General features: G+C 62.9%; 55 protein-coding genes and 1 tRNA gene (2 of these 56 cut by a window edge). 32 read left to right on the top strand and 24 right to left on the bottom strand.

The genetic code is table 11. The annotated features are described in order from the left end of the window. The 6 genes from lepB to rpoE form a co-directional block, all read right to left on the bottom strand. Window positions 1-355, bottom strand: the 5' end (the start) of a protein-coding gene (lepB, locus tag ACNFG0_RS08090; RefSeq protein WP_196144275.1) for a signal peptidase I. Its footprint begins 500 nt before the window's first position; the window shows 355 of its 855 coding nt (coding positions 1-355); its start codon is at window positions 353-355; its stop codon lies beyond the left edge, outside the window. A 5-nt stretch (window positions 356-360) separates the two neighbouring features. Then, window positions 361-2,160, bottom strand: a complete 1,800-nt coding sequence (gene lepA / locus ACNFG0_RS08095) for a translation elongation factor 4 (RefSeq protein WP_196144276.1) — start codon at window positions 2,158-2,160, stop codon at window positions 361-363. 318 nt (window positions 2,161-2,478) lie between these two features. Continuing rightward, window positions 2,479-3,879: a DegQ family serine endoprotease gene (locus ACNFG0_RS08100; RefSeq protein ID WP_416764453.1), complete on the bottom strand. Its 1,401-nt coding sequence runs from the start codon at window positions 3,877-3,879 to the stop codon at window positions 2,479-2,481. A 202-nt stretch (window positions 3,880-4,081) separates the two neighbouring features. Continuing rightward, window positions 4,082-5,047, bottom strand: a complete 966-nt coding sequence (locus ACNFG0_RS08105) for a MucB/RseB C-terminal domain-containing protein (RefSeq protein ID WP_196144278.1) — start codon at window positions 5,045-5,047, stop codon at window positions 4,082-4,084. A 12-nt stretch (window positions 5,048-5,059) separates the two neighbouring features. Then, entirely contained in the window at window positions 5,060-5,650 is a 591-nt protein-coding gene (locus tag ACNFG0_RS08110) for a sigma-E factor negative regulatory protein (protein ID WP_084855936.1), read from the bottom strand. A 31-nt stretch (window positions 5,651-5,681) separates the two neighbouring features. Further along, window positions 5,682-6,263 carry an RNA polymerase sigma factor RpoE gene (rpoE, locus tag ACNFG0_RS08115; protein WP_010220971.1) on the bottom strand — a complete coding sequence of 194 codons (582 nt, stop codon included), beginning with the start codon at window positions 6,261-6,263 and terminating at the stop codon, window positions 5,682-5,684. 435 nt (window positions 6,264-6,698) lie between these two features. Between rpoE and nadB the strand changes: the two genes are divergently transcribed. Next, window positions 6,699-8,303, top strand: coding sequence for an L-aspartate oxidase (nadB, locus tag ACNFG0_RS08120; RefSeq protein ID WP_196155498.1), 1,605 nt, complete (start codon window positions 6,699-6,701; stop codon window positions 8,301-8,303). 119 nt (window positions 8,304-8,422) lie between these two features. On the opposite strand, the gene ACNFG0_RS08125 is transcribed toward nadB, so the two are convergent. Then, window positions 8,423-8,890, bottom strand: a complete 468-nt coding sequence (locus ACNFG0_RS08125; protein ID WP_416764425.1) for a protein YgfX — start codon at window positions 8,888-8,890, stop codon at window positions 8,423-8,425. Beyond that, window positions 8,874-9,128, bottom strand: a complete 255-nt coding sequence (locus ACNFG0_RS08130; RefSeq protein WP_043206462.1) for a succinate dehydrogenase assembly factor 2 — start codon at window positions 9,126-9,128, stop codon at window positions 8,874-8,876. The genes ACNFG0_RS08125 and ACNFG0_RS08130 overlap by 17 nt, the downstream gene beginning before the upstream one ends. 133 nt (window positions 9,129-9,261) lie before the next feature. Between ACNFG0_RS08130 and ACNFG0_RS08135 the strand changes: the two genes are divergently transcribed. Further along, complete coding sequence (locus ACNFG0_RS08135; protein WP_196155500.1) at window positions 9,262-10,203, top strand: YgfZ/GcvT domain-containing protein; 942 nt, start codon at window positions 9,262-9,264, stop codon at window positions 10,201-10,203. Between the two features lie 53 nt (window positions 10,204-10,256). Then, on the top strand, window positions 10,257-11,063 hold the full coding sequence (locus ACNFG0_RS08140) for an HDOD domain-containing protein (protein ID WP_196144282.1): 807 nt from the start codon (window positions 10,257-10,259) through the stop codon (window positions 11,061-11,063). A gap of 153 nt (window positions 11,064-11,216) precedes the next feature. Here the strand turns inward: ACNFG0_RS08140 and ACNFG0_RS08145 are convergent, their stop codons facing one another. Both ACNFG0_RS08145 and ACNFG0_RS08150 read right to left on the bottom strand, forming a co-directional pair. Continuing rightward, window positions 11,217-12,596, bottom strand: coding sequence for a sensor histidine kinase (locus tag ACNFG0_RS08145; RefSeq protein ID WP_196144283.1), 1,380 nt, complete (start codon window positions 12,594-12,596; stop codon window positions 11,217-11,219). Continuing rightward, entirely contained in the window at window positions 12,589-13,260 is a 672-nt protein-coding gene (locus ACNFG0_RS08150; RefSeq protein ID WP_196144284.1) for a response regulator, read from the bottom strand. The genes ACNFG0_RS08145 and ACNFG0_RS08150 overlap by 8 nt, the downstream gene beginning before the upstream one ends. 199 nt (window positions 13,261-13,459) lie before the next feature. Between ACNFG0_RS08150 and ACNFG0_RS08155 the strand changes: the two genes are divergently transcribed. The 5 genes from ACNFG0_RS08155 to ACNFG0_RS08175 all read left to right on the top strand — a co-directional run bounded on the left by ACNFG0_RS08155 (window position 13,460) and on the right by ACNFG0_RS08175 (window position 18,940). Next, window positions 13,460-14,749: an OprD family porin gene (locus ACNFG0_RS08155; protein ID WP_196144285.1), complete on the top strand. Its 1,290-nt coding sequence runs from the start codon at window positions 13,460-13,462 to the stop codon at window positions 14,747-14,749. A 32-nt stretch (window positions 14,750-14,781) separates the two neighbouring features. Beyond that, window positions 14,782-15,762: a Bug family tripartite tricarboxylate transporter substrate binding protein gene (locus ACNFG0_RS08160; protein ID WP_196144286.1), complete on the top strand. Its 981-nt coding sequence runs from the start codon at window positions 14,782-14,784 to the stop codon at window positions 15,760-15,762. A gap of 177 nt (window positions 15,763-15,939) precedes the next feature. Next, window positions 15,940-16,398: a tripartite tricarboxylate transporter TctB family protein gene (locus ACNFG0_RS08165; RefSeq protein ID WP_196144287.1), complete on the top strand. Its 459-nt coding sequence runs from the start codon at window positions 15,940-15,942 to the stop codon at window positions 16,396-16,398. A gap of 3 nt (window positions 16,399-16,401) precedes the next feature. Continuing rightward, window positions 16,402-17,916: a tripartite tricarboxylate transporter permease gene (locus ACNFG0_RS08170; RefSeq protein ID WP_196144288.1), complete on the top strand. Its 1,515-nt coding sequence runs from the start codon at window positions 16,402-16,404 to the stop codon at window positions 17,914-17,916. Next, window positions 17,909-18,940 (top strand): AbrB family transcriptional regulator, encoded by a 1,032-nt coding sequence (locus tag ACNFG0_RS08175; RefSeq protein ID WP_196144289.1) that lies wholly within the window; start codon window positions 17,909-17,911, stop codon window positions 18,938-18,940. The genes ACNFG0_RS08170 and ACNFG0_RS08175 overlap by 8 nt, the downstream gene beginning before the upstream one ends. Window positions 18,941-18,972: 32 nt before the next feature. On the opposite strand, the gene ung is transcribed toward ACNFG0_RS08175, so the two are convergent. After that, entirely contained in the window at window positions 18,973-19,665 is a 693-nt protein-coding gene (gene ung / locus ACNFG0_RS08180; protein WP_416764426.1) for a uracil-DNA glycosylase, read from the bottom strand. A 126-nt stretch (window positions 19,666-19,791) separates the two neighbouring features. On the opposite strand from ung, the gene ACNFG0_RS08185 reads away from it, so the two are divergent. Further along, complete coding sequence (locus ACNFG0_RS08185) at window positions 19,792-20,898, top strand: enoyl-CoA hydratase/isomerase family protein (protein ID WP_196166170.1); 1,107 nt, start codon at window positions 19,792-19,794, stop codon at window positions 20,896-20,898. A 10-nt stretch (window positions 20,899-20,908) separates the two neighbouring features. Here ACNFG0_RS08185 and ACNFG0_RS08190 read toward each other — a convergent pair whose 3' ends face one another. After that, window positions 20,909-21,361 (bottom strand): hypothetical protein, encoded by a 453-nt coding sequence (locus tag ACNFG0_RS08190; protein WP_416764427.1) that lies wholly within the window; start codon window positions 21,359-21,361, stop codon window positions 20,909-20,911. 205 nt (window positions 21,362-21,566) lie between these two features. Between ACNFG0_RS08190 and ACNFG0_RS08195 the strand changes: the two genes are divergently transcribed. From ACNFG0_RS08195 to ACNFG0_RS08215, 5 genes are all read left to right on the top strand, one after another. Next, the gene (locus tag ACNFG0_RS08195) at window positions 21,567-21,788 is read left to right on the top strand and encodes a cysteine-rich CWC family protein (RefSeq protein ID WP_196144293.1); all 222 of its coding nucleotides are present in this window, start codon (window positions 21,567-21,569) and stop codon (window positions 21,786-21,788) included. A 29-nt stretch (window positions 21,789-21,817) separates the two neighbouring features. Continuing rightward, window positions 21,818-22,510, top strand: a complete 693-nt coding sequence (locus ACNFG0_RS08200; protein WP_416764428.1) for a pseudouridine synthase — start codon at window positions 21,818-21,820, stop codon at window positions 22,508-22,510. Window positions 22,511-22,990: 480 nt separating this feature from the next. Then, window positions 22,991-23,875 (top strand): alpha/beta fold hydrolase, encoded by an 885-nt coding sequence (locus ACNFG0_RS08205; protein WP_196144295.1) that lies wholly within the window; start codon window positions 22,991-22,993, stop codon window positions 23,873-23,875. 116 nt (window positions 23,876-23,991) lie between these two features. Further along, window positions 23,992-24,065: transfer RNA gene (locus ACNFG0_RS08210), tRNA-Gly, on the top strand. 219 nt (window positions 24,066-24,284) lie between these two features. Continuing rightward, on the top strand, window positions 24,285-24,560 hold the full coding sequence (locus ACNFG0_RS08215; protein ID WP_416764429.1) for a hypothetical protein: 276 nt from the start codon (window positions 24,285-24,287) through the stop codon (window positions 24,558-24,560). Between the two features lie 137 nt (window positions 24,561-24,697). Here ACNFG0_RS08215 and ACNFG0_RS08220 read toward each other — a convergent pair whose 3' ends face one another. From ACNFG0_RS08220 to ACNFG0_RS08240, 5 genes are read right to left on the bottom strand one after another with little or no spacing between them, the layout of a single operon-like run. Next, window positions 24,698-25,903, bottom strand: a complete 1,206-nt coding sequence (locus ACNFG0_RS08220) for a DUF3322 domain-containing protein (RefSeq protein ID WP_416764430.1) — start codon at window positions 25,901-25,903, stop codon at window positions 24,698-24,700. Further along, window positions 25,900-29,277 (bottom strand): ATP-binding protein, encoded by a 3,378-nt coding sequence (locus tag ACNFG0_RS08225; protein WP_416764431.1) that lies wholly within the window; start codon window positions 29,275-29,277, stop codon window positions 25,900-25,902. The genes ACNFG0_RS08220 and ACNFG0_RS08225 overlap by 4 nt, the downstream gene beginning before the upstream one ends. Beyond that, the gene (locus ACNFG0_RS08230) at window positions 29,274-29,948 is read right to left on the bottom strand and encodes a DUF4194 domain-containing protein (protein ID WP_416764432.1); all 675 of its coding nucleotides are present in this window, start codon (window positions 29,946-29,948) and stop codon (window positions 29,274-29,276) included. Before ACNFG0_RS08230 ends, ACNFG0_RS08225 begins: the two co-directional genes overlap by 4 nt. 33 nt (window positions 29,949-29,981) lie before the next feature. Then, entirely contained in the window at window positions 29,982-31,454 is a 1,473-nt protein-coding gene (locus tag ACNFG0_RS08235) for a DUF3375 domain-containing protein (RefSeq protein WP_416764433.1), read from the bottom strand. A 23-nt stretch (window positions 31,455-31,477) separates the two neighbouring features. Next, entirely contained in the window at window positions 31,478-31,705 is a 228-nt protein-coding gene (locus ACNFG0_RS08240; protein WP_416764434.1) for a type IV toxin-antitoxin system AbiEi family antitoxin domain-containing protein, read from the bottom strand. 112 nt (window positions 31,706-31,817) lie between these two features. Here ACNFG0_RS08240 and ACNFG0_RS08245 point away from each other — a divergent pair, with 112 nt between their 5' ends. From ACNFG0_RS08245 to ACNFG0_RS08285, 9 genes are all read left to right on the top strand, one after another. Next, entirely contained in the window at window positions 31,818-32,006 is a 189-nt protein-coding gene (locus tag ACNFG0_RS08245) for a hypothetical protein (RefSeq protein WP_416764435.1), read from the top strand. Window positions 32,007-32,027: 21 nt separating this feature from the next. Continuing rightward, on the top strand, window positions 32,028-32,174 hold the full coding sequence (locus tag ACNFG0_RS08250) for a 2-oxo-4-hydroxy-4-carboxy-5-ureidoimidazoline decarboxylase (RefSeq protein WP_416764454.1): 147 nt from the start codon (window positions 32,028-32,030) through the stop codon (window positions 32,172-32,174). A gap of 379 nt (window positions 32,175-32,553) precedes the next feature. After that, window positions 32,554-32,874, top strand: a complete 321-nt coding sequence (locus ACNFG0_RS08255) for a type II toxin-antitoxin system RelE/ParE family toxin (protein ID WP_416764436.1) — start codon at window positions 32,554-32,556, stop codon at window positions 32,872-32,874. Beyond that, the gene (gene nadS / locus ACNFG0_RS08260) at window positions 32,871-33,158 is read left to right on the top strand and encodes a NadS family protein (RefSeq protein WP_196156544.1); all 288 of its coding nucleotides are present in this window, start codon (window positions 32,871-32,873) and stop codon (window positions 33,156-33,158) included. The genes ACNFG0_RS08255 and nadS overlap by 4 nt, the downstream gene beginning before the upstream one ends. 95 nt (window positions 33,159-33,253) lie before the next feature. Next, the gene (locus ACNFG0_RS08265) at window positions 33,254-34,270 is read left to right on the top strand and encodes a DUF4917 family protein (RefSeq protein ID WP_416764437.1); all 1,017 of its coding nucleotides are present in this window, start codon (window positions 33,254-33,256) and stop codon (window positions 34,268-34,270) included. Window positions 34,271-34,814: 544 nt separating this feature from the next. After that, window positions 34,815-35,363 carry a saccharopine dehydrogenase NADP-binding domain-containing protein gene (locus tag ACNFG0_RS08270; RefSeq protein ID WP_416764438.1) on the top strand — a complete coding sequence of 183 codons (549 nt, stop codon included), beginning with the start codon at window positions 34,815-34,817 and terminating at the stop codon, window positions 35,361-35,363. Between the two features lie 27 nt (window positions 35,364-35,390). Continuing rightward, window positions 35,391-36,203, top strand: a complete 813-nt coding sequence (locus tag ACNFG0_RS08275; RefSeq protein WP_416764455.1) for a saccharopine dehydrogenase C-terminal domain-containing protein — start codon at window positions 35,391-35,393, stop codon at window positions 36,201-36,203. Window positions 36,204-36,220: 17 nt separating this feature from the next. Then, the gene (locus ACNFG0_RS08280; RefSeq protein ID WP_416764439.1) at window positions 36,221-36,952 is read left to right on the top strand and encodes a hypothetical protein; all 732 of its coding nucleotides are present in this window, start codon (window positions 36,221-36,223) and stop codon (window positions 36,950-36,952) included. Next, window positions 36,949-37,860 carry an EamA family transporter gene (locus tag ACNFG0_RS08285; protein ID WP_416764440.1) on the top strand — a complete coding sequence of 304 codons (912 nt, stop codon included), beginning with the start codon at window positions 36,949-36,951 and terminating at the stop codon, window positions 37,858-37,860. Before ACNFG0_RS08280 ends, ACNFG0_RS08285 begins: the two co-directional genes overlap by 4 nt. Before the next feature lie 20 nt (window positions 37,861-37,880). Here the strand turns inward: ACNFG0_RS08285 and ACNFG0_RS08290 are convergent, their stop codons facing one another. Continuing rightward, window positions 37,881-39,092 carry a class I SAM-dependent methyltransferase gene (locus ACNFG0_RS08290; RefSeq protein ID WP_416764441.1) on the bottom strand — a complete coding sequence of 404 codons (1,212 nt, stop codon included), beginning with the start codon at window positions 39,090-39,092 and terminating at the stop codon, window positions 37,881-37,883. Between the two features lie 98 nt (window positions 39,093-39,190). After that, complete coding sequence (locus ACNFG0_RS08295; RefSeq protein ID WP_196144308.1) at window positions 39,191-39,808, bottom strand: TPM domain-containing protein; 618 nt, start codon at window positions 39,806-39,808, stop codon at window positions 39,191-39,193. Between the two features lie 225 nt (window positions 39,809-40,033). On the opposite strand from ACNFG0_RS08295, the gene bglX reads away from it, so the two are divergent. From bglX to ACNFG0_RS08325, 6 genes are all read left to right on the top strand, one after another. Further along, window positions 40,034-42,325 (top strand): beta-glucosidase BglX, encoded by a 2,292-nt coding sequence (gene bglX, locus ACNFG0_RS08300; protein ID WP_196144309.1) that lies wholly within the window; start codon window positions 40,034-40,036, stop codon window positions 42,323-42,325. A 141-nt stretch (window positions 42,326-42,466) separates the two neighbouring features. After that, window positions 42,467-44,224: an ATP-binding protein gene (locus ACNFG0_RS08305; RefSeq protein WP_416764442.1), complete on the top strand. Its 1,758-nt coding sequence runs from the start codon at window positions 42,467-42,469 to the stop codon at window positions 44,222-44,224. Further along, window positions 44,218-45,552: a sigma-54-dependent transcriptional regulator gene (locus tag ACNFG0_RS08310; protein ID WP_196166174.1), complete on the top strand. Its 1,335-nt coding sequence runs from the start codon at window positions 44,218-44,220 to the stop codon at window positions 45,550-45,552. Before ACNFG0_RS08305 ends, ACNFG0_RS08310 begins: the two co-directional genes overlap by 7 nt. A 267-nt stretch (window positions 45,553-45,819) precedes the next feature. Then, a complete protein-coding gene (locus tag ACNFG0_RS08315; protein WP_416764443.1) occupies window positions 45,820-47,139 on the top strand; it encodes an MFS transporter in 1,320 nt (439 codons plus the stop codon). Between the two features lie 254 nt (window positions 47,140-47,393). Continuing rightward, window positions 47,394-47,798 carry a heme utilization protein gene (locus tag ACNFG0_RS08320; RefSeq protein ID WP_416764444.1) on the top strand — a complete coding sequence of 135 codons (405 nt, stop codon included), beginning with the start codon at window positions 47,394-47,396 and terminating at the stop codon, window positions 47,796-47,798. A 119-nt stretch (window positions 47,799-47,917) separates the two neighbouring features. After that, complete coding sequence (locus tag ACNFG0_RS08325; protein ID WP_196144314.1) at window positions 47,918-48,529, top strand: flavin reductase family protein; 612 nt, start codon at window positions 47,918-47,920, stop codon at window positions 48,527-48,529. On the opposite strand, the gene ACNFG0_RS08330 is transcribed toward ACNFG0_RS08325, so the two are convergent. Both ACNFG0_RS08330 and ACNFG0_RS08335 read right to left on the bottom strand, forming a co-directional pair. After that, window positions 48,530-48,763, bottom strand: a complete 234-nt coding sequence (locus ACNFG0_RS08330) for a hypothetical protein (RefSeq protein ID WP_416764445.1) — start codon at window positions 48,761-48,763, stop codon at window positions 48,530-48,532. Window positions 48,764-48,828: 65 nt separating this feature from the next. Continuing rightward, window positions 48,829-49,122: an antibiotic biosynthesis monooxygenase family protein gene (locus ACNFG0_RS08335; RefSeq protein ID WP_416764446.1), complete on the bottom strand. Its 294-nt coding sequence runs from the start codon at window positions 49,120-49,122 to the stop codon at window positions 48,829-48,831. Window positions 49,123-49,323: 201 nt separating this feature from the next. Between ACNFG0_RS08335 and ACNFG0_RS08340 the strand changes: the two genes are divergently transcribed. Beyond that, entirely contained in the window at window positions 49,324-50,232 is a 909-nt protein-coding gene (locus ACNFG0_RS08340) for an AraC family transcriptional regulator (RefSeq protein WP_196156557.1), read from the top strand. A 172-nt stretch (window positions 50,233-50,404) separates the two neighbouring features. Here the strand turns inward: ACNFG0_RS08340 and ACNFG0_RS08345 are convergent, their stop codons facing one another. Then, a complete protein-coding gene (locus ACNFG0_RS08345; RefSeq protein ID WP_416764447.1) occupies window positions 50,405-52,042 on the bottom strand; it encodes a 5-guanidino-2-oxopentanoate decarboxylase in 1,638 nt (545 codons plus the stop codon). Between the two features lie 113 nt (window positions 52,043-52,155). Here ACNFG0_RS08345 and ACNFG0_RS08350 point away from each other — a divergent pair, with 113 nt between their 5' ends. Further along, entirely contained in the window at window positions 52,156-53,031 is an 876-nt protein-coding gene (locus ACNFG0_RS08350; RefSeq protein ID WP_196144319.1) for a LysR substrate-binding domain-containing protein, read from the top strand. A gap of 43 nt (window positions 53,032-53,074) precedes the next feature. Here the strand turns inward: ACNFG0_RS08350 and ACNFG0_RS08355 are convergent, their stop codons facing one another. Then, complete coding sequence (locus tag ACNFG0_RS08355; protein ID WP_196156084.1) at window positions 53,075-53,950, bottom strand: MBL fold metallo-hydrolase; 876 nt, start codon at window positions 53,948-53,950, stop codon at window positions 53,075-53,077. A gap of 104 nt (window positions 53,951-54,054) precedes the next feature. On the opposite strand from ACNFG0_RS08355, the gene ACNFG0_RS08360 reads away from it, so the two are divergent. Beyond that, window positions 54,055-54,960: a LysR family transcriptional regulator gene (locus ACNFG0_RS08360; RefSeq protein WP_416764448.1), complete on the top strand. Its 906-nt coding sequence runs from the start codon at window positions 54,055-54,057 to the stop codon at window positions 54,958-54,960. A gap of 9 nt (window positions 54,961-54,969) precedes the next feature. Here ACNFG0_RS08360 and ACNFG0_RS08365 read toward each other — a convergent pair whose 3' ends face one another. Then, window positions 54,970-55,456, bottom strand: the 3' portion of a protein-coding gene (locus tag ACNFG0_RS08365) for an isocitrate lyase/PEP mutase family protein (RefSeq protein WP_416764449.1). The gene runs 383 nt beyond the window's last position; 487 of the gene's 870 nt are visible here — the last part of the coding sequence; its start codon lies off the right edge, out of view; it ends in the stop codon at window positions 54,970-54,972.

A 55,456-nucleotide genomic window follows, 5' to 3' on the forward strand; every position in this document is an offset into this window, starting at 1 on the left:
CCTTCTTGTCGATCACCGGCAGACGAATGCCATAGGAGAACTTGTTCACCAGGATGAAGTCACCCACTTCCAGGGTGGGCTTCATCGACCCCGAAGGGATCTGGAACGGCTCGACCAGGAACGAACGCAGCACCAGCACGATGAACAGCACCGGGAAGAACGACTTGCCGTATTCAACCAGCAACGGCTCCTTGTTCAGGCGCTCGAGCACAGCCATTTCAGGCTGGCTGACGCTGCCCTGGTAGTTGGCGACCGCCGCTCGCCGGCGCGGGGCCAGGAACAGCAGGTCGATCAAGCCCAACAGGCCGCAGACGGCAACGGCGATGACTAGCAACAGCGGGAAATTTAGCGACATAGGACCTAGCTATCCAACCTGAGCACGGCGAGGAAGGCTTCCTGTGGGATTTCCACGTTGCCGACCTGTTTCATGCGTTTCTTACCGGCCTTCTGCTTCTCCAGCAGCTTCTTCTTACGGCTGACGTCACCGCCATAGCATTTAGCCAGTACGTTCTTTCTGAGTGCCTTGACGGTGGTACGCGCCACGATCTGGCCGCCGATGGCTGCCTGGATCGCCACGTCGAACATCTGCCGAGGGATCAGTTCCTTCATCTTTTCAGTCAGCGCACGGCCCTTGTAGTGGGCGTTGTCGCGGTGAACGATCAGCGCCAGGGCATCGACCTTGTCGCCGTTGATCAGCACGTCCAGCTTGACCAGGTTGGCCGACTGGTAGCGATCGAAATGATAGTCCAGCGACGCATAGCCACGGCTGGTCGACTTCAGCTTGTCGAAGAAGTCCAGCACCACTTCGTTCATCGGCAGGTCGTAGCGCACCTGCACCTGGCTGCCGAGGAACTGCATGTCGCGCTGCACACCACGCTTCTCGATGCACAGGGTGATGACGTTGCCCAGGTGCTCCTGGGGCACGAGGATGGTGGCGGTGACGATCGGCTCACGGAAGTCCTGCACGGCAGAGACGTCCGGCAGCTTGGACGGGTTGTCGACGTAGATGGTCTCGCCGGTCTTGAGGACCAGCTCGTAGATCACGCTCGGCGCGGTGGTGATCAGGTCCAGGTCATATTCGCGCTCCAGGCGCTCCTGGATGATCTCCATGTGCAGCATGCCGAGGAAGCCGCAACGGAAGCCGAAGCCCAGGGCGTCGGAGCTTTCAGGCAGGTACTGCAGCGAAGAGTCGTTCAGGGTGAGTTTCGACAGCGCGTCGCGGAAATCCTCGAAGTCGTCGGAACTGACCGGGAACAGGCCGGCATAGACCTGCGGCTGGATCTTCTTGAAGCCGGGCAGCACTTCGACCTCGGGGGTCGAGGACAGGGTCAGGGTGTCACCGACCGGGGCACCATGGATGTCCTTGATGCTGGCGATGATGAAGCCCACTTCACCGGCCTTGAGGTCGGCGGTCTGGGTGTGCTTGGGGGTGAAGACGCCGACACTGTCGACCAAGTGCACCTTGCCGGTGGACTTGACCAGGATCTTGTCGCCTTTCTTGACCCGGCCATGGCGTACACGGACCAGGGAGACGACGCCCAGGTAGTTGTCGAACCAGGAGTCGATGATCAGCGCCTGCAGGGGTGCGTCGATCTCGCCTTCGGGCGCGGGGATGGTCTGCACCAGGCGCTCGAGCACCTCGTCCACACCCATACCGCTCTTGGCACTGCAGGCCACGGCGTCGGTGGCGTCGATGCCGATGATCTTCTCGATCTCGTCTTTGACGCGGTCCGGGTCGGCCTGGGGCAGGTCCATTTTGTTCAGTACCGGCATGACCTCCAGGCCCTGCTCGATGGCGGTGTAGCAGTTAGCCACGGATTGGGCCTCGACACCCTGACCGGCGTCCACCACCAGCAGCGCACCCTCACACGCAGCCAGGGAGCGGCTGACTTCATAGGTGAAGTCCACGTGACCGGGGGTATCGATGAAGTTCAGCTGGTAGATCTTGCCGTCCTGGGCCTTGTAGTGCAGCGTGACGCTGTGGGCCTTGATGGTGATACCGCGCTCGCGCTCGAGGTCCATGGAATCGAGGACCTGGGCTTCCATTTCGCGCGCAGTCAGGCCACCGCACATCTGGATGAAACGGTCGGCCAGCGTCGACTTGCCATGGTCGATGTGGGCGATGATGGAGAAATTGCGGATATGACTCAAATCACTCACGGGTCAACACTCGAAAAGGCTGCGAGCCGGACGCCCGCCGAAAAATAGCCGGGAATTGTACCTCAAGCCGCGGGGTTATGGGAGATTCCTGATCAAGCGGCATGGCAGCCGATGCTTACCCTACGGGAACAGGCGCAGTATCGACCTACCCGCCCCGCGATCAAGGGCGCAGCCCCTTGCCACACGGGTTCGATAACAGAGTCGAGCCAATCGCGGGGCAAGCCCGCCCCACAGGATGTACTGCGATCGGCGGCATATTTCATGAAATTCATGAAAAAGGGCAGCCGAAGCTGCCCTTTTCCTACGCCACCTTCAGGTTTATTCCGCCAGCTTGAAGGTGATGAAGCTCGCGCGGCCTTGGCGCAGTACGCGCATGGATACCGAACGGTTCTTCGGCAGGTCCTTGGCGATTTCGGTGAACTGCTTGGCCGAGGTGATCGCCTGGTTGTTCAGGTGGCTGATGACGTCACCTGGGCGCAGGCCGATCAGCGCTGCCGGGCCGTCCTGGATTTCCTTGATGACCACGCCGCCCTTGAGCTCGAGCGACTTCTTCTGCTCGGCGGTCAGGTCGGTCACGGAAACGCCCAGGCGGTTGCTGCTGCGCTCGGCGCCGCTCTGGCCACCGGTACCGATGTCGGCATCATCCTCCGGCAGTGCGCCGATGGTGATGTCCAGGTTCTGGCGCTTGCCGTTGCGAATGATGTCCAGGCGCGCCTTGTCGCCGTCCTTGAGGCTGCCCACCAGGTGAGGCAGGTCGGCCGACATGACGATCGGCTGGCCGTTCATGCTCAGGATGACGTCCCCCACCTGCAGGCCGCCCTTGGCCGCCGGGCCGTCTTCGAGCACCTGGGCCACCAGGGCGCCGGCAGGCTTGTCCAGGCCGAAGGATTCGGCCAGGTCCTTGTTGACCTCCTGAATCACCACGCCCAGCCAGCCGCGGCTGACCTTGCCGTCTTTCTTCAGCTGGTTGGAGACATCCAGCGCCACGTCGATCGGGATGGCGAACGACAGGCCCATGAAGCCGCCGGAGCGGGTGAAGATCTGCGAGTTGATACCGACCACCTCGCCCTTCATGTTGAACAGCGGGCCACCGGAGTTGCCTGGGTTGATCGCCACGTCGGTCTGGATGAACGGCACGTAGGTGTCATTGGGCAGGGTCCGGCCCTTGGCGCTGACGATACCCTTGGTCACCGAGTGGTCGAAGCCGAACGGCGAACCGATGGCCAATACCCACTCGCCGACCTTGAGCTTCTCGGAGTCACCCAGCTTGACGGTCGGCAGGTTCTTGCCCTCGACCTTGAGCAGGGCCACGTCGGTGCGCGGGTCGGTGCCGACCAGCTTGGCCTGCAGTTCACTGCGGTCGGACAGGCGCACGATGATCTCGTCGGCGTCAGCCACCACATGGTTGTTGGTCAGCACATAGCCGTCGCTGGAGATGATGAAGCCCGAACCGAGCGACTGCGCTTCACGCTGGCGATCGCCACGGGGCGAACGCGGCATCTGCGGCATGTTGCGCTCGAAGAATTCGCGGAACATCGGGGGCAGGCCTTCGAGGTCCGGCATCTGCCCGGCGGCGACACGGCGGTCCGGCAGTTTCTGTTTGGTACTGATGTTCACCACCGCCGGCGAGGCCTGCTCGACCAGGGTGGTGAAGTCCGGCAGGGCTTCCTCGGCCTGGGCGGTGAGCACCTGGCCGAGCATCAGCACGGCGGCGAACATCGAGAGATAGGATTTCAAGCGTGGTATCGACATACGGCTCCCGTCACAACGAGCGTAGTTAACAAAGTAAGGCCCTTGCACAAGCAAGAAAGGCCAGACCCCGAGAAGCCTGACCTATAAAAAATTTACGAAAGGATTGCAAATGACAATGCTTTAATTTCATGTCAGCCGCATGACCTACGTGTTGTAGGAAAGCGCGCCATCATTGGCGCGCCTGGGCATCCTGGGGGCGCATGGACAAGGCGACACGCTCGGCGGTCCCCAGGGGAATCTCCCCGACCACCGTGACCATGACCTTGCCCTTGGGCGTATTGAGATGGCGCGAAACCGCCACCGTTGGCCCCAGCTGCGCCCGCGTGTCGGGGCCGACGTCATCGTTGACAGGCTCCAGGAACACCGAGAAGCGTGCCAGGCCATCGTCATACATCAGGCTGCTGACCATGCTGTCGCGTTTCGGGTCGCGGCGTACCGAGCTGTTGATCAGCTCGAAGCCCGGCGGCAGCCAATCCGAACGCCAGCCAGCGACGGCCTCGGTGCTGGCCGAGGCGACACGCTCGACCGGCTTGCACGCGGCGCTGGCCTTGAGGTCATCGTCGGTGGGCAGGTCATCGGTGTCCAGGCGGGTCATCTGGAAACGTTCGAGCAACTGGCTCTTGTCGTTGAGCATCAACGAGCGCAGCGGCAGGCCGGTGCGGCGATCCAGGTGCAATTCGAAGGCGTAGCGGTGCTGGTCCCGTGGGCTGAGCGTGACGATCACGGCGTCGCGACCGGCGACCCGCGACTTGCCTGCCACGCTCAAGTCGTACCAGCTCATCAGTTTCAGGGGATCGAGTACACGCGGTGCGGAGTCCGGTGGCGTGCCTACACCACTGGCCAGGGCCCCACTGACGCATTGCACCTTGCCATCGACGCGCACGATTTCCTGGGCCGCGCCATCGAGCTGCAATAGACGCTCGCTGACCTTGCCGTCCTGGACGCGGTGCCAGATATCGTGGGAGGAGAAGCTGCCATTACGCTCGTAGACGAAGGAACCCTGGTAACTCTGCTCTTGCTCGGCCCGTGCCAGCTTGTTCAACCATTCACTCGCCTCGGGCGAGGAGTTGGCCGCCAGTGCCGGCACCGTCATGCAGCTGCCGAGCAGCAGCGACAGGAGAGGTAGCGCGCGCATGATCCTCCTTACTTAACGGTTTTCCAGGCTGGCGGCGCGTGCGTAGGGCAGAGCGGTTTCGGTGCCCTTGAGCGCGGATTCCTGGGCATGCTGGCGCAGGTAGCCTGGCAGACGCTGGTCCCAGCCGGCCTGGTTCTGCAGCACGCCGTTGGCCATCGGCCCGGTCGGTTGCTCACTGCTTTCACTATAGCCTGCCAAAACAGCCGGGCCTTTGCTTTGTGGCACGCTCAGGCCTTGTTGGGCTGGCTGCTGGGAAGCGAGCTCGGCACCAGTGATCTCGTCCTGGTTGTACAGGCGCACGCCAGCGAGCACGGCCACGGTCACCGAGGCTGCGACAGCCAGGCGGCCGATGCTGCGCCATGGGCCTTGCTTGACCTTGGCAGGTACGGCTTCGTCGGCCAGCGCAGCGGACACCGCCGAGGCGATATCGAGTTTCGGCAGCACCAGCTCGTTGTGCATGGCTGCGCGGGCAACCTGGTAGCGCGACCAGGTGGCACGGGTTTCAGGATCGTCGACGGCGTTCAACACCCGACGCAGTTCCAGTTCGTCCGCTTCGTTATCCATCACCGCGGACAGCGATTCCTGCAAAGCTTCACGACTCATGGCGGTTCCTCTCTTGGCTGTCGCCGCTGTCTCAGGTTTCCTGCAACAACGGTTGCAGGGCTTTGTCTATGGCCTCCCGAGCGCGGAAGATTCGAGAGCGCACGGTACCCACCGGACATTGCATGACGCTGGCAATGTCTTCGTAACTCAGTCCGTCGAACTCACGTAGGGTCAATGCCGTGCGCAGGTCCTCGGGCAGCTGCTGGATGGTGCGATGGACAGTGCCTTCGATTTCATCCCGCAACAACGCGCGCTCTGGGGACTCGAGATCCTTGAGACCATGATCGCCGTCGTAAAACTCCGCATCCTCGGAGCTCACATCGCTGTCTGGCGGCCGTCTTCCACGGGATACCAGATAGTTCTTCGCCGTATTGATGGCGATGCGGTACAGCCAGGTATAGAACGCACTGTCACCGCGAAAATTTCCCAGCGCCCGGTAGGCCTTGATAAAAGCCTCCTGCGCGACATCCTGGGCCTCGTGGGTGTCGTGTACGAACCGCACGATCAACCCGAGAATCTTGTGCTGATACTTCAGCACCAACAGATCGAACGCTCGCCTGTCGCCGCGCTGCACGCGCTCGACCAGCTGCTGATCCTCTTCCTGGGTTAGCATGAACACTCCTCAGTGATCTCGAAGGAGCGTTGCAACAGCCATCGTTCAGGCTTGCAACCATAGACTCGGCGTTTGCGCAAAAGTTCTCCCCTCCAAGCAAGTTTCCTGCGGCCCTTGGTCGGCTCGCACGAAAGACGCAGCGCGGACATGGCCGGCTGCGTCGATAATCAGGTCTCGAATACGCACGTGTCAGCCCGGATAGAGCGGCTGCCATGCATCGCCGCGGCATTCAGTGACGTACGGGCAGCCTTCTTAGGATTTCCGCCGGTATCGGAAAGTTCCCACAAAGATCGCCTCGACGGCGCAGATGCCATTGGAAATCAGGCACCTGTGGCTGCTATAAAGGCAGCCGGACAGGATCAACGATAGTTTCACAATGCCATCTGTGCATGACTATTGTGCCGCTCCCCCTCTCAAGATTACTAGTGTCAAGACATGAGCCAACAATTCCAACATGATGTCCTGGTGATCGGCAGCGGTGCCGCTGGCCTGAGCCTGGCACTGAACCTTCCCAGCCACCTGCGCATCGCCGTGCTGAGCAAGGGCGACCTGGCCAACGGTTCGACCTTCTGGGCCCAGGGCGGCGTCGCCGCGGTGCTGGATGACACCGATACCGTGCAGTCCCATGTCGAGGACACCCTCAATGCCGGTGGAGGCCTGTGTCATGAGGACGCCGTGCGCTTCACCGTCGAGCATAGCCGCGAAGCCATCGAATGGCTGATCGAGCAAGGCGTGCCTTTCACCCGTGACGAGCACTACAGCGTCGATGACGGCGGCTTCGAATTCCACCTCACCCGCGAGGGCGGGCACAGCCATCGGCGCATCATCCATGCTGCCGATGCCACTGGCGCGGCCATCTTCACCGCGCTGCTGGCCCAGGCCCGGCAACGGCCGAACATCGAGTTGCTGGAGCAGCGGGTGGCGGTCGACCTGATCACCGAGCGTCGCCTGGGCCTGCCGGGCGACCGCTGCCTGGGCGCCTACGTGCTGGACCGCAACACCGGCGAAGTCGACACCTTCGGCGCACGCTTCACCGTGCTGGCCACCGGTGGCGCGGCCAAGGTCTACCTCTATACCAGCAACCCCGACGGCGCCTGCGGCGATGGCATCGCCATGGCCTGGCGCGCCGGGTGCCGGGTGGCCAACCTGGAGTTCAACCAGTTCCACCCCACCTGCCTGTACCACCCCCAGGCCAAGAGTTTCCTGATCACCGAGGCCCTGCGCGGCGAAGGTGCCTTGCTGCGCCTGCCCAACGGCGAGCGTTTCATGCCACGCTTCGACCCGCGCGAAGAGCTGGCCCCCCGCGATATCGTGGCCCGGGCCATCGACCACGAGATGAAGCGCCTGGGCGTGGACTGCGTGTACCTGGACATCAGCCACAAGCCGGCCGACTTCATCAAGAGCCATTTCCCCACGGTCTACGAGCGCTGCCTGGCATTCGGCATCGACATCACTCGTCAGCCGATCCCGGTGGTGCCGGCGGCCCACTACACCTGTGGCGGGGTGATGGTCGACGACCGCGGGCACACCGACGTGCCTGGCCTGTATGCCATCGGCGAAACCAGCTTCACCGGCCTGCACGGGGCCAACCGCATGGCCAGCAATTCGCTGCTCGAATGCTTCGTCTATGGCCGCGCAGCCGCCGCCGACATCGAGGCGCACCTCGAGCAAGTGGGCATGCCCACCGCCCTGCCCTGCTGGGACGCGAGCCAGGTCACCGACTCGGACGAGGACGTGATCATCGCGCACAACTGGGACGAACTGCGGCGCTTCATGTGGGACTACGTAGGCATCGTACGCACCAGCAAACGCCTGCAACGCGCCGAACACCGCGTACGCCTGCTGCTGGACGAAATCGACGAGTTCTACAGCAACTACAAGGTCAGCCGCGACCTGATCGAGCTGCGCAACCTGGCCCAGGTGGCGGAGCTGATGATCCGCTCGGCGATGCAGCGCAAGGAAAGCCGAGGGCTGCACTACACCCTGGATTACCCGGGGATGCTGCCCGAGGCCAAGGACACCGTCCTCGAGCCATTCTGAGATTCGTGCTTGCCCCATCGCCGGCAAGCCGGCTCCCACCTGTCCTACGGCCGCCGTACCTGTGGGAGCTGGCTTGCCAGCGATAGGGCCGGGCAAGCAACAAGGCAGTTCTCCCTGGCTCAGCGCTGCTGCTCGCCCTGCGCAATGGCCCACCGCCTGCGACTGAACTTCAGCCGCACCCGCAAGCGCCGATGCTGCTCGGCATCCAAAGCGTCACGCGGCACGCATTGACCCTGGCCAAGCCAAGCCCCCGGCCTTGCGAAACGCAACACCACCAACCCGGGCAACGCCATGCTGTCCCGACATAACCGCACCCGTTGCCACCCTCGAGCACGGCTGAACACACGCCAGCCCGCCGGGTCACGACGCAAGCCAGTAATGGCCTCGGGATGGGTCAACAGGATGTGTCGGGGAATCACCCAACAGGCATGGGCAAGGCAGGCAACGGCGAGGGAAAGGCCGAGCCACCAGGGCAGCGCGCTCGAGACCAGGGCCAAGCACGCCAGCACCTGGAAGGCCAGGTAGGCCGTCAGCAGCAGGCGTGAGCCTCGCCAACGGCACTGGAAATGCTCACTTGGGCTGGACACGATCCAGGATGATGCGAACCATGCGTTGCAGCTCGGGGTCGTCGGACTCGGTGCGCTCCATGAACCAGCCGAACATGTCCTGGTCTTCGCAAGTCAGCAGGCGACGGTACAGCTCGCGGTCCGCTTCGCTCAGGGTGGGGTAGACCTCCTGGGTGAATGGCACCAGCAGCACGTCCAGTTCCAGCATGCCGCGGCGGCTGTGCCAGAAAAGCCGATTGAGTTCAGTTTGTTCGACCATGGGGCCCTCCTCGAATGGGCGGCCAGTATACAGCGGGGCGGTCGCGGCGGCACAAGGCGTTGGTCTAGTCACCTACCTATTTTGTTACCAGCGTTCTATGATGGCCGCCAGTCTCAAGCAACCGCGATGACCCATGGCCGATTCCGCTTTCTTCTGTCCCCTATCCCACGAGGGCATCCTCGCCGTCCGCGGCTCCGACGCCGGCAAGTTCCTGCAAGGCCAGCTGACCTGCAACCTCAACTACCTCAGCCTGGAGCACGCCAGCCTCGGTGCGCGCTGCATGGTCAAGGGTCGCATGCAGTCGAGCTTCCGTATCCTTCCTGAAGGCAACGGCTACCTGCTGGCCATGGCCAGCGAACTGCTCGACGCGCAGTTGGCCGACCTCAAGAAGTATGCTGTGTTCTCCAAGGCCACCCTGGCCGACGAGAGTGCTGCCTGGGCGCGTTTCGGCCTGCAGCGGGGCGATGCCGCGCTGCAGGCTTTGGGCCTGGCGATACCTGCCGAGGCGGGTGCCACGGTACGCCATGACGACCTGATCGCCATCGCGGTCAGCAGCGGCCGCGTGGAGCTCTGGGCCCCTGCCGCGCAAGCGCACACCGTGCGCCAGGTGCTCGCCACGCACCTGACCGAAGCCCCCCTCAACGACTGGCTGCTCGGCCAGGTCCGCGCGGGCATCGGCCAGGTCATGGGCCCGACCCGCGAGCTGTTCATCCCGCAGATGATCAACCTGCAAGCCGTCGACGGCGTGAGCTTCAAGAAAGGCTGCTACACCGGCCAGGAGATCGTCGCGCGCATGCAGTACTTGGGCAAGCTCAAGCGTCGCCAGTACCGCCTGGCCCTGGCCCAGGACACCGTGCCCGCGCCGGGTGCCGAGATCTTCTCGCCCACCCATGGCTCCTCGGTGGGTGAAGTGGTGATCGCCGCCAGCACCGGCCAAGGTTGCGAGTTGCTGGCGGTGCTCAGCGCCGAGGCGGTGGAAGACGACAACCTACACCTGGGCAGCCTAGAAGGCCCAAGGTTGGAAGTGCTCAGCCTGCCCTACGAACTGGACCGCGACCGGGAAATCCTGCGCTGACCAGCCTGCCCCGCCGCCTGGGCGGGGCCGCACCACTGCGTTAGAGAAGCTACATGAACAAGCTGGCCGAGATGGTTCAAGCACAATTGCTCGCAGCCATCGAAAAGGACGACCTGGTCCTGCCGACCCTCCCGGAAGTTGCCCTGAGCATCCGCGAGGCCGCCGAGGACAGCGAGATCAGCGTCGCCGCCCTGAGCCGGGTGATCGGCCGCGATGCCGCCCTTTCAGCGCGCCTGATCAAGGTGGTCAACAGCCCCTTGCTGCGGGCCTCGGTGGAAGTCACCGACCTGCACACCGCCATTACCCGCCTGGGCATCAACTACAGCTGTAACCTGGCGATCGGCCTGGTGATCGAGCAGATCTTCCATGCCCGCTCGCCGTCGGTAGAACACAAGTTGCGCGATATCTGGGCCAACAGCCTGGATGTAGCCGGCATCAGCTATGAACTGTGCCGGCGCTACACCCAGCTCAAGCCTGACCAGGCCACCCTGGGCGGGCTGGTCCACCAGATCGGTGCGCTGCCGGTGCTGATCTACGCCGAGGAGCATAACGAGCTGCTCTCGGACCCGGTGTGCCTGCACTACGTGATCGAGCAGATCCACCCGGTGCTGGGCGACAAGATCCTCAGTGCCTGGGAGTTCCCCGAGCAACTGGTCAAGCTGCCCAGCCAGGTACAGGACCTGGACCGGCGCACCGCCAAGATCGACTACATCGATATCGTGCAGATCGCACGCCTGCTCAGCCATCGCAACCGCAGCCGCCCACTGGCTGCCCTGCCGGCCTACCAGCACCTGGGCTTGCCCCAGGGCATGGAACTGGACGTCGCCGACCTGCTCGATGCGCGGAGCATGCTGCGCTAGCAGAGCGCTGGTCCTCCCCTGTAGGAGCGGGCTTGTCCCGCGATTAGGTCGAGCCTGATATCACCGTCGCCTGGCAAGGGCTTCGCCCTTGATCGCGGGACAAGCCCGCTCCTACAGGGGTCGGCACAGGTGGGTGAGCTATCACCGGCTGGATCAATCGGCGATAAAACTCACCCGCACCCGTAGCCCACCCTTCTCGCCGTCATGCAGGCTGATCTGGGCCAGGTGTGCCCGGCAGATCTCGCCAACGATCGCCAGGCCCAGCCCGGTGCCCTGGGCACTGCGTCGGTAGAAGCGCTCGAATACCCGTTCGCGCTCCTCCAGGGGAATGCCCGGCCCATCGTCCTCCACCTCGAGCACGGCTGGCGCCAGTACCCGCAGGATCACGTTGCCGCCCTTCGGCGTATGGGCCAGGGCGTTGTCCACCAGGTTACTGAGCAATTCGTTGAGCAAGGTCGGCTCGCCCTTGAGCCACACCGGCGCCTCGGCCTCCAGGGCCAGGGCCACGCCCCGGGCATGGGCCAACGGTGCCATGGCCATGCCCAGTTCGCGGGCCAGCTGGCTCAGGTCAAGGCGCTGGGCGCCGCCTTCGGCGATGGCCCGGGCGCCGTTTTCGACGCGCGCCAGGGACAGCAACTGGTTGGCCAGATGGGTCAGGCGGTCGGTCCCCTGGGCGGCGCTCTCCAGGGTCTGGCGCCACTGCTCCGGCTCCTGGGAGCGCAGCCCCAGCTCCACCCGCGCCTTGAGCGCCGCCAGTGGTGTGCGCAGCTCATGGGCCGCCTCGGCGATGAACTGCGCCTGGCGCTCGAACTGGCCCCTGAGGCGTTCGGTGAAATGGTTCAGGGCGCGCACCAGCGGGCCCAGTTCCCGCTGCACCTGCACCACCGGCAGGGCCCGCAGATCGTCGGGCTGGCGCTCTTCCACCGCCGTGCGCAGGCGTTCCAGTGGGCGCAACGCAGCGCTGACCGCGAACCACACCATCACCAGAGCGCCAAGGGCCAGCATGCCCAGGCGCAGCAGGGTATCGGCCATCAACCCCCGGGCCATGCGCACCCGCGCCTCTTCGGTCTCGGCCACACGGATCTCGGCCATGCCGTTCATGTTCGGCTCGCTGACCGCCTTGAGCAGGCTGACCACCCGCACGTCCTGGCCCAGGTAGGTGGCGTTGTAGAACCGCGCCAGGGCCGGGTAGTCGTCGGTACGCGGGGTACCGGGCGGTGGCGCCGGCAGGTTTTCGTAGCCCGAGATGAGCGCGCGGTGGATATCCAGCACCTGGTAGTAGATGCGCCCGGCGCTGTCGTAGGCGAAGGTGTCCAGGGCCACGTAGGGCACATCGGCGCTGAGCGTGCCGTCGCGCTGGGAAAGGCCGGCGGCGATGGTCCGCGCCGAGGCCAGCAAGGTACGGTCGTAGGCAGTGTCGGCGGCTTCGCGGCCATTCCAGTAGGCGCTCAGGCCACTGGCCAGCATCAGCACCACCAACAGCAGCGCCAGGTTGCCGAGCAGGCGCCCGCGCAGGCTGCCGTTGTCACGCATCGCGATGCTCGAGCAGGTAGCCAAGCCCGCGGAAGGTGACGATAGCGACCGGGTGGCCATCGAGCTTCTTACGCAGGCGATGGATATAGATCTCGATGGCGTCGGGGCTGGCCTCCTCGTCCAAGCCGAACACCTGGGCGGCCAGCTGCTCCTTGCTCATCACCCGGCCTGGGCGGGCGATCAACGCCTCGAGCACGCTCTGCTCGCGCTGGGTCAGGGTCAGGGCCTCGTCCCCCAGGGTGAAACGGCGGGTGTCGAGGTCATAGACCAGCGGGCCGCAGCGCTGCTGGCGTTCGCCGCCCAGCACGCTGCGGCGCAAAAGGGCCTTTACCCGCGCCTCGAGCTCCGTCAACTCGAAGGGCTTGGCCAGGTAGTCGTCGGCCCCCAGGTTCAGCCCGTGGACCCGATCCTTGACGTCGCTGCGTGCAGTGAGCATCAGCACCGGCAGGGTCTTGCCACGGCCGCGCAGGCGCGCCAGCACCTCGAAACCGTCCATGCGTGGCAGGCCGACATCGAGCACGGCCACGGCGTAATCCTCGCTGGCCAAGGCCAGGTCGGCGGCCACGCCATCGTGCAGCACGTCCACGGTCAGGCCGTGGCTCTTGAGGGCCTGGGCCACGCTTTCGGCCAGTTGCAGGTGGTCTTCGACCAGCAACACACGCATCGGATTCTCCCTGCTCGGGTGGGGCTTTGCCGCGGAGTGTAACGCCGTCGAAGGGCCTGTGAAGCCCTCGCGGCAAACCTTTCACGCTGAAAGGTTAGCGAAAGGTTCATTACCTAGCATCGCACCACGGTCGCCCCGCGCGCCGAACAAAGCACCAGCAAGGTGCAACCGATAAGAACAATAAACGGAGTCATCGACGATGCTGTCCACGCAGCCTCAGGCCCTCGCGCCTACCCGTTCCCCGTACGTACGCCCTTCCGTCATCGCCAGCGCCGTCGCCCTCGCCGGTGTCGCCCCGATGAGCCAGGCCGCTTTCTTCGAAGACAGCACGGCCACCTTCGAAACCCGCAACATGTACTTCAATCGCGACTTCCGCGATGGCACCAGCAGCCAGCAGTCCAAGCGCGACGAATGGGCCCAGGGGTTCATGCTCAACTTCGAGTCCGGCTATACCGAAGGGACCGTCGGGTTCGGCCTGGATGCCCTGGGGATGCTGGGCATCAAGCTCGACTCCAGCCCCGACCGCACCGGCAGCGGCCTGCTGCCCACCCATGACGACGGTAAGGCCGCCGACGAATACGCCAAGCTCGGCCTGACCGGCAAGGTCAAGGTCTCGAAGACCGAACTGAAGATCGGCACCCTGATCCCCGAACTGCCGACCCTGCAGCCCAACGATGGGCGCATCCTGCCGCAGACCTTCGAAGGTGGCCTGGTCACCTCCAAGGAGATCAAAGGCCTGACCTTCACCGGTGCACGCCTGGAAAAGGCCAAGGACCGCAACGACACCAACTGGGAAGACCTGGCCCTCAACAACAAGAACGGCCGCTTCGGCGGTACCTTCAGCGCCGACCATTTCGACACTGGGGGCCTGGACTACCAGTTCACCGACCGCATCACCGGCAGCTACCACTTCGCCCAGCTCGACGACATCTATCGCCAGCACTTCCTCGGCATGGTCGCCACCCAGCCATGGGGCCCGGGCACCTTCGGCGCCGACCTGCGCCTGGCGGTCAGCGACGATGCCGGCCAGGCCAAGGCCGGCGACATCGACAACACCACCGTCAACGGCATGCTCAGCTATGCCCTGGGCGGGCACAAGTTCAGCGCCGCCTACCAGCATCTGTCCGGCGACAGCGCCTTCCCCTATGTCGACGGCGCCGACCCTTACCTGGTCAACTTCGTCCAGATCAACGACTTCGCCGGTGCCGACGAGCGCTCCTGGCAGGCGCGCTACGACTACAACTTCGCCGCCCTGGGCATCCCCGGCCTGACCTTCATGACCCGCTACATCAGCGGCGACAACGTCAGCCGCGCCGACGGCGGCGAAGGCAAAGAGTGGGAGCGCAACACCGAGTTCAAGTACGTGGTACAAAGCGGCCCGTTGAAGGACGTCGCCGTACGCCTGCGCAATGCCACCTTCCGCTCCAACTTCGCCCGCGATGCCGACGAAGTGCGGCTGCTGGTGAGCTACAGCGTGGCTCTGTGGTAACCCAATAACAACAACGCTCACGGAGAAAGACGATGACCTTTTCACTGCGCCGCCTCGTCCTCGCAACCGGCTGCCTGCTGCTGGCCGGCAACGCCCTGGCCGCCGAACCGAAACGCCCTGAATGCATCGCCCCGGCCTCGCCCGGCGGCGGCTTCGACCTGACCTGCAAACTGGTGCAAAGCGCCTTGGTCAACGAGAAGATCCTGTCCAAACCCATGCGCGTGACCTACATGCCCGGCGGTGTCGGCGCGGTGGCCTACAACGCCGTGGTCGCCCAGCGCCCGGCCGATGCCGGCACCCTCGTGGCCTGGTCCAGCGGTTCGCTGCTGAACCTGGCCCAGGGCAAGTTCGGTCGTTTCGATGAAAATGCCGTGAAGTGGCTGGCGGCGGTCGGCACCAGCTATGGCGCGATCGCGGTCAAGAGCGACTCCCCCTACAAGACCCTCGATGACCTGGTCGCGGCGTTGAAGAAAGACCCGAGCAAGGTGGTGATCGGCTCCGGCGGCACCGTCGGCAGCCAGGACTGGATGCAAACCGCGCTGATCGCCAAGGCCGCCGGCATCAACCCGCGCGACCTGCGCTACGTGGCCCTGGAAGGTGGCGGTGAAATCGCCACCGCGCTGCTGGGCGGGCACATCCAGGTCGGCTCCACCGACATCTCCGACTCCATGCCGCACATCCAGAGCGGTGACATGCGCATTCTCGCGGTGTTCGCCGAGAACCGCCTGGACGAGCCGGAAATGAAGGACATCCCCACTGCCAAGGAACAGGGCTACGACATCGTCTGGCCGGTGGTACGCGGCTTCTACCTGGGGCCGAAAGTCAGTGACGAAGACTACGCCTGGTGGAAGGCTTCGTTCGACAAGCTGCTGGCCTCCGAGGACTTCGCCAAGCTGCGCGACCAACGCGAGCTGTTCCCGTTCGCCATGACCGGCCAGGAGCTGGACACCTACGTGAAGAAGCAAGTGGCCGACTACAAGGCGCTGGCCCGGGAATTCGGGTTGATCCAGTGACCCGCCTTGCGCCGCTCCCCTTGTAGGAGCGGCCTTGTGCCGCGAAAGGGCCACAAGCGGCCCCAGGTGTCGAACGATACCGCATCAATCGCCGGGGCTGCCATGCAGCCCTTTCGCGGCACAAGGCCGCTCCTACACAGGGGCCACGTTTTGCCGAAAGACAACGAGGATTCCTTCATGATCCTGCAACGCCTTTTCGCCCTGGCCCTGCTGGCGGTGTGCGCCGCCCTGGCCGTGATGGCCTGGCCCTACCAGGCCGCGTTTTCCTACGAGCCGGTGGGCCCCCGTGCCTATCCCCTGCTGATGCTCGGGCTGATGGGCCTGGCCCTGCTCTACCTGGCCATCCGCCCCACACCGATCGTGCGCAAGGATGACGAGCCGGAGCTCGACCGCGAGAGCCTGGTCAAGATCGTCGCCTGCGTCGGCCTGCTACTCGTCTTCGCCAGCACCTTCGAGCCTCTGGGCTTCATCCTCAGCGCCATTCTGGTCGGCGTGCCCATGGCCCGGCTATACGGCGGCCGCTGGCTGCACAGCGTGGTCGTGGTCGCCGCCATGAGCCTGCTGCTGTACTGGCTGTTCGACCGCGTGATGGATGTGCCCCTGCCCCTTGGCCTGCTGGACGTACTGGAGAACTGACACATGGATACCTTGAGCTACCTGGGCCAGGGCTTCGGCGTCGCCCTGAGCCCGTACAACCTGGTCACGGCCCTGACCGGCACCCTGATCGGCACCGTGGTCGGCCTGCTGCCGGGCCTGGGCCCGATCAATGGCGTGGCCCTGCTGATCCCCATCGCCTTCGCCCTGGGTCTGCCGCCTGAGTCGGCGCTGATCCTGCTGGCCGCGGTCTACCTGGGCTGCGAGTATGGCGGGCGCATCAGCTCGATCCTGCTGAACATCCCCGGTGAAGCGTCCACCGTGATGACAACCCTGGACGGCTACCCCATGGCCCGCCAGGGCCTGGCTGGCGTGGCCCTGTCGCTGTCGGCCTGGAGTTCGTTCATCGGCGCCTTGATCGCCACGTGCGGCATGGTGCTGTTCGCACCGCTGCTGGCGAAATGGGCAATCGCCTTCGGCCCCGCGGAATACTTCGTGTTGATGGTGTTCGCCATCGTTGCCTTGGGCGGCATGGCCGGCGACAAACCACTTAAGACGTTCATCGCCGCGTTGATCGGCCTGTTCCTCTCCAGCGTCGGCATCGACGCCAACAGCGGCGTGTACCGCTTCACCGGTGACAGCGTGCACCTGGCCGACGGCATCCAGTTCGTGGTGCTGGTGCTGGGCCTGTTTTCCATCAGCGAAATCCTCCTGCTGCTGGAAAAGACCCACCATGGCCACCAGGCCGTCAAGGCCACCGGGCGCATGCTGTTCAACGTCAAGGAGGCGGCCTCGGTGTTCGTCGTCAACGTGCGCTGCGGCCTGCTCGGCTTCGTCATGGGCGTACTGCCCGGCGCCGGCGCGACGTTGGCCAGTGCCGTAGCGTACATGACCGAGAAGCGCATCGCCGGTGACAAGGGCAAGTTCGGCAAGGGCGACGCCCGTGGCCTGGCGGCCCCGGAAACGGCTATCGGCGCCTCCTGCTGCGGCGCCCTGGTACCGATGCTGACTCTGGGCGTACCGGGTTCAGGCACCACCGCAGTGATGATCGGCGCGCTGACCCTGTACAACATCACCCCCGGCCCGCTGCTGTTCCAACAGCAACCGGACATCGTCTGGGGCCTGATCGCGTCGCTGTTCGTCGCCAACATCATGCTGGTGATCCTGAACATCCCGATGATCCGCATCTTCACCCGTATTCTCGCGGTGCCGAACTGGGCCTTGGTGCCGGTGATCGCCATCATCACCGGGATCGGCGTGTACGCCGTGCATGCCACCACCTTCGACCTGTTCCTGATGGTCGGTATCGGCATCATGGGCTACATCCTGCGCAAGCTGGACTTCCCGCTGTCGCCGATCCTGCTGGGCTTCATCCTCGGTGGCCTGATGGAGCAGAACCTGCGCCGCGCCCTGTCGATCTCCAATGGCGAACTGGGCATCCTCTGGTCGAGCCCGATCAGCATGGGCGTCTGGGTACTGACCCTCTGCATGCTGAGCCTGCCGCTGCTGCGCATCTGGCGCAAACGCAGCCTGCAACGCCGGGCGCTGGCCGATGCCTGACCGGTCGTTGCCGCTGTTCTGGGCGACCGGGCTGGTCGGCCTTGCTGGCGGGTTTCTCGCAAGCTTGGTCGGCTGGCCCTTGCCGTGGATGGTCGGTTCACTGCTGGCGATCATTCTGGTGCGCTGCCTGACGCCCTGGCAGCTCACGGAAATCCCCAACGGCCGCAAATGCGGCCAATGGATCATCGGTATCGGCATCGGCCTGCATTTCACCCCGGCGGTGATCGAGCAGGTCGCCGGCCATTTCGCCCTGATCCTGTTCGGGGCGTTGTTCACCACGTTCTCCAGCGTGATCAGCGTGTGGTTGCTGCGGCGCACCGGGGAAGACCGCGCCACGGCGTTCTTCGCCAGCATGCCGGGCGGTGCCGGAGAAATGGTCAACCTCGGCGCGCGCAATGGCGCGGTGATCAGCCAGGTGGCTGCAGCTCAGAGCCTGCGGGTACTGGCGGTGGTGCTGTGCATACCGGCGCTGTTCAAGTTCCTGCTCGGCGATGGCGTACCGCTGACCCATTCAGGCAGCGTCAGCTGGGGCTGGCTGGCGTTGATCGCACCGCTTGGCGTACTGGTCGCCCTGGCCTGGCAACGCCTGCGCCAGCCAAACCCGTGGCTGTTCGGGCCATTGCTGGTAGCCGCCAGTGTGAGCCTGGCCGGCAACCTGCAGATCGGCCTGCCAAACGGTGCCAGCCAGGTTGGCCAGTGGCTGATCGGCAGCGGCCTGGCCTGCCATTTCAACCGGGCGTTCTTCCGGCGGGCACCGTCGTTCCTGGGGCGTACCTTGCTGGCGACCTTCCTCTGCATGCTGATTGCCGCCAGCGCAGCCTGGGCCTTGAGCGTGATGACGCAGCTGGACCTGCGCTCGCTGACGCTGGGGATGATGCCCGGGGGCATCGCCGAGATGAGCCTGACGGCGGAGACCTTGCAGCTGTCGGTGCCGTTGGTGACGGCGCTGCAAATGATGCGGTTGTTGTTCGTGCTGTTTCTGGCCGAGCCGTTGTTCAGGTATTGGGTGACGCATCAGCGCTGACATAAGGGGCCGCTTTGCGCCCCTCTTTCAGGTCACAACGGCGGCAACGCCCAGTCGATAGGCGCCAGCCCACGCTGCTCGAGGAAGCTGTTGGTCCGGCTGAAATGCCCGCAACCGAAGAACCCGCGATACGCCGACAACGGCGATGGGTGCACCGACTTGAGCACGAGGTGCTTGGTGCCATCGATCAGCTTCTGCTTGCTCTGGGCATGAGACCCCCACAGCAGGAACACCACGTTCTCGCACTGCTCGCTGACCACCTGGATGACCCTGTCGGTGAACGGCTGCCAACCCGCGTTGGCATGGGAGGCGGCGTTGCCACGCTGCACGGTCATGGTGGTGTTGAGCAGCAATACGCCCTGCTCGGCCCAGCGTTGCAGGTAGCCATGGTTGGGGATCGGCAGGTTGAGGTCGCGCTGCAGTTCCTTGTAGATATTCACCAGCGAAGGCGGCGTGGGCACGCCCGGCTGCACCGAGAAGCACAGGCCATGGGCCTGACCAGGACCGTGGTACGGGTCCTGGCCGAGGATGACCACCTTCACCTTGTCCAACGGCGTGGAGTTCAGGGCATTGAAGATCATCGGCCCAGGCGGGTAGATCTCCTTGCCGGCCGCGTATTCCTGGCGCAGGAACTCGCGTAGCTGCTGCATATAGGGTTGGTTGAACTCGGCGCGTAACGCGGCTTTCCAACCGGGCTCGAGCTTGATGCGATCGTCGTCAGTCATGGGGCCATCCGTAAACAATGGCGCGACACTAGGTAAGCCGTCCGGCCTTGTCAATCGATCCGACCGACGACCGGCATGATCGCGCGTGGGGTCCATACTTGTGCGATGACGTTCGCGAGGTTGCCCATGTCCATTCAATGCGAGGTACTCACCGGAGTCGATGGCGCGCGCATCGGCATCGCCACCCTGGATGCGCCCAAGGCACTCAACGCCTTGAGCCTGCCGATGATCGAGGTGCTCGACCAACACCTGCACGCCTGGGCCGAAGACCCGGGCATCGTTTGCGTGTTGCTGCGCGGCAATGGGCCCAAGGCCTTTTGCGCCGGTGGCGACGTTCGTGCCCTGGTGCATGCCTGCCGCGAGCACCCCGGCAGCGTGCCGCCCCTGGCTACCACCTTCTTCGCTGCCGAGTACCGGCTCGACCACCGCCTGCACACCTACCCCAAGCCCCTGCTGTGCTGGGGGCATGGCCATGTGCTCGGCGGTGGCATGGGCCTGCTGCAAGGTGCCGGGGTACGCATCGTCACGCCCAGCAGCCGGCTGGCCATGCCGGAGATCAGCATCGGCCTGTATCCCGATGTCGGCGCCAGCTGGTTCCTTGCCCGCCTGCCGGGCAAGCTCGGCCTGTTCCTGGGCTTGACCGGGGCGCCGATCAACGCCCGCGACGCCCTGGACCTGGGCCTGGCCGACCGCCTGCTCGGCGAGCACCAGCAGGAGGCGCTGATCGAGGAACTGCTGCAGTTGAACTGGCAGGAGCAGACCGCCTTGCAATTGAACAGCCTGCTCAAGGCCGAGCAGCACCGGGCCTGTGCCGAACTGCCCGCAGCCCAGTGGCTGCCGCGTCGTGAAATGATCGACGCGCTGCTCGACGTGGCCGACCCAGTGGCGGCCTGGCGCGCCTTGTCAGGGTTGAGCAAGCATGCCGACCCGCTATTGGCCGAGGCCGGGCAGCGTTTGCACGAAGGCTGCCCGCTGACTGCGCACCTGGTCTGGGAACAGATCCGCCGCGCCCGGCACCTGTCGCTTGCCCAGGTGTTCCAGATGGAATACACCATGAGCCTGAACTGCTGCCGGCACCCGGAATTCAGTGAAGGCGTGCGCGCTCGCCTGCTGGACAAAGACAACCAGCCGCGCTGGCACTGGCCGGATATCGACCAGGTACCAGCGGCAGTGGTGGAGGCGCATTTCGCCAAGGTGTGGGAAGGGCGGCACCCGCTGGCCGACCTGAGCTGAAATTCAGTGATCAGCGCTGCCAGTGGCGGTTGTCCCCACGCCGGCCATCAGGCCGACGATTGTCGTCACCACGGCCGTTGGAATGCCAGCGCTCGTTCTGGTGGCGGCGGTTGTCGTTGCGATAGTCGTGTCGGTCTCTGTCACGCCCATAGTCGTAGCGCTGGCGGTTGCCATAGTCGTTACGCGGGTTGCCATGCCATTGGTTCACGCGGTGGGCGGGGTATGGCTTGTAGTACGGCGAAGGCGCCGAGCGGTAGTAGCGAGGTGCCGGTTGATAATACCGGGGCTGGTAATAGCGCGGCTGCGGCGCGACATAGTAACGGTCGTGACGGTAGTAGCTGGGGTAGTAGTAGCGATCGCTCGTGTAGTAGTCCGAGCGGTAGTACCTACCCTCCTCGTAATAGGGAACACAGGCGCTGGTGAGCAGGCCCAACAAGGCGATCAGCAGAATTCGACGGTACATGGCGGCCTCCTGGACCGCAGGCTGCCCGACACAGCGGCGCTGGCGAGCGTCGATGCAAATGCGTTCATCGACACCCGATCAGACCATCAAGCGAAGGTCCAGTGCCCTTTTTGCAATGAATTGAAACAGGTTGTCGACGACCGGAAGCCGGCAAGGTTTTTCCCCGGTAGAATCGGCTTCATCCCTGTACATCGCGGTTCGCACCATGAACGATCCCCAACGCTGCCCTGCATGTGGCGCCCTCAACCAGTGCACCTTGGCAGACCCTCGCAGCGCTACGCAGCCATGCTGGTGCTTTGGCGTGACCATCGACCCGGCGGTACTCCAGGCCCTGCCCGAGGCATTACGCGACAAGGCCTGCCTGTGCCCGCGCTGCGCGGCGGTGGATGACCGGCTCAAGGCAGCGCAGACGGCGGCAACACGCTAGAATCCGCCACTTTTCTCAAGACCGCCCCCATGCGCCTCGACCGCTTCCTCGCCAACCTACCCTGCTACAACCGCCAGCAGGTCCGCCTGCTGCTGGCCCAGCGGCGCGTGCGCGTCGACGATGTGGTGACCGTAGAGCCCGAGCGAGACGTACGCGAATTCAGCCGCGTCGAAGTGGATGACCAAGTGCTCCAGGCTGGGCGTCCGGCGCGCTACCTGATGCTGCACAAGCCCACCGGTTGCGTCAGCGCCACCCACGACCCGCAGCACCCCACCGTGCTCGACCTGTTGCCGGCCGCGTTGCGCGAAGACCTGCACATCGCTGGCCGCCTGGACTACAACACCACCGGCCTGATGATTCTGACCAACGATGGCCAGTGGTCCAGGCGCCTGACCCAACCAAAGACGAAGCTGGCGAAGGTCTACCAGGTGCATACCGAAGACGAGATCGGCGAGCACTACGCGGCCAGGTTCCGCGAAGGGTTGTACTTCGCCTTCGAAGACCTCACCACCCAGCCCGCGCATCTGGAGATCCTGGGGCCGCGCATGGCGCGGCTGGCAATCGTCGAAGGGCGTTACCACCAGGTCAAACGCATGTTCGGGCATTTCGACAACAAGGTGGTGGGATTGCACCGAGAGCGGATGGGCGGCATCGACCTGGACCCAGCCCTGGCACCGGGGGAATACCGCGACCTTACGGCCGAAGAGATCGCGATGGTCTGACTTCTGCGGGTCGCCCGTCAGGGCCCAATCGCGGGGCAAGTCCACTCCCACAAGGAGCGCACCGCCCCTAATGAGCCTGTGGAGGTCCTGCTCGGTCTTGTTGACAGCGCTGCCCCTGTGGGAGCGGGCTTGTCCCGCGATTGGGCCGGCCCTGCTGCCCACCTTCCCCCAGCGTTTTTCCGTCGCGCATCCTCCAAACGGCACTTGCACGATCCCTACCCTGCTGCTTGAATCAAACTGGTCGGTCTGCATGTGACCAAACAGTCACGCCCGCAGTCCAAGACGCCTTTTTGCCGGCCACCCAGGGCCTCGATGTCTTGGGGCACGGCAGATTGCCCACCTAGAACAAATACCGTCGACACGCCTGCCAAGGATCGACACAAGGGCTCCCGGTTTCTCTTCCAGGCGAATGCCTACCTGTCATAAACAACGTGCACCCTAGGTCACGCGAATACCCTTTTTGCGCCAGGAGTCGATGACATGAGGCCAGAAATCGCTGTGCTTGATATTCAAGGTCAGTACCGGGTTTACACGGAGTTCTATCGCGCGGAAGCAGCCGAGAAGACGATCATCCTGATCAACGGCTCCCTGGCCACCACGGCCTCTTTCGCCCAGACGGTGCGCAACCTGCACCCCCAGTTCAACGTCGTGCTGTACGACCAGCCCTACGCGGGCAAGTCCAAGCCGCACAACCACCAGGAACGCCTGATCAGCAAGGAAACCGAGGCGCACATTCTCCTCGAGCTGATCGAGCACTTCGAGGCCGACCATGTGATGTCGTTCTCCTGGGGCGGAGCCTGCACCCTGCTGGCGCTGGCGCACCAGCCGCGGCGGGTGAAGAAGGCCGTGGTGAGTTCGTTCTCGCCGATCATCAATGCGCCGATGCGCGACTACCTGGAACGCGGTTGCCAGTACCTGGCCGCCTGCGACCGCTACCAGGTCGGCAATCTGGTCAACGACACCATCGGAAAGTACTTGCCGTCGCTGTTCAAGCGCTTCAACTACCGGCATGTGAGCAGCCTGGACAGCCACGAGTACGCGCAGATGCACTTCCACATCAACCAGGTGCTTGACCATGACCTGGAGCGGGCATTGAAGGCGGCGCGCAACATCGACATCCCGGTGCTGTTCATCAATGGCGACCGTGACGAGTACACCACCGTCGAAGATGCCCGGCACTTCAGCCGGCACGTGGGCCAGAGCCACTTCAGCGTGATCCGCGACGCCGGCCACTTCCTCGACATGGAGCACAAGAGCGCCTGCGAGGACACCCGTGCCGCGATGCTCGGTTTCCTCAAGCCGACCGTACGCCAGCCCCGTCAACGCAGTCATTACGTACAGGGGCAGCATGCACTGGCTATCTGAGAGGTTCGGCGACCTGTGGCCCTGTATTACCTTGGGCTACAAGTCGCCGACAGGTCTTTTTACACACTCGGGCTTTCCAGGCCTTGGGGGATCTGGTAAAAATGTCGGCCTCTGAAGCGGGTATAGTTTATTGGTAAAACTATAGCTTCCCAAGCTATTGAGGAGGGTTCGATTCCCTCTACCCGCTCCACTTCAACTTTCCTGGGCGCTCCAAGGACGTCCATGGAAGTCATTGTCACGGTTCGGCCTTTCCAGAAAATCCGCTCCAGTGACGTCCAGCGAAACCCACTGACAGCCGGTCCAAACTGGTACAAAAAGTGGCCCAAACAATGCGCGAACTTTCCTTGCCGCATCGTTGCTGGAGGAGCCGGGGTCCGATGGGAGACATGGCGTCGGCGAGCACACCTTCATGGCCATCTACGAGCAATGGCTGGCCCATCGCCGGCTCTCGCTGGAGGAAGGACGGCAGACCAGCCTGGAGCAGATCGGGCGCGTCTTCAAGAAAGACATTTTTTCGTCGCTGCGACACCTGACCATCTACGAGATCCCCCCGCGCAACTGCTGGACATCATCGGCAAGGTGGAAAAGCGCGGCTCGCTGGCGGTGGTCGGCGTGCAGCATCCCCGTCAGGTGTTCTTCCTCACGCTGGAGGACACCGCGCCCGACGCCTGAGGCGAGCCTGTGATCCGACGCGTCCATGCGAAACTGCGGCAGGAAGACCGCGACACGCCTGCACTGGACCCGGTGGACTTTGTGATGTGGGTGGATGACGAGGCGCGCGTCGAATCGACCACACCCTGACGCCATCGGCAGAAAATGCCGCTACGGCCGAGAATCGTCCTGGACTGTTGTGACCAACGCGGCACATAGCCAGCGATAGCCGATGCGTTCCTGTTCCAGCCGCAGTTGTGGTCGGATTCGATCATCGCGCAAGTCGTCGTAGAGAGCGGCTTCCTCATCGACCAGTCGGGACAAGGGCAACGTATGGCGTTTGTCGAGGGGCTCCTCACCCCATTGAAGTGCGTGGGCCACCAGGGTAGAGCGGTCCATGAGGAACGAAGCGGCTAACGGGAAATACTTGCGCAGGCTGTCCAGAATGGCAAAGCCATGGGTATCGATATCCCCCCAGTAGTGCAGAGAGGCACGATGCAGCCAGCTGGCTCGGGCGAGCGCTCCCCAGCCATAGCCGGCACCAAACACGACGATGGCATTGGGGACCGGTGGGAACGCCAGGAAGTTCACCTCGTTTTCGGTGATGAAGACACGCTGCGCAGGCAGGGCGAGCGTGGCGAAGCTGTCCTCATCCAGGGTGATGTCGGTCAGTCCCGTGCAGCCGGGAAGCTGGGGTAGTTGCGGATCAAGCAAGCGCAGGCGGATGCGAACGGGCTTCTCCAGAAAGCCGTAGCGACGGGCAAACCCGGCCACCCCGGTTGCAGCAGGCTCGATGGCCTCAGTCGGTAAGGCCAGGTCCAGCCATTGGCCCAGTATGCCGCGATGCGCTTCGATGAACTTGCTGTCCACGCCCGGCGCGTCGACCTGCCGAAGATAGACGCCGGGGCGCGGATGGGTTTGCACCCAAGCCACCACGGCCAGCAGGCGCGGCCAGTGTTCGGCCAGTGCCAAGGTCTGCAACGGTAACCTGTGCAGCCACGGCAGCAGTGCGGGTTGCGCTTCGGCAGTTTGCTGCCAGAGCGCCTGGAACCGGTGGGCATCTCCGGTCTTGCCGATCATCGCCAGTGCGTCTTCCAGCGTATCGATCCAGAGCGTGTCCGGCAGGCGCTGCCGCCCCTGCACCCGGTGCGTCCACTCGCGCCATTCAATGCGCACGCGTGGCATGGCGCTGACGTCGCGCACCCAGCCGCGCACGGCATCGAAACGGTTGCTGAGATCGGCAGCGGACGGCGACTTCAGCGACAGCCGCAACGGCCAGCCCAGCGTGCCGTCGCCGACCACGGCACGCAGCAACTCGCCGCGCTGCCACAGCCGCTCGACTTGCGCGCGAAGGTCGGCGGGCTGGCTCCATGTCATACAGCGTCTCCCGTGGCGGCAGCCTTCTGTGCCCGGTATTCCTCAATGCTCAGACTGCGCAGCCGCGACTCGCGGCCGCCTTCGTTGTGCACGAAGCCGACGCTGGACACGTAAGGCTCGATGATGTGGATCTTCTGCAGCGGCGTAATGATCAGCAGTTGCAGGTTGAGCTGGCGGAACAGTTCCAGCCCATACTGGGCCGACTCATCCGAGCCGCGCCCGAAGGCTTCGTCGATCACGACAAAACGGAACGAGCGCGAGCGCACCGCCCCCCACTCCAGGCCGAACTGGTAGGCCAGGCTGGCGGCCAGCACGGTATAGGCCAGCTTCTCCTTCTGCCCGCCGGATTTCCCGCCGGAGTCGGAGTAGTGTTCGTGCTCGGCATCGTCCTCGCGCCAGCGCTCGCTGGCGGAAAACAGGAAGCCGTTGCGCACGTCGGTCACCTTCTGCATCCAGCGCCGGTCGATCTCAGCCAGTCCCTCGCGCCCCCGGAAGCGGTCGATGATGGCTTTGACCTGCAGGAACTTGATCTCGGAATACTGTTCGTCTTCCGAGCCGCTCAGCGCGCCTTCGGTGCAGGCACGCAGATCCTGTAGGAAGTCGCGGATCTCCGCATCGGGACTGGGCTGCGCCAGCAATCGAATGTAGCGTCCGGGGTTGTAGTCGATCACCTGCAAGGATTGGTTGATGACATCGACCCGCTCCTTGATGGTTTCCCGCTCGCGCGCGAGCTGGGCGTTGAAGTTGGCGATCTCATTGATGGTATTGACGTTGAGCAACTCCTTGAAACGCGCTTCGAAGCGCGGCAGGTCGTCGTGCTGCAAATACTTCATCAAGCGCTCGAACTCGGGCAGCGCGGCCAGGCTGATGTCGATCTCGACGGTCTCTGCCTTGAAGGCCTCCTTGAAACCGCGCATGGCGTTGATGATGCGTTCGGTCAGGCGCGAGAGACGCTTGTCTTCGGCATCGATGCGCGCCTGCAAGCCATTGCGCACGTCCTGTTCGCGGTTGTCGCAGGACTCCACCGTGAGCTGGTGGTCGCCCAGGACTTCGGCACGCCAGCCCTCAAGAGATTGCAGCAACATGTCGTCGAGTGCGGCTTGCGCTTGGATATCGAGAGCCTGCGCATGCTGTGTCTGGGCAGTTTCGTGTTTGCTGCGGGTTTCTCCGCGTTTGCCTTGTGTCTCGCCAAGATCGCCTTCGATCTCCTTCAAGCGCTCCATGATCTGCGCCAATTGGCTTTCCAGTTCTCGCAGGGTATCGGAGGCCGCCTTGAGGCGGTCGCGTTCCTCGGTCAGCCGAGCAACCTCGCGCGCCGGTGCTTGCCAGTCGATCTCGCTGTAGCGGGTGAAGACTTCGAGCTTGGCCAAAGCCTCCAGTCGCTCCAGGCATTGCCCGCGCAATCGCCCTGTGTTGGCAATGCGCAGACCAATGTCGCCCAGTCGCTGCTCCAGGCCCTCGCGTTCGTCACGCAAGGTGCGCAATTTGTCTGCGTTGCTCCAGCCCAGCACGTAGCGACTGCGATCGTCGATACGGCGGCGGTCATCCTTTTCGTGACGTCCGCTCGGGTCCTTGATCTGTCCGGCGCGGGTGATGGCGCGGGTCTCGCGGCGGAACTGCTCGGTGCTGTCGCAGCAGGCCAGGTCGAAGCGGTAGAGCAGTTCGCGTTCCAGCCAATCGTAGTGCGGCGTGTCGGGCTTGATGAGCAGCTTGCGCACCAGCGACTGGGGGTGCAGGCTGACGGCCTGCGTGGACTTGCGCGCACGCATGTGGAAGTACACCATACGTGTGCCCAGGTGCTGGCGGTCCACCCAATCGGCCACGTCCTTGTAGTGCACATCCGGCACCAGCAGTGACAGGCCGAAGCCATGCATCAGGCGTTCAGCCGCGCCCTCCCAGTCGCGTTCGTCCTCGCGCACCTGGATCAGTTCACCGGCAAAGGGCAGATCTTCCTCTGCGATGGACAGGGCGGCGCACAATGCGTCGCGGATGCGCACTTGGGCCGCGTCGATATTGCTCTTGCGACGCGCAAGGCTGTCGATCTCGTCGCTGAGCGCTTTGTGTTCTTCCTGACCCCGCCGCAGCGCATAGCCGTCTTCATTGATCTGCGTATCGTGGTCCGCAATGCTTGTGCGCAGCGCTTCGGCGTGTTCTCCGATGGTGGATCTTTGTGTAATGAAAGCAGCTTCGTCTCCCGGCGCTGCTTCGCCAATGCGCGTCAATAGCGTGGCGTACGCGTCGGCTTTCTCCTGCCGTTGCTGTTTCTCGGCCTCTCGCTGATGAATGGCGGCAGCGAGTTGTTGCAACCGGTCGCCGCCGTTCTCGCGCAGTGCACCTTCGAGCTTTCCCTGCTCGATTCGGGCGTTGTCTCGTTGCTCTCCCAATTGCTTGATGCGGGCATCCCAGCGCGTCGCCTCCTGAGTCAACAATTCCAGGCGCCTCTCCAGCAGTGCTGCCTTCAAGCCGGCGAAGTATGGGCGTAGTGCATCGCGTCCTTCGCGCAGGACCTGGATCTCGGCGGCTATTTGCCCGTGGCGACGGCCATCCTCCACCAGCGGAGTCAACAACTCTATCTGGCGCTTGGCCTTGAGTACCGACTGGTGGGCGCGGTCGAGGTCATCGAAATGGCCGAGCAGTGCCTCGATGCGGCCCCCCACGTCGAACGGTTCGAGCATGTGGCTGCGCACGAAATCGGTCAGATTGCCAACCGATTTCATGGAAACCGTCTGATGGAACAGTTCCAGCGCCTGCTCGTGCTCGATGCCGAAGCGGCGGCGGAACCAGGCGCCGTAGGGCGGGAAGCTGTCGTTCAGTTCGCAGCCCATCGCGCGCAACCTCTTGCGCAGGCCGTTGATGTCGCTGCCGAATCCGGAAAAGTGCTCGGTGATGGACAGTTCCCGCTCTACAGTCACGAACAAGCGCGCGGGCTGGCCCTGTGGTTCGCGAAACCAGAAGACTTGCGCCAGTGTGACCGCCTGGCCGTAGCCTTCGTTACGGAAGACACCCAGGATCACGCTGTAGCTGTTGGTGTCGCGTAGCGCCACCGGGCGGGCGCTGCCGGTGGCTTCGTTGCGCTCGCTCTTGTAGTGGCCCAGCACGTATGACCGCAATGATCGCTCACGCGTCTCGGCGCCCGCGGCCTTGTTGTAGGCGATGCGTTGTGCTGGCACCAGCAGCGTGGTGACGGCATCGACCAGGGTGGATTTGCCTGAACCGATGTCGCCAGTGAGCAGGCCGTTACGCCCATCGAGTTCATAGCGCCAGACGCGCCGGTCGAATGTGCCCCAGTTCAGGACTTCCAGCCGCTGCAGGCGAAAGCCGACGCGGCTGTCGTCGGCCACGAAATCGAGTTCCTGTGGCGAAAAATCGTTCATCGGCCGGCTTCCTTGTCGTGATCGGCACCTGACAATGCGGTGCGATAGCCCTCCAGGCGCGCATCGAAGTCGGCCAACCACTGTGCATCGACGAACGCCTTGAGGATGCGCCGCACCTCGTAGCGAGGTGCCTGCTGAGCTGCGCCGGCAGCGGGCTTGAGCTTGCGCAGATAGCCCAGTTCCACCACCTTGGTGATGGTCGAATCCACTTGGTCGATGAGGCGCGCCTCATTGGTGCCGTCCGGCAGGAACACGCGCATCAGTTCGGCGATTTCCTCGCGTGAGAGCACCAGCCGGGTATCGCCGCCGCTGGCGTCGGATTCGGCCATGCGCTTGCGCAGCAAGGCCAGCATCAGGCTGACCGGGTAGGACAGCGGCCGTCGCGCGATCAAGCGTGGCGGACGGGATGTGGCGTCCGCATGCTCCGGCTCCGGCTGGCTTTTGAGGAAGGCGTACCCCTCGGCTTCGTCTAGTACCAGATCCAGCAACAACACCGTCGCCTGCTCCCGCACACGCGCTTGCAGGCTCAGCAGGCTGACCCATAGGCGCTCGTCGTCCTGACGGTACAACACGCCTTTGAGCAAATGCACCATCAGTTGCGAGAGTTTCGCTACAACGGGCGGGCAGGACTCGGTGCTACCTTCTGGATCATCCTGGTGCATATCGTTCATGGGTCTTCGCTCTATCGGTCGCAGCTTGTGCATTCAACGCGCAAAAATAACGCGGGGCATTCGCGCCCGCCGTCGTACCGTTGAGCCATCGCTGTCCTGCATGGCCCATTCAACGATCTCCTGCACATCGTCATCCACCGTGGCCCTGAGGCCATCCAGCCCGCGGCTGCCCGCGTGGGCCAGTTCCAGCCAAGTCACCAGCTCTGCCAATCCCTGTTGCAGCGGCTGAGTCTCCAGCAACGCGCGCAAGCTGATCTGCGACTGCTGCCGCAATGCCTGCCGCAGGGTCTGACGCAGGCGGGTCTTGTCCACGACGTGCTGGTCGAACAGGCGTGCGGTGTCGATGTCGTCGTCACCGTCCTCAAGGACCAGTTCCGCCAGGCGTGGCTTGGTATGAAGCGTAAACAGGGGGCGCTCCTGTGTCAGGGCAATGTCCGCGCCCATCTCGTCGAGGGGCATCACGTCGCCGGCCGGAGGCATGTCGCGCAAGGCCAGCGCCTTGGTTTCGATGCCGTGCAAGAGTTCGAGGATGCGGCGGTTTTCCTGGAAGGCCTGGTCATCCAGGAAGCGGCGCAGTTGTTGCGACAACTGCGCCACCATGCGTTGGGTATGTTCGCCCGCTTCCAGCCAATCGTGGTGCACCCGGCGGGTGCGCGGCTCCGGCTTGAGCGCAGCCACGGCGGGCAGGTCGAGGATCTGGTCGAGCCGTGTGGACAGTTCCTCCTGGCGACGGCTGGACATCAGGAAATCCCAGAATGCACGGAAGCTGCGCCCCTGGTCGGAATCCCCGATGGCATCGCGCTCTCCCATGACTTGGTCGAGCAAAGCCCCCTTGCTGCCGTCCCACAACGCGATCTTCTCGCGGACGCTGCGGTCGAGCTGGCGGAAGTTATGTTCCACCTGGCGGAAATCGCTCAACAGTTCGCGCGCCAACTGCTGGAATTGCAGAAAGCGATCCTTGATGGCCGTGTCATCCATGAGCGGTACATCACCGGACAGGACGCGGCCGATCTCGGCATCGATCTCGTCGCGCTTGCGACGCAGTTCCTCCAGGCGCCTGGCTGGATCGGCCTCGCTTCCGGTGCTGATCTGCTCCAGCAGCGCAAACAAGGTCAGCAGGCGCGATTCCGTACCGACGAAAGGCCGTTCGGTCAGCGACACCAGCCAGGCGATGGCCTTTTCTGTGGCGGGGGTGAGATCGAACTGGGCCTCGTCGGTGCCGGGCTTGTAGAACTTGCGCAGCCAACCCTTGTCCGGCGCGCACCAGTCATTCAGGTATTCGGTTGCGGCTTTCGGATACACCTCGGCACCGAGCTGTTCGTGCAGGGCAAACAACTCGTCTTCCAGCATTTCGGCCAGATCCGCTTCGCTCGTCAGCCGCACATTTGGTGCAACGAACACCCGGTACAGGAAGCTTGCTACCAATGGCGCATGCGGCGAGGCCAGCAATCGCCATGCAGGATGCCGATCACGGTATGTAGTGAGTGTGAGGTGGTCCAGTACCATGATGGGTTGCCTACTCGATCCGTTCATTGACAACGACGTCTCGATCCGAATGCACAGATCGGCTCGCCCAGCAGGCGCGAATTGCCTGGCAAACGGTAGAGGCCGCGCCCGACACGCTCCAACTGCCAGGAAGTGGACAGACGTGTTAGCACCACCCGCGGCGCGCCGATGGTGTCCAAATCGCTGGTGCTCAGGAAGCCCTGCTTGTGGAGCAGGGCAAGAACGCGCTGGGCATGTGAGGATCTTTTCATCGCCTCAAAGATGTCCCTTGATTTCGTTGATCTTATACATCAAACGATAGGGTGAAACTCGTCTATCTGGAATGCGCGAGGATAAGCCTAGGCCCTGAGCCAGGGTTCGCCATTGACCAACAATATCTCGGAAGTCCTCGATGATCTCACTGGCGAACCTGCGAGCCTGCGCTGGAGCGACCTCACCGCCCTGGACCTAGAGCCGCGGCACCTGCAGCGCAAGGGCGCCTACCTGACTGCCGCCGCGCGTGCCTTCATCGAGGTGGCGATGCAGGTGGCAACGGCATTGCAGGAGGCGTGAGCACAGCCAACAAAAGGCGGGCTGACCAACGCCTCGGTCGACGAGCAGACCAGCGCCGGCCTGGACGCCCTGCCCCAGGACGAGGAAGCGCACCTGCAACGGATGAACCGCCAGTACCGCGAGCGCCATGGTTTCCCCTTCATCATCTGCGTACGCCACCACACCTAAGCACAATCCCTATGGGAGATTACCCAGCCCTTCGGGCTGCGCTGTCGCGCAGAGAACAAGCGGCTAGCGCCGCTCCCCCTGTGGGAGCGGCGGTGCGGCGGTCCGACTTGTCCCGCGATTAAGGGCGAAGCCCTTGCCAGGCGACGGTGATATCCGGCCCGGCCCAATCGCGGGACAAGCCCGCTCCCACAAGGCCCGCAAACTCAAATAGTTATGCGTTGTTCTATGAGAGCGGGGTTCTCCGCATCCGTGAGGAAATGACCTACGTACTTGCAGGAGCGCTTCTTATTCAGGGGGATGACGCAAGACAGATAGTCTCTCCTCTCCATTCCTGTAGCGCTGACATGCCAGGCACTACGCCAATGACGTATGCCATGCTATGCTTTTCATCGAAACGCCAGTGTTCACCAAACGCGTAAAAAGCCTGCTCGATGACGAGGCCTACCGTGCGTTGCAATTGAAATTAATGGGCACGCCCGAAGCAGGTGACCTCATCGAGGGTACAGGCGGATTACGCAAGATTCGTGTCGCAGCAAAAGGCCATGGAACACGTGGCGGAGCCAGGGTTATCTATTACCACTTCGGATCCACCTCGCAACTGGCCATGCTCTACATCTACCCCAAGAACGAAGAGCAGGAGTTATCCAGCGCCAAACGCAGCGCATTGAGAACAATCATCGAAAACTGGAAGCGGTCATGAGCAGATTCTTCGACGAGCTGATGGAAAGCGTCCAACAAATGGACGAAATTGTACAAGGCACCCGCAAACCTTCTCGCATCTTCGAAATCGATGCCGTGCAAGTCAGAAACATACGCAAGGCCACTGGCCTTTCACAGGCACGTTTCGCAGAGATGATCGACGTTCAGGTTGCGACATTGCGTAACTGGGAGCAAGGACGCCGGGAGCCTACCGGCGCGGCCAAGGCGCTACTGCGGGCGATACACAACGATCCCGAACATGTGCTCAAAGCCTTGTCCCATTGAGCTACCGGGCAGGACGGTTGCACGGAGGCTGTCCCGCACAACGTGCCCGGCATGCTAAAGTCCCCGCGTTTCTCGCCCAGCCCAATGGACTCATCATGCCCGCTCTCGATGCCCACTTGCCCGCCTGGCAGGTGCTCAACGACCGCCACCCCTGTTCTGCCCTGCTGCTGGGCAACGGCGCCAGCCGCGCCTTGTGGAAACCGTTCGGTTACTTCTCGTTGTTCGAGGAGGCCCAGCGGGTCCGTCACAAGGCACTGGGCGTAAGCGACCAGGCGCTGTTCAAGGCCCTGGGTACCGAGCTGTTCGAGCCGGTCTTGAGTACCCTCAACACCACCGTGCGTGCCAATGCCGCGCTGGCGATCAACTCCACCGCACCGCTGAACCGCTACTACTCGATCAAGGAAGCCCTGATCCACGCCATACGCGCCGTGCACCTGCCCTGGGCGCGGGTGCCAGGTAATACGCTGGCGACGATCAACCAGGCGCTACGCGACTATCGCAACGTCTACACCAGCAACTATGACCTGGTGCTGCCCTGGGCCATGCAGCAAGCGCCCGAAGGCTTCGCCGCACTGTTCGACGAACAGGGTTTCTTCGACGTGCGTCGTACTGCAGGCGAAGGGACACGGGTCGTCCACCTGCACGGTGGCCTGCACTTGCTCAAGCTGCCCGACGGCACCACGCGCCTGCGCAGCGCCGAGTGCAGCGAACTGCTCGATGGGTTTGCCGTGAACATCCCCGGCGAGGTGCCGCTGTTCGTCAATGAAAGCCGCAGCGAAGAAAAGCTGCGCGCCATTCGCGCGTCGGATTACCTGTCGTGGGGGTTGGGGAAACTTGCCGAGGAACGCGAAGGCTTGTGCCTGTTCGGCCAGCATCTGGACGCCAGCGACCAGCACCTGCTCGATGCCATCCGTCAGGCTCGGCCAAGGCATCTGTCGATTGCCATCCGGCCATTGAGCGAAGCATCGGTCATCAACCAAAAGCAACATTTCGTTCAGCGGTTTGCCGACATGCCGGAAACGGAACTGCATTTCTTCGATGCCAGCAGCCATCCGCTGGGTAGCCCGGAATTGGCGATCGAGGTACCCGCGGATTACATGCAGCGGCGGTAAGCCACCCTGATTCTATCTACCGACATTCCCACTGCATTGATAATGTCTCATGAGCAACTGTTTTAACAGCCTGTGGCACACTGCCCTGAATATCCATCAAGGTGCATGCAGCGATGGTCGTTTCAGGCACCAAGCCATCACTAAGTAGCATGTGAGCCGCCATCAATCGCGGCATTATCACCGTAAAATCCTAGTCGTTTATCAAGCTGATCTGGTCAGACCCAGTGCCTATGCATTCGTTTTGGGCTCTACGTATTTTCTTGCCTCGACTCATCCTGCAGGACATGTGCTTGATCGCATCCACAAACACTGAACATTTAAAATCGCCCCCACCCGCCATAAACAAGAAACTCCCTACAAAATTTTAGGCCCCATCTGTAGTCCCGCGCTGAAATTACAATAGCCCTCTCGAAAAGCGTTGACCCATTTTACCTCCTATTGTTTTATCTGGCTCACACATTGCCTGAGCAGTCTCACAAGCAATGCACCATAGAGTTCGAACCGGTCACACGCATTCACGACTAAAACCAAACAGAGCCAGCAGATGAAGATAATAATTATTGGTTACGGGGCGGTATCCGCTGCTTTCTTACCCATTCTCGTCAGCGAACTGGGTCAGACAATCACATCACTGAAAATCATTGCGCCTTGCATTGAAGACAGACAAACGCGTACACATGGGCTCACTATAACCTGGCACAACCAAGCGCTGACAAAAGAAAACTATACGAACATCCTCAAAGATTTAGATGAGGAAACCTGCCTCATCAATCTTTCCGTCGATGTCGCAACTCTCCCACTCGTATTATTTTGCCAAGAGAAAGGAGCTCTATACTTAGACACCTGCATTGAACCATGGGCCGGGCACTATACAAACAGCAACATAGATCTCCAAAAAAGAACGAACCACTCTTTGCGAGCGCACCTTCTCGCGGAGAAACGGCTGTTTCGCAATGGACCAACGGCTGTCATCGCTCATGGAGCAAACCCCGGCTTGGTATCGCACTTCGTCAAACAAGCCTTGCTCAACCTTCGACATGATTTGATGGGAGCGAGCGATCACATCCCTGCTACGCGCCAAGAGTGGGCGTAACTGGCCTGGAAACTAAACATTAAAACAATACACATCGCTGAGCATGACACTCAAGCAGCCAAGATCGCAAAGCATCCGGATGAGTTTGTAAACACATGGTCTGTGGATGGATTTATTGGAGAAGGATGCCAACCCTCAGAGCTCGGGTGGGGGACACATGAACAGACACTACCTGACGGTGCTAAATTTCATACACCCACGTGTAAAAAATCAATTTACCTGAACCGTCCAGGCACTTCCGTCCGGATAAAGACCTGGACACCGGCATGCGGCCCGTGTTTAGGATTTCTTATCACCCACAATGAATCCCTCTCGTTATCTGACTATCTGACATACAGGCCCAACGACCAAGAAATTTATAGACCGACCGTAACCTATGCCTATCATCCATGCAACGATGCGATCCTATCCGTGCATGAACTCAACGGCAACTCATTGAAGCCGCAGCGGCACAGACGCGTGTTAAAAGGTGAAGAAATAATTAGTGGTGCCGACTATCTCGGCGTACTTCTCATGGGGCATGAAAAAAATGCGCATTGGTACGGCTCCGTGCTGAAGAACACTACCGCTCAGACTTTGAACCCTGCAAGCTCAGCCACCACACTACAAGTAGCAGCTGGCGTTCTTGCTGGCATAAAGTGGGCGCTTAAACACCCCAAGCAAGGCATCGTGGAGGCGGAAGAAATGGACTTCGCGTTTGCGCTTGATATTTCTCGACGCTACCTAGGCGACATGGTCGGCGTCTACACGGAATGGATACCCACTTGTAACAAAGAAGTTCTGTTTCCGAGCGAATCCAACTCCGATGATGCTTGGCAATTCGAAAACTTCTTAGAGTAAGCACAAGGAGTACACCCATGAACCATACAAAAACAGCCATCAACCTGAAGTACTACGACTGGTCCTCTGTAGAGCTGCTGAAAGATTTAACGCCAGATACAATTACCGGCTGCAGAAAAAGAATCAACATACGCCAACGAAATTTCTGGCACGACATGAGCTCAGAGTTCGACTCAAGACACTTTCTGACTTACCTTCTTAGGCGAGAAGACTTGTTCCTTAGCGATGAATTCCTCGAATTTGTCTGCTTATGGTATCTTGACGAGCAAAATCACTACCGGGGACTTCGCAAAATAAACAGCGTCCTTTATGCCCAAAGCGAAGAACACATTGACCAGAAAATCAAATCCAGGAAACCTGACTTCGAATTAATCTCCCCGTTCCTACGCGACGAATTTACTATATTGCTATCCATTGCTTTTGACGAAATCACCAGCACAAGAGCCTACAAACAAGACTTTGAGCTCTATGACAGCCTGGGCCCGCACTGCTTATCAACCTGGATAAGACATGCCGCAAGAGATGAAGCGGCTCATTATGGAAACGCCATTAAACTTTTAAAACTCCACCACACATCAAGGTTCGAAGAGGCGTCAGATTTCTTGAGCGACATCATCGACTTCGAGAGCAGCCATGCGTTCACTTACCAAAACACCTTTATATTCGACCATGACACAGACGACTTCTCGAACGTGCTTTTTCATCAAAGCCGAACAACGATACTTGACACCCTAGGAAAAGCGTCATGAGCTGGCTATTTCTTTCACTCATGGCTCCACTGCTGTGGAGCCTGTCCAACATGATCGATAAATTTGCAATCAACAACCTAACATCCAATTACATCTCTTTTATCTTCCTATTGAGCATTGGAAATATTTTTTTCGCCGCCATTATTTATGCTTTCCTAAGGCCCAAAGACCTAGACATAGCCATCGCCTGTATAAACTTAATTTCAGGCATTGCTATATTTTTGCAATACTTCGCCTACAGCTACTCTCTAGAAGACATGGATGTGTCGATTGTAATACCGATTCACCAATCCGAACCTCTATTCGTACTGATCGCTTCAGCACTGCTATTCAATAGCATCCCCACATACGGGCAAATGGGAGGTTTCTTATTGATAACGAGTGGTATCCTCTTGCTATGCGCATCTGGTAAGACCCTTGACGGTCTAGGTCAGAAAAAGCACATCATGATGATCTTGGTTTCCGCTTTTTTTGGCGCAACATCAACAGTAATTTCAGATGAGATACTTAAAGTAACAAGTTTAGCGCCCGTACTGCTCTTTAACTTTCTAGGTTACGCGCTCGGTGGTTTACTGCTGCTTTTGATTCCTCATTGCCGAAGGTTGATCACGCATGACTTGAAGCAATTTAACCTCAAGCAGTTTGGGGTCTTCGGCCTCACCAACATTTTCGATGTCGGCGGCTATATATTCTTTATGGCGGCTCTGTCTGCGGGCGGTGGTGCTGCGTTGGTATCCGTCGTCGTCAGCATCCACCCCTTATTTGTCCTACTGTTTGGGTTCCTTGCCACCCGCTATTTTCCAACTCTTCTAACCGAGGACATCGCACCGACCAGCCTATTACGCAAAACCACATCCATTCTGGTAATCGTAGCTGGCGTTGCCGTCATATCATTACACGATGGCTGATATCGAAGGGCGCTGGACTATCAAATCAACCCATCCTGACGCAACAACGTCTCCAGGCAATGCTCCTGCACCCCGTAGAACGCCTTGAGCTGCCCGATCTTTTCCAGCAGCGCGCGGTTATCCACCGGCTGCCGGCGCTTGACCGCCAGGATCATCTTGTTCTTGTTGGTGTGCTCCAACGAAATGAACTCGAACACCTTGGTCTCGTACCCGCAGGCCTCCAGGTACAACGCGCGCAGGCTGTCGGTGAGCATCTCGGCTTGCTGGCCGAGGTGCAGGCCGTATTGCAGCATCGGCTGCAGCAGCCCTGGACTGTGCAGCTGCGGGCGGATCTGTTTGTGGCAGCACGGCGAGCACATGATGATCGCGGCGTTGCAGCGGATGCCGGTGTGGATGGCGTAGTCGGTGGCGATGTCGCAGGCGTGCAGGGCGATCATCACTTCGATGGCCTCCGGCACCACGCTGCGCACGTCGCCGCACTGAAACTCAAGGCCCGGGTGATCCAGGCGCGCGGCGGCGGCATTGCACAAATCGACCATGTCCTGGCGCAGTTCGACGCCGGTCACCTGCGCCTCACGGGCCAGGGTATTGCGCAGGTAGTCATGCATGGCGAAGGTCAGGTAGCCCTTACCCGAACCGAAGTCCGCCACCCGCAGTGGCTGATTCGCAGCGAGCGGCGCGCTGGCCAGGGCATGGTCGAACACTTCGATGAATTTGTTGATCTGCTTCCACTTTCGCGACATCGACGGAATCAACGCGCCCTGGGCGTCGGTCACGCCGAGGTCGCGCAGGAACGGCCGCGACAGCTCCAGGTAGCGCTTCTTCTCCCGGTCGTGGGCAGCGCCCGCCTGCTCACGGGCCGGCTGGGCGACATGGCGCTGGAGCATCGGCTTGCCCTTCTTGCTGAAGCCCAGTTGCACTTCACCTTCTGCGGTGAACAGGTGGGCATTGCGAAAGCTTTCTGGCAGCAGGTCGGCGACCAGTGCCTGGGCCTCCTTCAGCGGCAGGTTGCGGGTGATGTCGCGGGTCTGGTGACGGTAGACCAGCGACAGGCACGGCTGGCCTTTGACCACCACGGGCTTGGCGATGATCCGCTGCAGGGTCTGGTCGGCGCCGACCGGGCGCGCCAGCACCAGCTTGGCCAGGCTGCCCCCGTGCAGGGCATCGGCCAGCAGGCCAAGGAACTGGGCACGCGCATCCGGCGCGGTGGTGGCGGAAGGTGTGGCGGACATGGGAAGTGGGTGCCTCGAAATGCGGGGAGCGCAACGCGCAATGGCGGGCATTCTACGTCGATGCCCGCCCAGCGCGAAGGCTTTCTCGATGGACGCGGCTAGTCGAGGATCACCAGGCGGTTGGGCAGTTCGTTGCGCGCGCAGGTCGGCGGCACATGCTCGCTGAACAATTCGCCACACGCTTCGATGCACTCGACGAAGCCTTGCAGGGTCTGACCTTGGCGCACCTGCTCGGTGAAGCGCGCGACGAGCGCCTCGCGGGCCTGGTCCGGCAGATGACGGGCAATGCCTTCGTCCACCAGGATCTCCACATGGCGCTCGGCTTCGCTGACGAAGATCAGCACCCCCGTCGCGCCGGCGGTGCGTTGCAGGTTCAGCTCCAGGAACTGCTGCCGGGCCAGGCCCGACGCACGACGCTGGCGCAACAGACGCGGTACCAGGTGGCTGGCCAGGCGCGGATTGCGCAGTAACAGGCAGAGGATGACGAACGTGATCATCTGGGCCACCAGCAAGGTGCGAATATCGGGCCAACCCAAGGCCAGGCGTGCGAAGCCCGGTATCGCCAGGGCCAGCAGTGCAGCCCACAACAGTGGCAGGTAGGCGTAGTCGTCGGCGCGCCGCGCCAGCACGGTCACCAGCTCCGCATCGGTGCGCTGCTCGGCGCGGGCGATGGCCTCGGCGATCTGGCGCTGTTCGTATTCGTTGAAAACAGTCATGCCCTGGGTCTCTCGGTCGTTCTTATAGTTGTTGTCCCGGCAGCCGGTCGGCGGGAGTGTATCTCATGACACGCCCCAGATGAGGCATAATCCGCCGCTGCATTGGACCCTGCAGGGCGGATCGGCCAAGAAACGCCCGGCGAACCGTACAAGAACAGCCGCCAAGAAAACTCAGGCCGGGCGCGTATCTTCGTGGATACGGCATTGGCCACGACAACGGAATTCATGATGAAACTGTCTTTGCTGGGCCTGGCCATGGGCCTTGCCAGTCAGGTGGCCCTGGCCGCCCCCTCCGCACCGCCCCTGCAGGACAAGCAGGCGTTCATCGAACACCTGATCGGCCAGATGACCGAAGCCGAAAAGATCGGCCAGCTTCGCCTGATCAGCATCGGCCCGGAAATGCCCCGGGAGAAGATCCGCGAGGAGATCGCCGCCGGGCGCATCGGCGGCACCTTCAACTCGCGCACGGCGCCGGAGAACCGGCCGATGCAGGACGCTGCCATGCGCAGCCGCCTGAAGATCCCGATGTTCTTCGCCTACGACACCATCCACGGCGAACGCACCATCTTCCCGATCGGCCTGGGCTTGGCCGCGACTTGGGACATGGACGCCATTGCCAAGGTCGGCCGCACCTCGGCCATCGAGGCGGCGGCCGACTCCCTGGACATGACCTTCGGGCCGATGGTCGACATCGCCCGCGACCCGCGCTGGGGTCGCACCAGCGAAGGCTTCGGCGAGGACACCTACCTCACCTCGAAGATCGGCCAGGTGATGGTCAAGGCGTTCCAGGGCTCGAGCCCGGCCAACCCCGACAGCATCATGGCCATCGTCAAGCACTTCGCCCTGTACGGCGCGGTGGAGGGCGGGCGCGACTACAACACCGTCGATATGAGCCTGCCGAAGATGTACAACGACTACCTGCCGCCCTACCGCGCCAGCCTCGATGCTGGCGCTGGCGGGGTGATGGTGGCACTGAACTCCATCAATGGCGTGCCAGCCACCTCCAACACCTGGCTGATGAACGACCTGCTGCGCAAGGAATGGGGCTTCAAGGGCGTGACCATCAGCGACCACGGCGCCATCCAGGAACTGATCCGCCATGGCGTGGCCCAGGATGGCCGCGAGGCTGCCAAGCTTGCGATCAAGGCTGGCATCGACATGAGCATGAACGACACTCTCTACGGCGAGGAGCTGCCGGGCCTGCTGAAGTCCGGCGAAGTGACCCAGGCCGAGCTGAACCAGGCGGTGCGCGAAGTGCTAGGCGCCAAGTACGACATGGGCCTGTTCAAGGACCCGTACGTACGTATCGGCAAGCCTGAGCACGACGTTGCCGACTACTACGCCGAAAACCGCCTGCATCGTGAGGCGGCCCGGGACGTGGCGCGCCGCAGCCTGGTGCTGCTGGAAAACCGCAACCAGACCCTGCCCTTGAAGAAAGCCGGCACCATCGCCCTGGTCGGCCCGCTGGCCGACGCACCGATCGACATGATGGGCAGCTGGGCCGCCGACGGTAAACCGGAACACTCGGTGACCGTGCGCGAAGGCCTGGGCCGCGCGCTGGCGGGCAAAGCCAAGCTGGTGTATGCCAAGGGGTCGAACGTGACCGGCGACAAGGCCATGTTCGACTATCTGAACTTCCTCAACTTCGCAGCGCCCGAGATCGTCGACGACCCTCGCCCCGCGGCTGTGTTGATCGATGAAGCGGTGAAGGCTGCCAAGCAGTCCGACGTGGTGGTGGCCGTGGTCGGGGAATCGCGCGGCATGTCCCACGAGTCCTCCAGCCGCACCACGCTGGAAATTCCCAAGGTGCAGCGAGACCTGATCAAGGCGCTGAAAGCCACCGGCAAGCCGTTGGTACTGGTGCTAATGAACGGCCGCCCGCTGTCTCTGGCGTGGGAGCGCGAACAGGCGGACGCCATGCTCGAGACCTGGTTCAGCGGCACCGAAGGCGGCAACGCCATCGCCGATGTGCTGTTCGGCGACTACAACCCGTCCGGCAAGCTGGCCATCACCTTCCCGCGCTCGGTCGGGCAGATTCCGATGTACTACAACCACCTGCGCATCGGCCGGCCCTATACGCCGGGCAAACCCGGCAACTACACCTCGCAGTACTTCGAGGAGCCCAATGGCCCGCTCTACCCGTTCGGCTATGGCCTGAGCTACAGCAGCTTCGAGCTCTCCGGCCTGACCCTGGGCAGCCAGCAGCTCAAGCGTGGCGGTACGCTCGAGGCCAAGGTAACGGTAAAGAACACCGGTAAGCGCGACGGCGAGACGGTCGTGCAGCTGTACCTGCAGGACGTCAGTGCGTCCATGAGCCGCCCGGTCAAGGAGTTGAGGAACTTCCAGAAGCTGATGCTCAAGGCCGGCGAATCGCGGACCTTGACCTTCCGCATCAGCGAGGACGACCTCAAGTTCTACAATGGCCAGTTGCAACGGGTCGCAGAGCCTGGGCAATTCAACGTCCAGGTCGGCCTGGACTCCGAGGCGGTGCAGCAGCAGAGCTTCGAATTGATGTAAGCCTGCGGTGCCGGTGCGGGCCCCATCGCGGGGCAAGCCCGCGCCCACAGGGATGACGCTGTTCCTGTAGGCGCGGGCCTGCCCCGCGATGAAGCCCGCCATGTCACCGTCAAACAGCCGCACAGGCCAAGGACCTGCCTCATGCTTTTTTCCTTCCGTACCCTGCGCCTGGCCATGATCCTAATGGTGATCCTCGTCGGCACCGCGCTCAGCGCCGGTTGGGCGATGCACCAGGCCAAGCGCCAGGCCATGGAGACCGACGCCCGCCGGGCCAGCCAGCAGCTGACCCTGTACGCCAATGCCCTGCACACACTGATCGAACGCTACCGCGCCTTGCCGGCCGTGCTGGCCCTGGACCCGGAGCTGATCGCCGCCCTGCGCGGCCCGGTCAACGAGCATGTGCAGGATGCCCTCAACCACAAGCTCGAACGGATCAATGGCGCGGCCAATTCCTCGACCCTCGAGCTGCTCGATCGTACCGGCCTTGCCATCGCCGCCAGCAACTGGCGCCTGCCGACCACCTACGTCGGCTCCAACTACGGCTTTCGCCCCTACTTCAAGCAGACCCGCACCCACGGCAGCGGCCGCTTCTATGCGGTTGGCGTCACCAGCGGCGTGCCGGGGTACTTCCTGGCCAGCGCGGTCAACGACGAGCAGGGGCGATTCCTTGGGGCGATGGTGGTCAAGCTGGAGTTCCCCGAGCTTGAGCGCGAATGGCGCCAGGGCAGTGACATCCTGCTGGTCAGCGATGCCCGTGGCATCACCTTCATCGCCAACCAGGACGGCTGGCGCTACCGCGAACTGCAACCGCTCTCCAGCGCCGACCGCGCCGAGCTGGCCGAAACCCGGCAGTACGACAAGCAACCCCTGGTGCCCTTGCAGCATCAGGTGCTGACCGATTTCGGCGACAACAGCCGCCTGAGTCGGGTGCAAGGCCCGGAGGGTAGTGCCGAATACCTGTGGGAAAGCCTGCCGCTGGAGGCCGAAGGCTGGACCCTGCACCTGCTGCGCAAGCCCCAGGTCAGCGCCGATGGCCGCAACGCCGCCCTGGCCGCCGCGGCCATCTGGCTGACCCTGGTGTTCGCCGCGCTGTTCGTCAGCCAACGCCTGCGCCTGGCCCGCTTGCGCAAGCGCAGCCGCGACGAGCTCAAGCGCTTGGTGGAAGAACGCACCCGTGAGCTGCGTACCGCCCAGGAAGGCCTGGTGCAATCGACCAAGCTGGCCGCGCTGGGGCAGATGTCTGCGGCCCTGGCCCATGAGATCAACCAACCCCTGACCACCCAGCGCATGCAACTGGAAACCCTGCGCCTGCTGCTCGACCATGGCCGCATCGACGAAGCCCGCCGCGCCCTGGAGCCCCTGGAACAGATGCTCAAGCGCATGGCAGCACTGACCGGGCACCTGAAGACCTTCGCCCGCAATAGCCCAGGTGGCCTGCGCGAGCGCCTGGACTTGGCGACCGTGGTCGACCAGGCCCTGCATCTGCTCGAGGCGCGCATCCGCGACGAAGGTGTCGAGGTCGCACAGTACCTGGCGCGCCCGGCCTGGGTCCGTGGCGACGCGATCCGCCTCGAGCAGGTGCTGATCAACCTGCTGCGCAACGCCCTCGACGCCATGGCCGATAAACGCTACAAACGCCTGGAGATTCGCATCGAAGCCGACAACGGCCAGTGGCGGCTGAGCGTGCTCGACTCCGGCGGCGGCATCCCCAAGGCGGACCTGAGCAAGGTCTTCGACCCCTTCTTCACCACCAAGCCGGTGGGCGAAGGGCTTGGCCTGGGCCTGGCGATCTCCTACGGTATCGTTCAGGAGGCCGGCGGCCAGTTGCAGGCCGAGAACCTGCCGGGCGGTGCACGTCTGAGCTTCACCCTGCCCCGTGACCAGGAGCCCGTATGTTGAATTCGGTGATCGTCGTCGATGACGAAGCCAGTATCCGCACCGCGGTGGAACAGTGGCTGAGCCTCAGCGGCTTCAGCGTCCAGTTGTTCGCCCGTGCCGAGGAATGCCTGGCGCACTTGCCGGCGCATTTCCCGGGGGTAATCGTCAGCGATGTGCGCATGCCGGGCATCGATGGCCTGCAGTTGCTCGAGCGACTGCAGGCACAGGACCCGGACCTGCCGGTGATCCTGCTCACCGGCCACGGCGACGTGCCCATGGCGGTCGAGGCCATGCGCAGCGGCGCCTACGACTTCCTGGAAAAGCCCTTCACGCCACAGACCCTGTTGGGCAGCCTGCGCCGTGCGCTGGAGAAACGCCAGCTGGTGCTGGAGAACCGGCGCCTGCATCAACAGGCCGACCTCAAGTCGCGGCTGGAGGGCACGCTGCTGGGTATGTCCCAAGGCCTGCAGAACCTGCGCCGGCAGGTCCTGGACCTGGCCAGCCTGCCGGTGAATGTGCTGGTGCGCGGTGAAACCGGCAGCGGCAAGGAGCGCGTCGCCCGCTGCCTGCACGACTTCGGCCCGCGTGCCGACAAGCCGTTCGTGGCCCTCAATTGCGCAGCGATCCCCGAGTCACTGTTCGAGGCCGAGCTGTTCGGTCACGAAAGCGGCGCCTTCACCGGCGCCCAGGGCAAGCGTATCGGCAAGCTGGAATACGCCAATGGTGGCACGGTGTTCCTGGACGAAATCGAGAGCATGCCCCTGGCCCAGCAGGCCAAGCTGCTTCGCGTGATCCAGGAGCAGAAGCTGGAACGGCTGGGCGCCAACCAGAGCATCAGCGTCGATCTGCGGATCATCGCTGCGACCAAGCCGGATCTCCTGGAAGAGGCCCGGGCCGGACGGTTCCGCGAAGACCTGGCCTACCGGCTGAACGTCGCCGAGCTGCGCCTGGCCCCCTTGCGCGAGCGGCGCGAAGACATCCCCTTGCTGTTCGAGCACTTTGCCCGGGCCGCGGCCGAACGCCTGGGCCGCACCGCGCCGCCCCTTTCGGGCGTGCAACTGGCGCGGCTGCTGGCCCATGACTGGCCGGGCAATGTACGCGAGCTGGCCAATGCCGCCGAGCGCCATGCCCTGGGGCTGGACGCGCCCAACGTCGAAGCGGCGCCGGACGGGCAATCCCTGGCTGGGCAGATGGAAGCATTCGAAGCCCAGTGCCTGCGGGCAGCCCTGCGTCAGCACAAGGGCGAAATCAAGGCGGTAATGGAAACCTTGCAGCTGCCGCGGCGTACGCTGAACGAAAAAATGCAGCGCCATGGGTTGGTGCGGGAGGATTTTATCGAGCGGGAATAGGCGGATTCTTGCCTATCGTTTGGCCTGAGTGAGCAAGATATTGCTTATCCGAGTGATCGGATGGGGGCTGCTGCGCAGCCATCGCGGGGCAAGCCCGCTCCTACAGGGGGGGCGCGAATGCCTGGATTTCAGGGACCTGTAGGGGCGGGCTTGCCCCGCGATGGGGCGCGCTGCGCCACCGTTGCACCATTTGGCACACCTTCTGCAATCGCCTTCTCAAGCCGCGCCCAGGCGCGCTCCACAAAAACAACGAGAAGGTATCCCCTGATGGATAACGCCAGCACCCTGCCCACCGGGGCGGTCGCCGCGCCCGCCGCGGAAAAAACCACCGCCAGCCGCCTCAAGTCGATCTTCAGTGGTTCCATCGGCAACATGGTCGAATGGTACGACTGGTACGTCTACGCCGCGTTCTCGCTGTACTTCGCCAAGGCCTTCTTCCCGGCCGGCGACACCACCGCACAATTGCTCAACACCGCTGCCATCTTCGCCGTGGGCTTCCTCATGCGCCCGATCGGTGGCTGGCTGATGGGCTTGTACGCCGACCGCAAGGGCCGCAAGGCCGCACTGATGGCCTCGGTGCTGCTGATGTGCGCTGGCTCCCTGGTCATCGCCCTGACCCCAGGCTACGAAACCATCGGTGTGGCTGCGCCGATCCTCCTGGTGCTAGCACGCCTGATGCAAGGTTTGTCGGTCGGCGGTGAATACGGCACCTCGGCCACCTACCTCAGCGAAATGGCCAGCAAGGACCGCCGTGGTTTCTTCTCCAGCTTCCAATACGTGACGCTGATCTCCGGCCAGCTCATCGCCCTGGCGGTGCTGATCATCCTGCAGCAGACCCTCACCACCGAGCAGCTGTATGCCTGGGGCTGGCGCGTACCGTTCGTGATCGGCGCGCTGTGCGCGGTGGTCGCCCTGTACCTGCGTCGTGGCATGGAAGAAACCAGCTCCTTCACCAAGAAGGAGAAGGCCAAGGAAAGCCTGATGCGCACCCTGCTGCGCCACCCCAAGGAACTGATGACCGTGGTCGGCTTGACCATGGGCGGCACCCTGGCGTTCTACACCTACACCACCTACATGCAGAAGTACCTGGTCAACACCGTGGGCATGAGCATCAGCGACTCGACCACCATTTCGGCGGCCACGCTGTTCCTGTTCATGTGCCTGCAGCCGGTGATCGGCGGGCTGTCCGACAAGATCGGCCGCCGCCCGATCCTGATCGCCTTCGGCGTGCTGGGCACCCTGTTCACCGTGCCGATCCTGAGCACCCTGCACACCGTGCAAACCTGGTGGGGCGCCTTCTTCCTGATCATGGCGGCGCTGATCATCGTCAGCGGCTATACCTCGATCAACGCCGTGGTCAAGGCCGAGCTCTTCCCCACCGAGATTCGTGCCCTGGGCGTCGGCCTGCCCTACGCCTTGACCGTATCGATCTTTGGCGGCACCGCCGAGTACGTGGCCCTGTGGTTCAAGAGCCACGGCATGGAGACCGGCTTCTACTGGTACGTCACCGCCTGCATCGCCTGTTCGCTGCTGGTGTATGCCACCATGAAGGACACCGCCAAGCACTCGCGGATCGTGACTGACTGATCCTCACAAGTACCGCTGCACCAAAGGGGCGCCCCGTCTGACGGGGCGCCCCTTTTTTCGTCCGGCTCATTTCTTCGATAAAAGCGGCGCTCACCACTCGATCCGATCCGCTTCAAAGCGAGGCACTGCGACTCCAAACAAATCGAATAAATTGATTTGTTATCGCGAATTTTTGCGCTTTTTTATCAATTAAATCGGCGTAGCATTGAACCCATAGAAACAAACAACCCCACGATTCCACTGGAGCAACGACCATGAAAAGCAAACTGATCCTGACCCTGGCTCTGTCGGCACTGGCTACCGGTGCATTCGCCGAAGACGGTTTCGACCGCACCAACGCCCACACCTTCAGCGCCGTCCAAACCCAGTCGGCCACTTATGCAGAAGATGGTTTCGACCGCACCGGCGCACAGCGCTTCGCTGAAGACGGCTTCGACCGCACCGGCGGCCAGCGCTTCGCTGAAGACGGCTTCGACCGCACCGGCGGCCAGCGCTTCGCTGAAGATGGCTTCGACCGCACCGGCGGCCAACGCTTCGCCGAAGACGGCTTCGACCGCACCGGCGGCCAACGCTTCGCCGAAGATGGCTTCGACCGCACCGGCGGCCAGCGCTTCGCGGAAAACGGCTTCGAACGCACCAACGCCCACCGCTTCAGCTGATCACTGAAGATGAGTACCCAGCCCGGCCTCGGTCGGGCTCGATCATTTCCAGCCAGGCCAAGCCTTGGCAAACTAGGCGCTTCGTCCACACACAGGAAAGGCCCATAGGCCTTGCGCAGATGTATTACTACGAACCCGCCAAAGGCCACGGCCTGCCCCACGACCCCTTCAATGCCATCGTCGGCCCACGGCCCATCGGCTGGATCTCCTCCCAGGATGCCGAAGGTCGCCTGAACCTCGCGCCCTACAGTTTCTTCAATGCCTTCAACTACATTCCACCGATCATCGGTTTCTGCAGCGTCGGGCGCAAAGACAGCCTGAACAACATTGAACAGACCGGCGAATTCGTCTGGAACCTGGCGACCCGCCCGCTGGCCGAGCAGATGAACCAGAGCTGTGCGGCCGTGGCTGCGGATGTGGATGAGTTCGTGCTCAGCGGCCTGACCCCGAGCGCTTCACGTGTGGTCGAGGTACCCCGGGTAGGCGAAAGCCCGGTGGCCTTCGAATGCAAGGTGAGCCAGATCGTCCAGCTCAAGCGCGCCGACCAGGCGCCAGTGCCGAGCTGGCTGATCCTTGGGGAGGTGGTAGCGGTGCACATCGCCGAGCACTTGCTCAAGGACGGCATCTACGACACCGCGGCGGCCGAGCCGATCCTGCGCGGCGGCGGCCCTGCGGACTATTTCGAGCTGGGCAACCTGTTCAAGATGACCCGACCCCAGGTCAACGGCTGATCACCAGAGCAGCTCGCCTTCCTCGCTGACGCCCTGCAGGCGCGCAAGCTCGGCACAGGCGGCCTCATCGGCCGCCACTGCGCTCTTGAACACCTGGCCGTCGAGTACCTTGTGAAAGCGCGGCGCGCCACCGGCGCCCAGCCCCTTCACGGCAATTGCCGCGTTGTAGCCGCCACCTTCGACGGGAACCATCGCCGAAACCGCTTCGAAACGAGGAAACTCTCTACGTGCCATCGTGCAAATCCGTGTCTAGGTCAAAGGGCGGCATTCTACCGCACCCGTCACAGTGACGACGGGCCTCAGACGAAGGTGTGCAGGTCCAGGCTGCTGACCACCTGGGCCTGCACCAGCTCACCGAAGACGTCCAGGGTGGGCGATGCGAAATAGCCGCTCATCGCCTGCTGGTCGCACCAACTGCCGCTGAGCAGCCAAAGGTCGCCATCGGCCTGGGATTGCTGCACGACGAAGCTCAGGCAACCCGGCGCCCGCAGCGACGGTTCCAGCAGGTCACGAAGGCGCGCGCCCAGCTCTGCCGAGCGACCAGTGCTGGCGCGAATGAAAGCCAGGTGAGTGACCGGTTGTGACAGGGTCATGATCGATCTCCATGAACGAGGGGGCAATGAAACCAGGCTGCCAAGGTTAGGCCCTCGCCTGCGCGCGTGGTTAGGCGATTACTGTCGCTCGATTGCCTGATCCTGCCGCGCGACAGGATCAGGCAATCGAGGTGCAGCTTTCGACTAGCGCCCGCCCTTGCCCAAACCTATGCTGCGTCGGTCCATAGAGGAAACCGCCCCATGCCCATCGACCCCGCACTGGAATCGCAGCGCCAGGAACTGGCCGGCTTGATCCTGCGCCATGCCAGCGACCCTCTCGGCCCGGCTTCGGCCATCGACGACCTGTACCCCACGGCCTATCGTGAGAACATTCGTTCGGTGCCGACCCTGGCCCAGCCCGCCCTGTGCATCCTGGCTCAAGGCAGCAAGAGCCTGTTCCTGGGCGATGAGCAATACGCCTACGACCCGCTGCACTACATGGTGGTGTCGGTGACCCTGCCGATCAGTGCAGTACGCCTGGATGCCAGCCCGGAAAACCCCACCTTGGGCCTGCGCCTGGACATCGACCCGACCCAGATCAGCCAACTGATCGCCGAAAGCGGGCCGATGCTGGTACCCAACCTGCCTTCTGGCCGAGGTTTGTACGTGGAAAAGAGCGACCCGCAGTTGCTCGATGCCTTGATACGCCTGATGCGCCTGCTCGATACGCCGCGGGATATCCCGGTCATGGCGCCACTGATCCGCCGCGAGATCCTGTACCGGTTGCTGCGTGGCCCTCAGGGCCATCGCCTGTATGAAATCGCCCTGGCCAACAGCCAGACCCACCGCGTGAGCCAGGCCATCACGTGGTTGAAGCAACACTACCACCTGCCCTTGCGCATCGAGGAGCTGGCGCGGGAAGTCAACCTGAGCACTTCGACGCTGCACCACCGGTTCAAGGCCGTGACCTCGATGAGCCCATTGCAGTACCAGAAACAACTGCGCCTGCAGGAAGCGCGGCGGCTGATGCTCAATGACGGTATGGAAGCGGCGGTGGCCGGGTATCGGGTGGGCTACGAAAGCCCTTCGCAGTTCAGCCGCGAGTACAGCCGGTTGTACGGCGCGCCGCCGATTCGCGATGTGGCGCGGTTGCGCGGCAATACGGGCTGAACAGGGGGTTGTGGGGCCAGTTCTGCGATCGGGCGGCCCTACCGGGCAAGGGCTTCGCCCTTGATCGCGGGGCAAGCCCGCTCCCACAAGCCCCGCAAAATCAAATAGTTATGCGTTGTTCTATGAGAGCGGGCTTGTCCCGCGATCGGGCCGTAATGCCCTGCGCTGAACGTCAGCCCGCCACCGCCGCCTGCCACTGCGTCTGGTCGACCTGAATCAGCGTCGGGCCCTGGCGCTCCACTGCCTGCTTCAACGCTGCCTGCAACTGCGCCACATCGCCTACCTGCTGCGCCGCAGCGCCCAAGGCGCGGGCCACGCCGATGAAGTCCGGGGTATTAATGTCCACGCCCACCGGCTCGATGGCCCGGTTGACCATGTACTTCTTGATTTCCTCGTACCCCTGGTTGTTCCACAGCAGCACGATCAGCGGCACCTGTGCTTCCACCGCGCTGGCCAGTTCCGGCAAGGTGAATTGCAAGCCACCATCGCCGATCAGGCACACCGTTGGCGCACGCTCATCGGCATGCGCCGCGCTGCCAAGCCAGGCGCCCATGGCCGCAGGCAACGCGTAACCCAGGGTGCCGTAGCCGGTCGAGGCGTTGAACCAGTGCCGCGGCTTGTCCATGTCCAGGGTCAGGTTGCCGGTGTATACCGGCTGGGTGGAATCGCCCACCAGGATCGCATCGGGCAATGTCGCCAGGATACCCGTGAGCAGGCGCGTCTGGCTCAAGGTCGGCTGGTCCCAGCCTGCCGCCAGGTCCTGGCGCAGGCGAGCCACACGACCGACGCCCCAATCAGAGCCTCGCGCAGGCTGCGGCAACGCTCGCAGGGCGGCGAGCAAGGCCTGCGCCGCTTGCTCGGCATCGGCCACCAGGGCGAGCTCCGGCAGGTAGTTGCGCACGGTCTGGTCTGGGTCGATATCGATGCGCAACAGGCTGCCGGGGATCTCGAAGCCGCCCTTGAAGGTCACATCGTAGTCGGTTTCAGCCAGCTCGGTGCCGATGGCCAGCACCACGTCAGCCTCGGCGACCAGGGCACGGGTGGCTGGCAGCGACTGGGTCGAGCCGATCTGCAGCGGGTGGCTGGACGCCAACAAGCCCTTGGCGTTGATCGTCAGCGCCACCGGGGCCTGCAGGTGCTCGGCAAGCCCCGCCAGGGCCGGGCCAGCTGCCAGGGCGCCGCCGCCCGCCAGGATCAGTGGCCGCCGGGCCAGGGCCAGGCGCTCGGCCATCTGCGCCACCATGCGGGGCGAGGCACCAGCACGCGTGGTGCGCACCGGCCGAGCGGGCAATAAATGGTCGGCAGGCTCGACCAGCACGTCCAACGGGATCTCGATATGCACGGGGCGCGGCCGGGCACCGTCGAACACGGCAAAGGCTCTGGCCAGGGCCTGCGGGAGGTCATCGGCACTCATCAGGGTCTGGGAAAACGCTGCCACGCCACCGACCAGTGCACTCTGATTAGGCAACTCATGCAGCTTGCCGCGCCCACCACCGAGCTGGTCGCGCGACTGTACGCTGGAGATCACCAGCATAGGGATCGAGTCGGCGTAGGCCTGGCCCATGGCGGTGGTGATGTTGGTCATGCCGGGGCCGGTGATGATGAAGCACACCCCCGGCTTGCCCCGAGTGCGGGCATAGCCATCGGCCATGAACCCGGCGCCCTGCTCGTGGCGCGGCGTGATGTGCCGGATCGAGGAGCCCGCCAGGCCACGGTAGAGCTCCACGGTATGCACGCCGGGAATCCCGAAGACATGGTCCACGCCATAGCCTTCGAGGAGTTTGACCAATACTTCGCCACAGGTTGCCATTGGAATTACCCTGGTTCTTGTTGAGTTCAGGTGCCCATGGAAGCAAGGCGCGGCTATCGCCACAATGCAAAAAAACACATACTAGCCATGTCCCTGGATCATGGCTTACGACAATGAAACGCCTGCCGCCCTTGCCCGCCCTGCATACCTTCCTGGTCACCGCCCAGCACTGCAATTTCACCCGTGCAGCGCAGCAGTTGCACATTACCCAGGGCGCGGTGAGCCGGCAGATCGCCGGCCTCGAGGAACACCTCGGCTATCCGCTGTTCCAGCGCCAGGCCCGTGGCCTGAGCCTGACCCGCGAGGGCCAGGACTGGCTGCCTCGGGTGCAGCAGGTGTTCGCATTGATCGAGCAAGGCGTGCGTGAGGTCGGCGAACGCAATAGCACGCTGCAGCTCAAGGCGCCTACCTGCGTGATGCGCTGGCTACTGCCGCGGCTGATGGAATGGCAGGCCCTGCGCCCGGATGTGCCGGTGGAGCTGACCACCACTGTCCAACATGGTGTGGATTTTCGCCGCGAAGGCTTCGACGCCGCAGTGGTCTACGGCGCGCAGCCTAACGGCGGCCTGCAGGTGCGCAAGCTGTTCGACGAGCAACTGACCCCGGTGTGTGCACCGTCGCTGCTGGAAGGCGCGCTGCCCCTGGCCCAGGTACATGACCTTGAGCGACACATGCTGCTGCACCCTTCCCGGGACGAACACGACTGGCAGCTCTGGCTGCAGGCGACGGGCACCGACATCGTGCCCCACGGGCCTCGCCAGCATTTCGAGACATTGGACATGGCCATGGCCATGGCAGCCCAGGGCACCGGCGTGGCGATCGGGGATTGGGCGCTGGTGGGCGATGACCTGCGCAGTGGCCGGCTGTGCATGCCGTTCGGGCTGAAGGTGCTGACCGGCAAAGGGTACTACCTGGTCAGCCCTTCGAAGCACATGCCCGCGGGGTTGGGCGAACTGATGGACTGGCTCGAAGGGCGAGCTCGTCAGTGAATGCAGCGTAAGTCTTGAGTAGCTGGAGGCTAGGCAACGCCCATCACCACTTCATCTCCCCCTTGGCCACCTTGGCGCTGAGTTCCAGTGAGCTGCCATCGGCAAGATTCGGGTAACGTCGCTCCATCGCCTTGACCAGCGCGGCGGCATCGGTGGCCTTGGCCGTTTCGGTATCGAAGGCACGGATGTAATCGGCCGTGAAGCGTACCGCCTCCAGCGAACGGCTGCTCTGGCCCAAGTAATGGCCGGGGATCACGGTACGTGGCCCGAGCTGTTCGATACGTTCGAGGGTCTTGAGCCAGTCGGCATGGGACTGGGCGGTCTGGGTATCGGCCATCCATACGTGAATGTGCTCCGCCACGACCACGCCACCGACCACTGCCTTGATAGAGGGAACCCAGACGAAGCTGCGGTCCGGCTGCGGACCGTCCAGGCCCACGACTTCCAGCGCCTGGCCTTCCAGCTCCAGGCGATCGCCATCCAGGACCTGCGGCACGACCAGTTGCTCAGGCTTATCGGCCCCCATCTGCGGCCCCCAGTAGGCCAGCTTGGCATCCATGGTCTTGCGGATATGCGCCACGGTGGCAGCCGAGGCGACCACCCGTGCCTGGGGAAACGCGTGGGTCAAGGTGTCGAGGCCGAAGTAGTAGTCCGGGTCACCGTGACTGATGTAGATGGTGGTCAAGCGCTTGCCGCTGGCGCGCAAGCGCTCGACCAACTGCTCGGCCTGGGCCTTGCCGAACTGGGCATCGACAAGGATGGCATCGTGCTCACCGCTGACGATCACCGAACTGACCGGAAAGATGGCTTCATGGCCGGGGTTATAGACCTCCAGGTGAAGCGGGTCGGCGGCCAGGGCGTGGCCGGCCAGGGCTAGGCTGGCCAAGGCCAGGCCGCGCAGGGTATTGATCAGCGACATCGTGTTTGTTCCTGTGAGCGAGAAGTGGGCAACAGCTTAGTTGCCTGATCCGTCACAAAAAATGCGATGCTTGGACATAGTTTGTTTCTGAAAGCGAGCAGATCATGGACCGTCTCAACGCCATGCGCGTCTTCGTCACCGTCATCGATCTAGGCAGCCAGTCGGCCGCAGCCGATCACCTGCAGCTCTCGCGGCCAGTGGTTTCGCGCTACCTGGCAGAGCTCGAGGAATGGGTCGGTGCCCGCCTGATGCAGCGCACCACGCGCAGGCTCAGCCTTACCGCCGCCGGCCAGGAAACCCTGCCCCGCTGTCGCCAGTTGCTGGAACTGGCCGGCGACCTGCAGGCCGCCGTGCGACAGCCTGACGAAGCACCACGCGGCGAGCTGCGCATCAGCGTCAGCACCTCGTTTGGCCAAGCCCAGTTGGTGGATGCGGTGGCTGACTATGTGAAGCGCTACCCGGGGGTGAAGGTCGAGTTGCAGATGCTCGATCGCACGGTCAACCTGGTAGACGAGCGCATCGACCTGGCAATCCGCACCAGCAACGACCTGGACCCGAACCTGATCGCCCGCCGCCTGACCGTGTGCCGCTCGGTGGTGTGCGCCTCCCCGGCCTACTTGCGCGCACATGGCGTGCCCGAACAGGTCGAGGCGTTGAGCCGGCACAACTGCCTGACCCATGCCTATTTCGGGCACAGCCTGTGGCAATTCGAGGTGAATGGACAAAGCGTGGCCGTGCCGGTGCAGGGCAACATCAGCGCCAACGAGGCCATGACCTTGCAGAAGGCCGCCCTGGCGGATGCCGGAATCGCCATGCTGCCGACCTACCAGGCCGCACCGGCCTTGCGCAGTGGCGAGCTGGTGCGCCTGCTGCCCGAAGCGCGGCCCCGGGAGCTGAGCCTCAATGCGGTGTACACCTCGCGCAAGCACATGCCGAGTACCCTGCGCAGCATGTTGGACTTCCTGGCGCAGCGGTTCCAGGACGAACCGGAGTGGGACAAAGATTTCTGAACAGGCCGGTCACTCCTCGACGCTCATGTACTCCTTGGCCCAACGAATATATTCCTCGGGCTGGGTATAAGTGTGCGAAAGCTCGGTCGCGTTGAGGTTGTCGGACTTGTTCTGCTGCCCGCGCTGAAGACGCAGACAGTCATAGGTGGCTTTGATGGCGGCGAAATAGGCGGCATGGCCATCGACCACGATGCGCACGCCCAGGCGCGCCAGACGCGCGTCGTCGCGCAGGTTCGGGTTGCCATAGCTCACCAGCATCAGCGGCACGGTCAGGTGCTCGGCGATCCGCTCGAGCTGGTCGAAATCCTTCACCCCCACCATGCAGATACCGTCGGCGCCCGCCTTCTGGTAGCTCTGGGTACGCACGATGATTTCTTCGGTGGTCAGCACGCCGGCGTTGGTTCGGGCAATGATCGACAATGCCGAATCGACCCGTGCCTCGATGGCGGCGCGGATCTTGCCGACGCCCTCCTCCACCGGGATCAGATCCGTGGAC

The organism is Pseudomonas sp. NY15372, from assembly GCF_048068215.1.
In the GTDB taxonomy this organism is placed as follows: domain Bacteria; phylum Pseudomonadota; class Gammaproteobacteria; order Pseudomonadales; family Pseudomonadaceae; genus Aquipseudomonas; species Aquipseudomonas guariconensis_A.

What these genes read in the sequence shown, in the direction of transcription:
- ACNFG0_RS08100 (WP_416764453.1), bottom strand. Translation starts at nt 3,879, where the DNA reads ATGTTCGCCGCCGTGCTGATGCTCGGCCAGGTGCTCACCGCCCAGGCC.
- ACNFG0_RS08105 (WP_196144278.1), bottom strand. Translation starts at nt 5,047, where the DNA reads ATGCGCGCGCTACCTCTCCTGTCGCTGCTGCTCGGCAGCTGCATGACG.
- ACNFG0_RS08110 (WP_084855936.1), bottom strand. Translation starts at nt 5,650, where the DNA reads ATGAGTCGTGAAGCTTTGCAGGAATCGCTGTCCGCGGTGATGGATAAC.
- rpoE (WP_010220971.1), bottom strand. Translation starts at nt 6,263, where the DNA reads ATGCTAACCCAGGAAGAGGATCAGCAGCTGGTCGAGCGCGTGCAGCGC.
- nadB (WP_196155498.1), top strand. Translation starts at nt 6,699, where the DNA reads ATGAGCCAACAATTCCAACATGATGTCCTGGTGATCGGCAGCGGTGCC.
- ACNFG0_RS08130 (WP_043206462.1), bottom strand. Translation starts at nt 9,128, where the DNA reads ATGGTCGAACAAACTGAACTCAATCGGCTTTTCTGGCACAGCCGCCGC.
- ACNFG0_RS08135 (WP_196155500.1), top strand. Translation starts at nt 9,262, where the DNA reads ATGGCCGATTCCGCTTTCTTCTGTCCCCTATCCCACGAGGGCATCCTC.
- ACNFG0_RS08140 (WP_196144282.1), top strand. Translation starts at nt 10,257, where the DNA reads ATGAACAAGCTGGCCGAGATGGTTCAAGCACAATTGCTCGCAGCCATC.
- ACNFG0_RS08145 (WP_196144283.1), bottom strand. Translation starts at nt 12,596, where the DNA reads ATGCGTGACAACGGCAGCCTGCGCGGGCGCCTGCTCGGCAACCTGGCG.
- ACNFG0_RS08150 (WP_196144284.1), bottom strand. Translation starts at nt 13,260, where the DNA reads ATGCGTGTGTTGCTGGTCGAAGACCACCTGCAACTGGCCGAAAGCGTG.
- ACNFG0_RS08155 (WP_196144285.1), top strand. Translation starts at nt 13,460, where the DNA reads ATGCTGTCCACGCAGCCTCAGGCCCTCGCGCCTACCCGTTCCCCGTAC.
- ACNFG0_RS08160 (WP_196144286.1), top strand. Translation starts at nt 14,782, where the DNA reads ATGACCTTTTCACTGCGCCGCCTCGTCCTCGCAACCGGCTGCCTGCTG.
- ACNFG0_RS08165 (WP_196144287.1), top strand. Translation starts at nt 15,940, where the DNA reads ATGATCCTGCAACGCCTTTTCGCCCTGGCCCTGCTGGCGGTGTGCGCC.
- ACNFG0_RS08170 (WP_196144288.1), top strand. Translation starts at nt 16,402, where the DNA reads ATGGATACCTTGAGCTACCTGGGCCAGGGCTTCGGCGTCGCCCTGAGC.
- ACNFG0_RS08175 (WP_196144289.1), top strand. Translation starts at nt 17,909, where the DNA reads ATGCCTGACCGGTCGTTGCCGCTGTTCTGGGCGACCGGGCTGGTCGGC.
- ung (WP_416764426.1), bottom strand. Translation starts at nt 19,665, where the DNA reads ATGACTGACGACGATCGCATCAAGCTCGAGCCCGGTTGGAAAGCCGCG.
- ACNFG0_RS08185 (WP_196166170.1), top strand. Translation starts at nt 19,792, where the DNA reads ATGTCCATTCAATGCGAGGTACTCACCGGAGTCGATGGCGCGCGCATC.
- ACNFG0_RS08190 (WP_416764427.1), bottom strand. Translation starts at nt 21,361, where the DNA reads ATGTACCGTCGAATTCTGCTGATCGCCTTGTTGGGCCTGCTCACCAGC.
- ACNFG0_RS08195 (WP_196144293.1), top strand. Translation starts at nt 21,567, where the DNA reads ATGAACGATCCCCAACGCTGCCCTGCATGTGGCGCCCTCAACCAGTGC.
- ACNFG0_RS08200 (WP_416764428.1), top strand. Translation starts at nt 21,818, where the DNA reads ATGCGCCTCGACCGCTTCCTCGCCAACCTACCCTGCTACAACCGCCAG.
- ACNFG0_RS08205 (WP_196144295.1), top strand. Translation starts at nt 22,991, where the DNA reads ATGAGGCCAGAAATCGCTGTGCTTGATATTCAAGGTCAGTACCGGGTT.
- ACNFG0_RS08215 (WP_416764429.1), top strand. Translation starts at nt 24,285, where the DNA reads ATGGCCATCTACGAGCAATGGCTGGCCCATCGCCGGCTCTCGCTGGAG.
- ACNFG0_RS08220 (WP_416764430.1), bottom strand. Translation starts at nt 25,903, where the DNA reads ATGACATGGAGCCAGCCCGCCGACCTTCGCGCGCAAGTCGAGCGGCTG.
- ACNFG0_RS08225 (WP_416764431.1), bottom strand. Translation starts at nt 29,277, where the DNA reads ATGAACGATTTTTCGCCACAGGAACTCGATTTCGTGGCCGACGACAGC.
- ACNFG0_RS08230 (WP_416764432.1), bottom strand. Translation starts at nt 29,948, where the DNA reads ATGAACGATATGCACCAGGATGATCCAGAAGGTAGCACCGAGTCCTGC.
- ACNFG0_RS08235 (WP_416764433.1), bottom strand. Translation starts at nt 31,454, where the DNA reads ATGGTACTGGACCACCTCACACTCACTACATACCGTGATCGGCATCCT.
- ACNFG0_RS08240 (WP_416764434.1), bottom strand. Translation starts at nt 31,705, where the DNA reads ATGAAAAGATCCTCACATGCCCAGCGCGTTCTTGCCCTGCTCCACAAG.
- ACNFG0_RS08255 (WP_416764436.1), top strand. Translation starts at nt 32,554, where the DNA reads ATGCTTTTCATCGAAACGCCAGTGTTCACCAAACGCGTAAAAAGCCTG.
- nadS (WP_196156544.1), top strand. Translation starts at nt 32,871, where the DNA reads ATGAGCAGATTCTTCGACGAGCTGATGGAAAGCGTCCAACAAATGGAC.
- ACNFG0_RS08265 (WP_416764437.1), top strand. Translation starts at nt 33,254, where the DNA reads ATGCCCGCTCTCGATGCCCACTTGCCCGCCTGGCAGGTGCTCAACGAC.
- ACNFG0_RS08270 (WP_416764438.1), top strand. Translation starts at nt 34,815, where the DNA reads ATGAAGATAATAATTATTGGTTACGGGGCGGTATCCGCTGCTTTCTTA.
- ACNFG0_RS08280 (WP_416764439.1), top strand. Translation starts at nt 36,221, where the DNA reads ATGAACCATACAAAAACAGCCATCAACCTGAAGTACTACGACTGGTCC.
- ACNFG0_RS08285 (WP_416764440.1), top strand. Translation starts at nt 36,949, where the DNA reads ATGAGCTGGCTATTTCTTTCACTCATGGCTCCACTGCTGTGGAGCCTG.
- ACNFG0_RS08290 (WP_416764441.1), bottom strand. Translation starts at nt 39,092, where the DNA reads ATGTCCGCCACACCTTCCGCCACCACCGCGCCGGATGCGCGTGCCCAG.
- ACNFG0_RS08295 (WP_196144308.1), bottom strand. Translation starts at nt 39,808, where the DNA reads ATGACTGTTTTCAACGAATACGAACAGCGCCAGATCGCCGAGGCCATC.
- bglX (WP_196144309.1), top strand. Translation starts at nt 40,034, where the DNA reads ATGATGAAACTGTCTTTGCTGGGCCTGGCCATGGGCCTTGCCAGTCAG.
- ACNFG0_RS08305 (WP_416764442.1), top strand. Translation starts at nt 42,467, where the DNA reads ATGCTTTTTTCCTTCCGTACCCTGCGCCTGGCCATGATCCTAATGGTG.
- ACNFG0_RS08310 (WP_196166174.1), top strand. Translation starts at nt 44,218, where the DNA reads ATGTTGAATTCGGTGATCGTCGTCGATGACGAAGCCAGTATCCGCACC.
- ACNFG0_RS08315 (WP_416764443.1), top strand. Translation starts at nt 45,820, where the DNA reads ATGGATAACGCCAGCACCCTGCCCACCGGGGCGGTCGCCGCGCCCGCC.
- ACNFG0_RS08320 (WP_416764444.1), top strand. Translation starts at nt 47,394, where the DNA reads ATGAAAAGCAAACTGATCCTGACCCTGGCTCTGTCGGCACTGGCTACC.
- ACNFG0_RS08325 (WP_196144314.1), top strand. Translation starts at nt 47,918, where the DNA reads ATGTATTACTACGAACCCGCCAAAGGCCACGGCCTGCCCCACGACCCC.
- ACNFG0_RS08330 (WP_416764445.1), bottom strand. Translation starts at nt 48,763, where the DNA reads ATGGCACGTAGAGAGTTTCCTCGTTTCGAAGCGGTTTCGGCGATGGTT.
- ACNFG0_RS08335 (WP_416764446.1), bottom strand. Translation starts at nt 49,122, where the DNA reads ATGACCCTGTCACAACCGGTCACTCACCTGGCTTTCATTCGCGCCAGC.
- ACNFG0_RS08340 (WP_196156557.1), top strand. Translation starts at nt 49,324, where the DNA reads ATGCCCATCGACCCCGCACTGGAATCGCAGCGCCAGGAACTGGCCGGC.
- ACNFG0_RS08345 (WP_416764447.1), bottom strand. Translation starts at nt 52,042, where the DNA reads ATGGCAACCTGTGGCGAAGTATTGGTCAAACTCCTCGAAGGCTATGGC.
- ACNFG0_RS08350 (WP_196144319.1), top strand. Translation starts at nt 52,156, where the DNA reads ATGAAACGCCTGCCGCCCTTGCCCGCCCTGCATACCTTCCTGGTCACC.
- ACNFG0_RS08355 (WP_196156084.1), bottom strand. Translation starts at nt 53,950, where the DNA reads ATGTCGCTGATCAATACCCTGCGCGGCCTGGCCTTGGCCAGCCTAGCC.
- ACNFG0_RS08360 (WP_416764448.1), top strand. Translation starts at nt 54,055, where the DNA reads ATGGACCGTCTCAACGCCATGCGCGTCTTCGTCACCGTCATCGATCTA.